The following is a 56,340-nucleotide window of genomic DNA, read 5'->3' as shown; positions in this document are numbered from 1 at the left end:
TTCATCGAATATGGCGGGCCCGACGGCGGCAATGGCGGCAAGGGCGGCGACATCATCTTCGAAGCCGTCGCCGGCCTCAATACGCTGATCGACTTCCGCTATACCCAGCATTTCCGGGCGCCCCGCGGCGGCGGCGGATCGGGTTCGAACCGTACCGGTCCGGGCGGCGACGATCTGGTGATCAAGGTGCCGATCGGCACCCAGATCCTCGCCGACGACGACGAGCGCACGCTGCTGGCCGACCTCACCAAGGAAGGCCAGCGCATCGTCTTCCTGCGTGGCGGCGACGGCGGCCGTGGTAACGCGACCTACAAGACCTCGACCAATCGCGCCCCGCGCCAGCACGGCACCGGCTGGCCGAGCGAAGAGGCCTGGGTCTGGCTGCGCCTCAAGCTGCTCGCCGATGCCGGGCTGGTAGGCCTGCCGAACGCGGGCAAGTCGACCTTCATCAATGCGGTGACCAACGCCCAGGCCAAGGTCGGCGCCTATGCCTTCACCACGACGCGCCCGCAACTGGGCGTGGTGCGGCACAAGCAGCGCGAATTCGTCGTTGCCGACATTCCCGGCCTGATCGAAGGCGCGGCGGACGGCGCGGGAATCGGCGATCGCTTCCTCGGCCATATCGAGCGCTGCCGGGTGCTGCTCCACCTGATCGACGCGAACGACGAGGACGTCGCGACCAGCTACCGCATCGTGCGCGACGAGCTGGAAGCGTACGGCGCCGGTCTCGCCGAGAAGCCGGTGGTCATCGCGCTCAACAAGATCGACACGCTCGACGACGAACTGATCGCAGCACTGTCGGCGGAGCTGGAAGAGGCCAGCGGCGCGCAAGTCATTCCGCTGTCCGGCGCCGCCGGGACCGGAGTCGACTGGGTGCTCGATCAGTTGCTCGAAGTGATCGGCCCCAACGAGAACCGCGCATCCGACGAAGATTTCGGCGAAAGCGAAGATCCTGTCGAATGGTCGCCGGTCTGACGCATTTCTAGGGCATCGCTGCGCGCCTTGATCCTTATTGGGAGAGGCGCGGATGGGTGCGTTCGGCTGGTTGCGTGGGCTTTTTGGTACGAAGGCGCAGGCAGTTGGCGCGCCCGAGCCGTACCGAATCGCGACCATCGCCGAACGCTCGGCCGAAGCCCGCGGCCGCTTCTGGGCGGCGCTGGGCCCGGCCAGCGACCGGATCCTTTCCTCCGCGCCGGCCGGCTCGCTCTGGCCGGGCGGGCACGAGGCATACCGGCTGATCCACCGCGGCAACGCGATCCTGCTGGCGACCGACGGCCTCTCCGATCCGTTCGACGAGGGCGCCAGCACCAACGGCTTCGAGATCGAACTCTTCGTGGAGGGCCCCGGCGAAGGCGCGCCGACGCAGGTGGCCGGCGACGGCTGGATGCTGGAGGTACTGCGGCGGGTGGCCGCGATCGTCGCGGAGGAGCGGGGCATCCTTCGCCCGCTCGAGCGCCATGGGCCGATCCCGCTGGAACTGACCAACGTCTCCACCTCTGCCGCCATCGCCGCGCGGTTGCCGGCGCATTTCCTTACCTCGGACGACGTGCTGGGGGTGATGATCGGTGGCCCCGATCCCGATTTCGGTACCCGGATCGAGGATATGCCGCTCTCGCCCGTGCGCGTCGTGCCGGTGGTGTTGTTGACCGCTGCCGAACTGGGCGAGATTCGCGCCGGCGACAGCGATACGCGCGACGGCGTGTTGGCACGGCTCCAGGCCATGGGCGTGGGCCATTGCAGCGACCTGCAGCGCGAGTCGATCGTCTGATCGGCTTGGCAGATGGGGAACAGCATCGCTAAGAGCGCCGCCATGTCCGTGCCCGCACGCCCCGCCGACGCCATTCGCTTCGCACCCTCGACCTGCAGCCGGCTGGTCGTAAAGGTCGGCTCGTCGCTGCTCGTCGACCCCGAGGGGCAGATCCGCCGCGACTGGCTGGCGGCGCTCGCCAGCGATCTCGGCACGCGCGCCCGGGAAGGGCAGCAGCTCGTCATCGTTTCCTCGGGCGCGATTGCCCTCGGCGCACGGCGGCTGAAGCTGCCCAAGGGCGGCCGGGCCAGCCTGGAAGATGCGCAGGCGGCCGCCGCGACCGGCCAGATCGCGCTGTCCAGCATCTGGGCGGAGCTGCTCCACGACCAGGGCATGACCGCTGCGCAGATTCTGGTGACGCTCGACGATCTCGAGGATCGCCGCCGCTATCTCAACGTCTCGGCGACGCTCGACCGGCTGCTGCGGCTGGGCGTGGTGCCGGTGATCAACGAGAATGATTCGGTCGCGACCGAGGAAATCCGCTTCGGCGACAATGACCGGCTCGCCGCGCGGGTGGCGAGCGCCGCCAGTGCGGACGGCGTCGTGCTGCTCTCGGACGTCGACGGGCTCTACACCGCCAACCCGAACACCAACCCCGATGCGCAGTTGATCGAGACCGTCGACATCATCGACGAGCGGATCGAGGCGATGGCCGATCGCGGCTCGGCCTCGGGCATGGGATCGGGCGGCATGGTCTCGAAGATCGAGGCGGCGCGGATCGCGACCAGCGCCGGCGCGCATCTCGCCATCGCCGATGGGCGGGTCCAGCATCCGCTGGCGCGGCTGGCTGCGACCAAGCGCGGCACGCTGTTCCTCGGCCAGAAGGGCGCGGCGGCGCGCAAGGCGTGGCTGCGCGGCGGGCTTACCGCCAAGGGCGCGATCCATATCGACGAAGGTGCCGCGCAGGCGCTCAAGGAAGGCCGCAGCCTGCTCTCGGCCGGGGCGACCCGGGTGGAGGGGCGGTTCGCGCGCGGCGATCTGGTGGTCGTAGTAGGACCCGACGGCAAGCATCTTGCCCGGGGCCTCGCCGAATATGGCCATGTCGATGCCTCGCGCATCGTCGGGCGCAGGAGCGAGGATCTGATCGAGATCCTCGGCTATGCGCCCCGCGCCGCACTGGTCCACCGCAGCCACATGGCGCTGCTGTGAGCGTGTTCGCCGTCACCGGCGGCACCGGCTTTGTCGGTTCGCGGCTGATCGACCTGGCGCTGGCGGCAGGGCACAAGGTCCGTGCACTTACCCGTCGCGATCAGCCGGCGCGCGACGGCGTGACCTGGATACGCGGCGACCTCGACGCGACGGACGCGCTGGCCGATCTCTGCACAGGGGCCGATGCGGTGATCCATGTCGCCGGGGTCGTGAACGCACCGGATCGCGAAGGCTTCGCGCACGGCAACATCACCGGCACCGCCAACATGCTCGCCGCCGCCACGGGGGCGGGGGTGCGCCGCTTCGTGCATGTCTCGTCGCTCGCCGGGCGCGAGCCGCAGCTTTCGGCCTATGGCTGGTCCAAGCGCGAGGCCGATGCGCTGGTCAAGGCCTCGGGGCTCGACTGGACCATCGTCCGCCCGCCCGCGATCTACGGCCCCGGCGACCTCGAGATGCTCGAGCTGTTCCGCGTCGCGCGGTTCGGGTTGGCGTTGCTGCCGCCGGGCGGTCGCATCTCGGTGATCGAGGTGAGCGACCTCGGCCGCCTGCTGCTGGCGCTCGCCGCCACCGACACCTTCTCCGGCGAGATCGATCCGGATGACGGCCGGGCAGGGGGCTGGACCCATCCCGAATTCGCCCATGCCATCGGCCGCGCCGTGGGGCGCCGCGTGCTCGCGCTGTCGCTGCCCAAGCTGGTGCTGATGCTGGGTGCGCGCGTCGATCGGCTGCTGCGCGGCAAGCGCGCCAAGCTCACCGCGGACCGCGTATCCTATTTCTGCCATCCCGACTGGGTGGCCGACCCCGCCAACCGCGCGCCCAGCAACCTGTGGACGCCGCAGGTGGAGACCGAGGCAGGGCTGGTCGAGACCGCGCGCTGGTACCGCGCCAAGGGGCTGCTCTGAGTCCGGCACCGGCTTAACCATTCTATAATGGGGGCATGTGGACCGCCCCGATCAAGCTCATCCTCTGGGATCTCGACGATACGCTGTGGCGGGGTACCCTCGCCGATGGCGATGCGGTGGCGCTGTTCGAGCGTCGCGCCGAGTTGATCCGAGCGTTCAACGCGCGCGGGGTGGTTTCGTCGATCTGCTCGAAGAATGATTTCGATGCCGCCCGCGCCAAGCTGGATGCGTTCGGGCTGTGGGACGAATTCGTCTTCCCGCACATCGCCTTCACCCCCAAGGCCGAGGCGATCCGGGGCATCATCGCCGACATGCAGCTGCGCGCGCCCAACGTGCTGTTCATCGACGACAATCCCCACAATCTCGCCGAAGTCCGCCACCTGCTCCCCGAGATCCAGACGCTGGACGCCACCGCGCCGGACGCCGACGAGCAGCTCGCCGGGCTGCTCGCGCTCCAGACCGGCACGCGCAGCCGCGTCGCCGAATACCGCATCCTGGAGGCCAAGAAGCGCGACCGTACGGCCGTTGCTGGCCAGTCGAACGAGGACTTCCTCCGCGCCTCCGGCCTGTGCGCCTGCGCGCCGTTCATCATGGACAATCTGGAGTTCGTCCCTCGCATCGCCGAGCTGATCAACCGCGCCAACCAGCTCAACTATACCCAGTCGCGTGTCGATCCCGCCCAGCTGGAACGCGACATCATCGACGTCACCAACCATGATAGCTGGTCGATCTTCGCCTGGGACAAATATGGCCGCTACGGTCTGGTCGGTTTCGTGATGTGGCACCGGATTGAGCAGCGCATGGTGCATTTCACCTTCTCGTGCCGCGCGATGCACATGGGGCTGGAGGAATATGCGCTGGGCAAGATCCGCGCGATCTGGGGCGAGGCCGATTTCAGCGCGTTCGCCGGCCGGTTCAGCCGGGTTCCGCCCGACTGGATCGAGGATCACGGCTTCGACGAGCCCGAGGTCCGCGCCGCGATCCGGGCGGAGCTGCGCGCCGACCCGGTGATGGAGCCGGCGATCCGCATCATGTTCGATTGCCAGTCCGGCGGCATCGCGCATTATAGCCGCTTCCGCCCCGCGATCGACTTCGACAATAATCCGCGCCTGTTCGCGCTCCGCATGATGGACGACGGCAGCTACAAGGAACAGCGCTTCCCGCCGTTCCTCGTCTATGGCGCGACGATCGACTATCTCGACAATCGCTGGCCGAACCAGTGGCATCTGCTCGAAATCGGTCTCTACCAGAAATGCGCGCTGCGGCTGGTCATCCATGTGCTGGAGAACGACCATCGGATGCTCGTCGTCCTGCCGCCCGAGGATGCCCCGATCGAGAAATACCGGCTGGGCCTCAACCACTCGCCCGAGCGCGCGCGGATCTTCAACGCCGTGTGGCGGCAGATGGCGCGCGAGAATCCGGGCCGCATCTTCGTCCTCGAAATCGCGGACCTGCTCGACGGTGATGACGAGATGGCGGACGTGACCCACTTCCACCCCGGCCTGCTCCGCAAGATCGCCGAGCAGACCGATCTGTGGGTGAACCATCTGCTCAGCGGTGCCGCCCAGGACCAGGCCGCCGCCGCCTGACCTTTGGGGCACTGCCCTGCCATGGGCCCGCTTTCGCCGCATTCGCTTGGCACCTGCGACCGATCAATCTAAGGACCGGCCGCATGACTGACCGTGCAGAAATCTTCGACATCGTCGCCGCGCAGATCGAACCCTTCAACAAGAAGGGCGTCGCGCTCACCGAAACCACCACCTTCGCGGGCGATCTCGAATGGGACAGCCTGACGGTGATGGATTTCGTCGCCGCGATCGAGGACGAATTCGACATCGTCATCACCATGAACATGCAGGCCGAGATCGAGAATGTCGGCCAGCTGGTCGACGCCGTGCAGAAGCTCAAGGGCTGAACCCGATGACCGACCTGATGAGCAAGTTCGACGGCCTGATCGCCGAGCGCCAGGCGCTGCTCGACAGCGGCGTGATCGATCCGTTCGCGATCGTGATGGAGCAGGTCAAGTCGCCCACCGAGGCGGTGATCAAGGGCAAGGACACGATCCTGCTCGGCACCTACAATTACATGGGCATGACCTTCGATCCGGACGTCATCCAGGCCGGCAAGGACGCGCTCGACCAGTTCGGTTCGGGCACCAACGGCAGCCGCATGCTCAACGGCACCTTCCGCGACCATATGGAAGTCGAGCAGGCGCTGCGCGACTTCTACGGCGTGTCGGGCGCGATCGTGTTCTCCACCGGCTACATGGCCAATCTGGGCATGATCTCGACGCTCGCCGGCAAGGGCGAGTACATCATCCTCGACGCCGACAGCCACGCCTCGATCTATGACGGCTGCAAGCAGGGCAATGCCGAGATCGTCCGTTTCCGCCACAACGACGTGGCGGACCTCGACAAGCGCCTCGGCCGCCTGCCCGCCGAAGCCGGCAAGCTGGTGGTGCTGGAGGGCGTCTATTCGATGCTCGGCGACATCGCGCCGCTGAAGGAAATGGTCGCCGTCGCCAAGAAGCACGGCGCGATGGTGCTGGTCGACGAAGCGCACTCGATGGGCTTTTTCGGCCCCAATGGCCGCGGTGTATACGAGGACCAGGGGCTCGAAGCGGACGTCGATTTCGTCGTCGGCACCTTCTCCAAGTCGGTCGGCACCGTCGGCGGCTTCTGCATCTCGAACCACCCGAAGTTCGAGGCGATCCGGCTGGCCTGCCGGCCGTATATCTTCACTGCCTCGCTGCCGCCCAGCGTGGTCGCCACGGCGGCGACCTCGATCCGCAAGCTGATGACCGCGCACGAGAAGCGCGCCCGGCTGTGGGAGAATGCCCGCGCGCTGCATGGCGGCCTGACGGCAATGGGCTTCAAGCTCGGCACGTCGACGCCCGAAAGCGCGATCGTCGCAGTGATCCTGGAGGATCAGGAGCAGGCGGTGGTGATGTGGCAGGCGCTGCTGGAGAACGGCCTGTACGTCAACATGGCGCGTCCACCGGCGACCCCGGCCGGCACCTTCCTGCTGCGCTGCTCGCTTTGCGCCGAGCATCGCCCCGAGCAGATCGAGCGGGTGCTCGGCATGTTCCGTGCCGCCGGCCAGGCGGTTGGGGTGATCGCCTAAACGCGGCTTTTCAGCGTGGTTCCAAACGCCTAGAGTCGGGATCGGATGAGCGAAGCGATCCCGTCTCTGGAGCGTTCGGTTCACGCGAAGAACTGGCGCCTGTTGCTGCTCGGCGCACTGGCCGTGGCGGGCGTCGTCGTGCTCGGCGCGCTCATCCTGATCCAGCAGCGCACCGATATCGAGCGCGATCGGGCCATCGCCCTCCAGCAGCACAGCTTCGAGGTGATGCTGCGTGCCAGCCAGCTCTCCGGCGGCATTGCCGCGGCGGAGGCGGCGCTGGGGCGCTATGTGGTCAGCGCCGATCGCAATCTTGGCCAGCAATATGCCGATCAATGGGATCGGGCCGAGGAACAGCTGCAGCGGCTGCGGCAGCTGACCGCCGACAGCGATAGCCAGCGGGTGCAGGTGCAGGCGCTGCAACGGGCATTCCTGCAGCGCGGCAAGGAACTCGACGACACCGCCCTCTACACCACCTACAAGCGCGACCGGGATGCCTGGGGTGCCTATTATCAGGTGCGCGAAAGCGCGGCGCGCAAGCAGGTGGAGAAGACGCTCGACACCATTGTCGAGGAGGAGCGCGGCGTGCTGCGCAACCGCACCCGCGCCGCCGCGCAGCTGATCGACAATAGCAGCTATGCCTCGCGCGTGCTCAGCGGCTTCGGCCTGGTCATCGCGCTGGGGGCGGTGATCTTCGGCTGGCTCGCGATCGAGGCGCAGGGCGACCGCGCGCTGGCCGACGCCGACGCCGCCTGGGAGCGCGAACGCGCCGGCCAGTTGCGCGAGGCGGTCGCCGCGGCCACCGCCCAGCTGCGCCAGGAAGCGCGCGAACGCGAAGACGCCGAAGCCAAGCTCCGTCAGGCGCAGAAGATGGACGCGGTGGGCCAGCTCACCGGCGGTATCGCCCATGATTTCAATAATATGCTGGCGGTTGTTCTGGGGGGTGTCGAACTCGCGCGCCGCCAGATCGAGGGCGATCCGCGGGAAGCCGCTCGCCATCTCGACAATGCCATGGAAGGCGCCCATCGCGCCGCGGCGCTTACCCGGCAGCTGCTCGCTTTCTCGCGTTCCGAATCGCTCGCGCCCGAGGCCGTGGATGCCGGCACGCTGATCCGCGGGATGCGCGACCTGCTCGATCGCACGCTGGGCGACGCGATCCGCGTCGAGGCGCAGGACCACGGGCTCGGCTGGCGGATCTGGGTGGACCGGCACCAGCTCGAAAACGCCGTGCTCAACCTGGCGGTCAACGCCCGCGACGCGATGAACGGGCGCGGCACGCTGACGATCCTCACCGGCGAATCGCGGCTGGCGGCCAACGAGGTGGGGCACTGCGCGGCGGGCGACTATGTTTCGGTTGCGGTGCGCGACACCGGCTGCGGGATGACGCCCGAGGTGCTGGAGCGGGTGTTCGAACCCTTCTTCACCACCAAGCCGGTGGGCAAGGGCACGGGCCTGGGCCTCAGCCAGATCTTCGGCTTTGTCCGCCAGTCCGGCGGCGGCATCGCCATCGAGACGGCGCCGGACGCGGGCACCACGGTCACGCTGTACCTGCCGCGCTACAAGGGTGCGGTGGTGGCGCCCGCGGTGGCACAGCCCGAGGTGACCGAGGAGAAGGCTGGCGGCAGCTACGACATTCTCGTCGTCGAGGACGATCCGCGGGTGCTCGCGGCGACGCTCGCGGCGCTGCACGAGCTTGGCCACCGTGCGGTCGGCTGCGCCGATCCGCTCAAGGCGCCGGCGGCGATCGAATCGATGCCCATGCTCGACCTGGTGATGACCGACGTGCTGATGCCGGGCCAGACCGGTCCGGAGATGATCGCCTGTGTCGAGGGCCAGCTGCGCGGGGCCGCGGTGCTGTTCGTCACCGGCTTTACCGGCGAGGCGAGCGCGGAGCAGCTCCGCGACCGCCCGGTGCTGCGCAAGCCGTTCACCGTGGCGGCGCTGTCCCGCGCGGTGCGCGAGGCGGTCGAGGCCGAAGCGCGACGGGTGGCCCAGGCCGCGGAATAGGCGGCGCTACCCATTTGCCTTGGCATTGCCCGCCGAATTCGGCGAGGTTCGGGTCAGCCATTTGGGGGAGATGGGACATGCGATCTGCCGGATTCTGGATGCTGCCGGGCCTGTTGGCGGGGCTGTTCGCGCCGCTCGCCGCGCAGGCGAAGGCTGCGGGGCATGTCAGCGGCGTCGGCGGGGTGTTCGTCACCAGCAAGGATCCCAAGGCGCTGGTGGCCTGGTATCGCGACGTGCTGGGCATCGCGGTCGAGCCCTGGGGCGGCGCGATGCTCCGCTACGATGCGCCGGGGCATCCGCCCGTGCTGGTGTGGACCGCAATGCGCCCGGGCAGCGACCAGATCGCGCCGTCGCCGCGCGCGTTCATGCTCAACTTCGCCGTCGACGATCTCGACGCGATGCTCACCCGGCTGGAGGCGAAGGGCGTGAAGATCCTCAAGCGGACCAGCGATGCCACGGGCAAGTTCGCCTGGATCCTCGATCCGGACGGCACCAAGATCGAACTGTGGCAGCCGCCGGTGAAGTGAGGCGGGGGCGGGGCAAGCGCTGTGATGCCGTGGGAGGCAAACGGTGGCGCCGGTGGCAGACGGGGCTATGCATCTGCTCAAGTGGGGAGGGGGCGGAATGCGGAGATGGTCGGCACTATGGTTGGCGCTGCTGGTAGCGGCGTTCGCGCCGCCGGACAGCCGCAATATGGACCTCGCCGGCGTTGCCACCTCGGGCGCGTTGGTTCGGTATCTCGGGCGCGGGGTCTATGAAAGTCTCGCCGCACACCCTTGCCGCGCGAGCCCTTCGGCCCAGCTGCGAGCGGTCAAGCGGGAGGAGGCAGCATTTGTCGCTGCATTGGAAAGCACCCTTGTGGGTCCCGTTGCCGACAATGTCGCGCTCGCGAAGGAGGATGTCGCATTTGAGGGCGAATCGAGCGATCGGTTTTGCTGGGGTGACGAAATGGACCAGTACCTGGACCGCCGGGATCAGGAGTGGTTCTTTAGCCATGTGGAGACGTTCCGCGAAGAATTGCGTCGCCCCAATTTTCGATCGCAAGCCCTTAAAGGCCTGGATCGGCACAGCATGCCGAAAGGTCCTGAGTTCCGCTGGCTCGTTCGAGAGGTCTTGAAGTCCCTCCGCTGGGAATGCACGGAAATCGACAGGCGGCCGTTCCTCGCAGCCGCCAGGCCGATGGTGGACCGATTCACCCACAATATGCGGCGAACAAAATTCGCCGCGCAGTTCGAGGTCGCCCGGGCAGACGTGGCTATCCTGGATCTCGTGATAGTTTCAAACTGCTCGTTCGTGCCGACCCGAGGCATGACGGCGTTGGATATGAACGAGAGGCTTTCGACGTTGTCGAAGCGCATCGCCGCCGCCGAGCGGATCGCCGGGAGCTGATTTAGACCCCCGCTTCAATCCGGTCCCGCAGCATCGCCGCCCCCAGTTCGCGCGCCTTGTCGCGCGGCAGGCCCAGCGCGCGGGCCATGGGGGCGCCGAGCAGCGCGTCGCCCAGCGCCATCAGGGTCAGTTGCAGCGTTTCCTCGCGCAGCGGCACACGGGCGTCCTGGCCCTCGCTGATCCGGTCGACCAGCCGGTGGATCGCCTCCAGGATCGGGTCCAGCGCGTCCTGGTTGCCGGTCAGGATCATCCAGCTGGCCAGCGCGCCAGCGCCTTCGCGGTCGAACGCATCGAAGGTCAGGTCCACCACTTCGCGCAGGTCGTGATTGGTGGAGCGGGCGCGGAGCACCGCCTCGCCGATCTTGGCGGTCACCGCCTCGGCGATGCTCGCCGCCAGCGCCTTTTGCAGCCCGGCGGCGGAGCCGAAATGGTGGAGCAGATTGGCATGCGTCCGCCCGATCCGCGCGGCGACAGCCTTCAGCGTCACCGCCTGCGGGCCGTCCTCGATCAGCAGGGTGCGGGCGGCCTCCAGGGCGGCGTCGCGGGATTCTTCGGGGGAGAGGCGCTTGCGCACCGGCTTGCTCGTCAACATTGCGGCAATGCGAGAATAGTTTGCAAGGTCGAAGGAAGTCGGTACGTCGACCGGACGCGAGCGGCGGGGAGGTTCTGCATTACGACAGCCGCTTACCGTGTGGGGGGAAAGTGTCGATACGTAAAAAGGTGGAAGCCCGCATTCTCAAGCGCCTGCTGGCGCTCGTCAACGATCGATCGCAGCCTAATCTGAATGCGTTGAACGACGTTGCCAAAGAGGTGCGTATTCTCCAGCTGAACATGAAGGCGTTCGGCTACGATCTCGCGCGGAAAATGACGGCTGCATTGCCGCCGCCGAGTGACACGGCAGCAGAAGTGGTGGGCCTGGCATCCAAGGGATGCACCCAGCGGGACATCGAGAGCGGATGGCTGGCGCACTGGATGCGCGCGCTTGAGGTGCCGGTTGTCTATCACCGGAAGATATGGGAACTCGCCTATGTGCTGCAGGCGCTTTTCGAAGCCCGGCATCTGGCGCCCGGCCAGCGGGGCCTGGGGTTCGGCTGCGGGGCGGAGCCGATTCCCAGTTATCTTGCGTCACAGGGAGTGTTCGTTACCGCCACTGATTTTTCCGAGGAGCAGGCCGCGGAAAGCGGCTGGATCGAGACCAATCAGCATCTCGGTTCCGCTGCGAAGCCCTTCATGCCCCATCTGGTAAGTCGCGATGTGTTCGAGCAATTCGTAACGATCGACACCGTCGACATGAACGCCATCCCCGACCGGCTGCAGGGCTATGACTTCTGCTGGTCGATCTGCGCGTTGGAGCATCTCGGCAGCATCGAGCACGGGTTGCGGTTCATCGAGCGCTCGCTCGATACGCTTCGTCCCGGTGGCACCGCCGTGCATACGATGGAGTTCAACGTCGAGCCGAACGGCCCCACGGTGGACAATTGGCTAACCGTGCTGTTCCAGCCCAAGCATCTCGAAGCGTTGGCCGAGCGCCTCCGCAGCGCCGGTCACACCGTCCTCCCGTTCGACTTTGATATGGGCGCCGATGTGATGGACAACTTCATAGACCTGCCGCCCTGGGATCACGCCTTGGCACCCAGCGAGCGCAGCTGGTTGGGCGAGCCGCTCCACCTCAAGCTGTCGATCGACGGATTTGTCAGCACGTCGTTCGGGATGATCGTCCGCAAGGCGGCGTAGTGGGGGGGGGGCGCTGCCGGTCAGGCAGCGGCGGCCAGCCGCGGGATCGGTTGCACCCCTTCGGCATGCATCTCCAGCTCGAGCCGCACGCAGGGCACCTCGCAGCCGCGACCCTTCGACCAGATCGGCTCGACCGCCCCGGTGGGACGGAAGCCCAGCTTGCGCAGCACCCGGCCCGAGGCGGGGTTGTCGACATAATGCCCGGCGGTGACCCGGCGGATGCCAGCGGCCTGCGCCGCACCCAACGCGCCCCGCCCCGCTTCGGTGGCATAGCCCTTGCCCCAGGCCGACGGCGTGAACCAATAGCCGAGCTCGTGCGCCTCCCCGCGCACCGAATCGATGCCGATGCAGCCGATCAGCGCCACCGTGCCCCCCTGATGCTCGAACACCAGGAAGCGCGTGTCGGTCCAATGCTGGAGGAAGGTCTCCGCCGCTTCGATCGAATAGGGCCAGGGCGCGCGCGAGAGGTTGCGCACGACCGCCTCATGGTCGATCGCCCGGGCAAGGGCGGGGGCGTCCTCGGGCCAGCCGGGACGTAACGTCAATCTCTGGGTCCGCACGAACATGACCAATACTCCTCGGTCCTGCAGCTCCCCACGCCGTTTCCATTGGCGTGCGGGTGTTGCGCTGCGATTGCAGGGAGCATGAAAAAAGGGAGACCGGGGCGACCCGTCTCCCTTTTTCGGTTGGTTCGTCCGAACCCGGGTCGCCCTGGTGGGCAACCCGTGCGGTCACCCGATGTTATTCGGCTGCCTCGGCAATCATGTCTACGGAGCAGAACTTGCGACCAAGCTTGCCTTCCTTGAACGACACGCGGCCTTCGACGAGCGCGAAAAGGGTATGGTCCTTGCCCATGCCCACGTTCACGCCCGGGTAGAATTTGGTGCCACGCTGGCGCACCAGAATGTTGCCGGCGAGAACCGTCTCGCCGCCGAACTTCTTCACGCCAAGACGACGGCCAGCAGAGTCGCGACCGTTGCGGGACGAGCCGCCTGCCTTCTTATGTGCCATTGTCTATACTCCTCGTGTCTCGTCCGAAGCTCAGTTCGCCGCGCCGATGGCGGTGATCTTGAGGATCGTGTGCTGCTGGCGATGGCCGTTCTTGCGGCGATAGTTGTGCCGGCGGCGCTTCTTGAAAACGATGACCTTCTCGCCCTTCGCCTGCGCGAGGATCTCGGCAGAAACGGTCAGGCCGTCGGTCGGCTTCAGCTCGCCGCCTTCGCCGGCAAGCAGGACGTCGCCCAGCGTCACCGTCGAACCGGCTTCGCCGTCGAGCTTCTCGACGACGATCTTGTCTCCTGCGGCAACGCGATACTGCTTGCCGCCCGTGCGCACGATAGCGAACATCGGTCTCTTCTCTGGTTCAAATGCATGTGCCCGCCAAGGTTGCACCTCGGCAGGAGGAAGGGCGCTGCTATGCGATGGGGGGGGTATTGTCAACCGTTTCGCAAGGCGTGCCTGCGATTTTCCGGCACATTTCCGCCACCCGGCGCCCCTAGTGGCGGTGGGTGCGTTTCAGCAGGTAGCGTCCGGCGTCGAAACGCTCGAACAGTCCGCTGATTCCCGGGTGATCGACCGGCTCGTCGCTTTCATCGGCCACCAGGTTCTGCTGGCTGACATAGGCGATATAGGTCGAGTCGTCGTTCTCGGCGAGCAGGTGGTAGAAGGGCTGGTCCTTCGCCGGCTGCATGTCGACGGGGATCGAGTCGTACCACTCGTCGCTGTTGGCGAAGACGGGATCGACGTCGAAGATCACGCCGCGGAAATCGAGCAGGCGGTGGCGCACGATATCGCCGATCGCGAAGCGCGCGCTGGCGATCGGCGGCATCGGGGTGCCAGAGGCGCGGAGGGTAAGCGAACCATTGGTTTCTGACATGGTCACCAATCTAGGGTTGCAGTGCCGCAACGGCAACGGCCGAGACGGCGTAGGTTCCCGATCCGGGAAAGGGCGGGGCCCGGGAAATTTTCCGACGCAGCGAAAAACCTGAAACTGCCCGCTTGCGGCCCCCAAAACTTTGCGCTAGTGGCCGCGCCTCACAGCGACCGGTACGCAGGTCGGGGCCATCCCCGAGTGCGTATCCTCCCATGCGGAGAGGTGCCGGAGTGGTCGATCGGGGCGGTCTCGAAAACCGTTGTGCGGGTAACCGTACCGAGGGTTCGAATCCCTCCCTCTCCGCCATTGGGGCCTTGCAGCGCCCTGCGGATGCTGTGCCGATCTCCTGAAATCCACTCGCCCGCATGCGCGCCGCTCAGGCCGCGATCGCATATTGGCGGCAATGTTCCAGATAGCCAATCTCGTGCCGCCCGGCGAGCGAGACGACGCTCTCCCATAGCCAGGAGGGGGCGTCGAGGTTGCTGCGCCGGTCGGCTGCGATCGTCTCCAGCCATGCATCGCGCGCTTCGCTGTGCAGCTGGCGGGCGTGCGCCTTGCCGACGACGAAGGCGAGGTAGCGGGCGGACTTCACGGCCTCGGATCGGCTGAACTGGTCCAGCTCGAGCTTCAGATCCTGTGGTGCCAGCTCGCGGACGAACAGCGCATGGCCGAGCATGTGGACGGAGGCCATCCGCCGCCCGAGATGCGGCGAAAGCGCGCGTGCGGCCTCCACGACGCGCTCGGCATGGACCTTGGGCATCCGCGCGTTGCTGGCGGCAGGGGCGATCGAGGCGACCGCTTCCTTGAGGTCGATCAGGGCATAGTCTTCCTCGCCCTTTTCGCCCGCCACCGCGACGATCGCGGCGTAGCGCAGCAGGCCGAGCGAACTGCACCCCTTCATCCAATAGGCTGCGTCGACCAGGCGGACGTCCTGGGCGCCATCCGCTTCGTCGCGGCCCAGCACGGTGGCGAGGACGGCGGGCTTGGCGAGCGCGGCTTCCAGCGCCGCGCGTTCCTTCCCCGCGATCGGCCAGAAGCGCTTGCCGAGCGGGATTCGCGGCTCCACGTCGTCCAGTCGTTCCTTGGCGAGGTGGCGCCAGCGGCGGCCGAGCGCGCGGCGCTTGACGCTCTGCACGACCTCGGGCTCCACGCCGGGATCACCGCTGGTCGGATCGTGGATGGCCGCGACATAGCCTTCCATCATCTCCTCCAGCATCCGGGCAGTCACCACGCCGGGGAGGTCGGCGCCGCGCGCCGCGGTGGCGAGGGAAAGGCCGAGGCGGATGATATCGTGCGCGGGATTGCCGATTACCGCCTGGTCCATGTCGCGGATCTGCACCTCGACCCGGCCGTCGCCGTTGGAGAGCGGGCCGAGATTGCCGACATGGCAGTCGCCGCAGATCCAGATCGACGGGCCCGTCGGGACCCGCGCGGCGGCCGGCGAACCCGCCAGCCAGTCATAGAATTTGGCGGTATTCCCGCGCACATAGGCATGGGCGGAGCGCGCCATCTTCAGGGTGCGGTTGGCGTCGAGGAGCTGGTTGCGTTCGGCAGGGGTGGGAAGGTCGGGTGCGGATTTCTTGGGCATCGCGCCTCAACGCACGAAATCGGCAAACGTAACGAACTGTTGCTGATGTCCTTGCGGGCAGGCGAAGACCGCAGCGCGCGGCCGATCCGGCACTTCAACGAAGGTGGTTAGCCTCGGCAAGCGCACACTGGGCGTCGACCCGACAGACACGTTTGGATGGCAATGCTCTCTCGTTGAACACGAAAGGATGCCGAAGCCGGTACCGAAGGCGGTATAGGGCTGGGACTGACAAACACCGCATGACGGTGGCAGCGAGGCGTATGCGTCCCAGCCAGCGGGTCACCAGCCTCGATGGCGCCGCGAGGCGCCGCGGGAGCGCAAGGCGGTGCAGCATGCACGGGGCCGAGGCGCGGATGTCGAACCCGGCCAATCGTTGTTCGCACGCCGCCGCCATTGCTCGCTTGTCCTGCCCGGCATGCCTTTCCTGCCGCATCGCGGCTTGAGCTTTGAACCAAACGGGAATAGAGATGATACAACATATCATAATTTCAGGGCGTGCTGTGTGATTTCCTCAGGTTACGAAGCTTCCGTGGCTACGAACAAACTTCCGGTAACGGTGCTTTCGGGCTTCCTGGGTGCCGGCAAGACCACCTTGCTCAACCACATCCTCGCCAATCGCGAGGGGCGGCGGGTGGCGGTGATCGTCAATGACATGTCCGAAGTGAACATCGATGCAGATCTGGTGCGCGGCGGCGAAGCGGCGCTGTCGCGCAGCGAGGAAGCCTTGGTGGAGATGACGAATGGCTGCATCTGCTGCACGCTGCGCGACGATCTGCTGCAGGAGGTGCGGGCGCTCGCCGAGGCGGGCAGATTCGATTATCTGGTAATCGAGAGCACCGGCATTTCTGAGCCGCTGCCGGTGGCCAGCACCTTCTCGTTCCGCGACGAGGCGGACCGGTGCCTGGGCGATGTGGCGCGGCTGGACACCATGGTTACCGTGGTCGACGCGCTCAACCTGCTAAAGGATTATTCCAGCCAGGATTTCCTCGCCGATCGCGGGGAATCCCTCGGTGAGGACGATAGGCGCAGCCTGGTGGGCCTGCTGGTCGAGCAGATCGAGTTCGCCGACGTGGTGGTGATCAACAAGGCGAGCGCGGTGGCGCGCCAGCAGCTCGCCCTGGTCAAGAAGCTGGTCGCCAGTCTCAACGCCGATGCCAGGATCGTCACCTGCGATCATGGCCACGTGCCGCTCTACACGATCCTCGACACCGGGCTGTTCGATGCGGACAAGGCGGCGCAGCACCCGCTCTGGGCCAAGGAGCTGTACGGCTATGCCAGCCATACGCCCGAGACCGAGCAATATGGCATCGAGAGCTTCGTCTATCGCGCGCGGGCGCCGTTCGATCCGGTGAAATTCTATGCCTTCCTCACCGAAGGCGGACTGGAAGGCGTGGTGCGCGCCAAGGGCCATTTCTGGCTTGCCACCCGGACCGAATGGGTGGGCGAACTGGCGGTAGCCGGTGCGCAGACCATGACCGCACGGATGGGGCGCTGGTGGGCGGGCGTGCCGAAGCAGGATTGGCCGGACGACGATCGCTTCGAACGCTTCGTCGCCGCGCATTGGGATCCCGTCTGGGGCGATCGTCGGCAGGAGTTGGTGTTCATCGGCATCGACATGAACGAGGATCGACTCCGTCGCGAACTGGATGCGTGCCTGCTGCCGGTGAAGGCGTTCACGCCGGCCTTGTGGATGGGCTTGCGCGATCCCTTCCCGGCATGGGGCGAACCGGTGCCGGAGGCGGCAGCATGATCGCCTGGCCGCGCGCGGAGGGGTCGGTCGTCGGCATGGCCGTGGAGCGCTGCGATCCCGCGGTGCTCGAATCCGTTGCCCGGCCGGAAGTGCATTTGGCGGTGTGGCGCCGCAGCCTGCCTGCAGCGCTCGGCTGGCTTGCCGCGCTGGACTGGGAGGCGATCGACGACCTCGATCTCGTCACGCCGATCGACGCGGTGGATGTCGCGGTGGCCGAGGGGCTTGCCGAGGCCGGCTATCCGGCCGGCCTGCAGGGCGAGGCGCTGACGGATGAAATCGTCGGCCATGCCCGGCGCTTTGCCGCGCTCCAGGGTCTCGCTGCGGTCAGCCTCCGGCTCGAAGTGATCGAGACCGATGCGTGCCGCAAATTCCACGCGGATTATGTCGCCGCGCGCCTGCTTACCACGCTGGTGGGATCGGGTACGCAGTGGATCCATGGCGTCGAGGCCCCCGATACGCCGATACGCTGCCTGCGGACGGGGGATGTCGGCATCTTCAAGGGGCGGCTGGCCGTCGAACAGCCGGTGATCCTGCACCGATCGCCGCCGATCGAGCGCTCTGGCGAAACCAGGCTGCTGCTGGCCATCAATCCAGCGCCGGAGCCTCATGCATGAGCACGCTGTTTTCCGGCGATGAGGCGCGGATCCCGGTGAGCGTGCTCACCGGCTTCCTCGGCAGCGGCAAGACGACGCTGCTCAACCATCTGGTGCGAATGCCGGAGATGCGCCGCGCGCTGGTGATCATCAACGAATTTGGCGCTGTCAGCCTGGACCATGATCTGATCGCCCGATCGAACGAGGACATGGTGGTGGAGATGATGGGCGGCTGCCTGTGCTGCACCATTCGCGGCGATTTGCGGGCTACACTGCGGGATGCGCCCTGGCGTTTCGCGCGCGAGGGGCAATGCTGGTTCGACCGCGTCGTCATCGAAACGACCGGGCTCGCGGATCCAGCGCCGATCCTGCACACGCTGATGACCGATCCCGAGCTTCGTACGCTGTACCGCCTGGACGGCGTGATCACGACGGTCGACGCGGTCAACGGCATGGCGACGCTGGATCGGCAGGACGAAGCGGTGCGCCAGGCAGCGGTGGCCGATCGCCTGGTGCTGACCAAGACCGATCTCCTCTCGATCGACGGACGCCGGACGCTGGAGACCCGCCTGCGATCGATCAACCCTGCGGCGCCGATCGTGCCGGTCGTGCAGGGCGTGGTCGAACCGCACCAGATATTCGATGCCGGCCTGTACGATCCTGAGACGAAGAGCCTCGATGTCCGCAAATGGCTGAACGCCGAGGCTTATGCGGGCGGTCATGGGCATCGCCACGACGGGCACCACGACCATCACCACGACGTCAATCGCCACGACGACCGCATCCGCGCCACCTGCCTCACCTTCGAAGACCCCTTGCGCGCCGAGGCGTTCGAGCGGTGGATCGACATTCTCACGAGTCTGAAGGGGGCGGATATTCTTCGCGTGAAGGGTATCGTCCATCTGCGCGATCATCCCAAACCGATCGTGGTGCATGGCGTGCAGCACCTGTTCCATCCCCCCGTCGAGCTGAGCGACTGGCCTTCGTCGGACCGGCGGACGCGGCTGGTGTTCATCACCCGGGACATCACCGCCGAGCAGCTGCGCGGCACGCTTTCGCTGATGACCGTCGGCATCGAGCATTTCGGCCTGCAGGGGCTGGTGGAAAGCATCCCCGCGCCCGGCGTGCCCGGCGGCATCGTCGCCGCCGCCTGGTCCTGACCGGACCCGGTCCCGAGGCCTGGCCGACGCGGAGCCGTTCCCTGGCACAACCGCGCGCCGTCATCGCGAAGATGCGACCATATGGCATCACAAGCGCAGCGGTTCATGTTGGACGTGGTATATGGGCCGCAAGAGGTGGCTCGATGCTCTAGCGGCGTGCGAGCGGCCTTGTGAGCCTATCGTGCGTCGCGATACCGTTCGCTTGTCTGGGGAGCTGCCTTAGCGTGCGCCGTCAGCGGCAGAGACCTGGGGGAGGGTGGTGGACACACTTGGGCTCGAACCAAGGACCCGCTGATTAAGAGTCAGCTGCTCTACCAACTGAGCTATGTGTCCATACCGGAAGGCGTATGGGGCAGAGGCGGTGGTGGACACACTTGGGCTCGAACCAAGGACCCGCTGATTAAGAGTCAGCTGCTCTACCAACTGAGCTATGTGTCCATTCCGGCTTCTGCAAAGGCACCCTTTGGTGGGGCGCCGCCGCTTCGGAGGCGCGCCTTTAGCGTCGCCCCTTGCGGCTTGTAAAGCCCAAAAGTGAAAAAATCACCAGCGGGTCTTGGTGCGGCCGTCGCGGTCGATCGAAAGCAGGATGCCCAGGCACAGCATGAAGGTCATCACCGCGGTGCCGCCGAAGCTGATCAGCGGCAGCGGCACGCCCACCACGGGGGCCAGGCCGATCACCATCGCCATGTTGATCGAGCAATAGAGGAACATCGTGCCCGAGAGCCCCGCCGCGGTCAGCCGGCCGAATCGGGTCTTGGCGCGCATGCCGACGCCGATCCCCCAGGCGATCAGTGTGCCGAAAGCGAGGATCAGGAACACCCCGCCGGCCAGGCCCCATTCCTCCATCATCGTCGCCAGCGCGAAGTCGGTCTGGCCTTCGGGGAGATAGTCGAGATGGCTCTGCGTGCCCTGCAGGAAGCCCTTGCCGAAGATGCCGCCCGATCCGATCGCGATCTTCGACTGGGTGATGTGATAACCGGTGCCCAGCGGATCGCGCTCGGGATCGAGGAAGATCAGCACGCGGTTGCGCTGATAGTCGTGCAGCACGAAGTTGAAGGCGAGGGGGGCGGCCACCGCCACCGCCAGCGCGCCGGCGATAAACAGCCGCAGCGGCACGCCCGCAAGGAACACCACCATGATGCCGCAGCCGGTGATCATCAGCCCGGTGCCGAGATCGGGCTGGGCGATCACCAGCAGCGCCGGCACGCCGATCAGCAGGCAGGCCGGCCAGATCGCCACGAACTTGCGCGTCTCGCTGGCCGGCAGCATCTCGTAGAAGCGGGCGAGCGCGAGCACGATCATCGGCTTCATCAGCTCGGAGGGCTGGAACTGGAAGCCGCCCAGGCTGATCCAGCGCTGGCTGCCGCCGGCGACCTTGCCCAGCGCCTCGACGCCGAGCAGGGCGACGACCAGCCCGGCATAGACCGGCAGCGACCATTGCGACCAGATCCGCACCGGCACCCGCGACATGCCGATCGCGACCGCCAGGAACAGCAGGAAACGGGTGCCCTGGTTGATCGCCCAGGGGCGGATGCTGCCGCCCGCGGCCGAATAGAGCACGACCAGCCCGAACGCGCCGATCGCCATGACGAGGAAGAGGATCTTCCACGGGAGCTGGGCGACCTGGATGGGGACGATGCCGTTGCCGGGGCGTGCCATCACTCGCCCTCCACGCTGCCGGTGGGGGCGACGTCGCGCTTGGTCGAATCGGCGGTGCTGTTCGCCGCCGCATCGGCCAGGCTGCTTGCGGCTTCCTCGGTATCCTCGGGAGTAGGCGGAGCGGGGATGTTCTGCGCGGCGCGGAAGGCGGCCGACTGGGCTGCCATGCGCGTCGTATAGTCGCCGCCCCAGGTCGGCTCGACCTCGGCCAGCGTCTTCATCGCGAGGTCGCGATCGAACAGATAGGTCATGATGTCCCGGCCGACCAGCGGCGCGTCGAGGTTGCGGACGGTGTGGCCGTTATGCTCGAGCACGATCGCCGCGGCATATTTCGGGTTGTCGTGCGGCGCGAAGCACACCAGCAGCGCGTGGTCGCGCATCTTGAACGGCAGCGAGCCGTTCTTGAGCACGCCGGTGCGGCGCTCGGCCATGGTGATGCGGCGCACCTGCGCGGTACCGGTCTTCGCCGCGAGCGCGACGCCGGGCACGTACATCCGCGCCGCGCCGCCGGTACCGCCGCCATTGACCACGCCGTACATCGCGTCGCGGACGATCGCGAGATCCTCCTGGCTCACCGGCAGCGGCTGCGCGCCGGACGGGCCGTTGGAAAGCAGGCGTGGCACCAGGATCTTGCCCGAGCCCAGCCGGCTGGCCATCACCGCCAGTTGGAGCGGGTTGGCCAGCACATAGCCTTGGCCGATCGAGGCGTTGAGCGAATCCGCCACCGTCCAGGGATGGTGGTATTTCTTCAGCTTCCAGGCGCTGTCCGGCACGGTGCCGAAGCGCTGGGTGGTGAAGGGCATGTCGAACTTCTGGCCGAGCCCGAGCATCTTCGCCATCGGCGCGATCGCATCATAGCCGACGCGGCGAACCATCTCGTAGAAATAGATGTCGCAGCTCTGCATGATTGCGTTCTTGAGGTCGAGCGGCCCATGCCCGCCCTTCTTGTGGCAGTGGAACACGCCGTTGCCCACGCGCAGCGCGCCCGAGCAGACGACGCGGTCGTGCGGGCTCACCCCCGCCGCCATCAACGCCAGGCCGTTCATCGGCTTCACGGTGGAGCCGGGCGGGTAGAGGCCCTGCAGCACCTTGTTCATGAGCGGAACGTGATCGTCCTCGGACAGCATCTTCCATTCGGTCTGGCTGATGCCGTCGGAGAAGCTGTTGGGATCATAGGCGGGCATCGACGCCATCGCGAGGATGTCGCCCGAGGCCACGTCGATGACGATCGCGGAGCCGGAGTTGGTGCCCAGCCGCCGCGCGACATATTCCTGCAGGCCGGCGTCGATGGTCAGCTTGATGCTCTCGCCGGGCGTGTCGGCGCGCGTCTCCAGCTCGCGGACCGGGCGGCCATGCGCGGTCACCTCGACGCGCTTGGCGCCGGGCTTGCCGCGCAGGCGGTGATCGAGCGTCTTTTCCAGCCCGTCCTTGCCCAGCTTGAAGCCGGGGGTGACGAGCAGCGGATCCTTGTCGGCCTTGAACTGCTCGGCCGAGGCGGTGCCGACATAGCCGATCAGATGGCCGACGCCGGCGCCCAGCGGATAGTGGCGGGCATAGCCGCGGGTGGGGGCGACGCCCGGCAGTTCGGGCTGGCGGACCAGCACTGCGGCGAAGCGATCCCAGTCGAGATTCTCCGCCACCTGGACCGGGCGGAAGCCGCCGGCGCGCTTGAGGTCGGTCTCGATGCGGGCGAGGTCTTCCGGCGCGAGATTGAGCAGCCGGGTCAGCTCGGCGAGCAGCTTGTCCTTGTCGACGATGCGATCGGGGATCAGGTCGACGCGGAAATCGGTGCGGTTGCTGGCCAGCGGCTTGCCGCTGCGATCGAGCAGCCAGCCGCGCCGCGGCGGGATCAGCGTGTTGTTGACGCGATTGCTCTCGGCCTTGAGCTTGTACTGCTCGTTCTCCACCACCGACAGCCACGCCATCCGGCCAGCGAGCACCATGCCGACGGCACCCTGGGCGGCGCCGAGCACCACGGCGCGGCGGGAGAAGCTGTAGGTCTGGGTGGCTTCGGTCACGCGCACCATGGCTCAGGCTTTCACCACGTCGCGATCGAGCCAGGCGCACAGCCGCGAGGCGAGCGGGAACAGCATCGCCGAGGCCGCCGCCTGCAGCAGCAGCGCCGCATCGACCTTGGCCGAGATGGGCGACGCGAAGAACCGCCCCGCGATCAGCACGAAGGCGGTCGCGCCCGCGGCAATCAGCCAGTCCTGCCAGAAGTTACGCCACACGATGCGGGTCTCTAGCACGTCGATGATCAACATGCATGCCATCCACAGAAACATCGCCGAGCCGAAGGGCTGGCCGCTCAGCAGGTCGTCGAACAGCCCGAGCGGAGCGGCGACCCAGATGCGCAGCGCATCTGGCCGCAGCAGTCGCCAGCCGAGCAGCATCAGCAGCCCGAACGGCGGCAGGAAGGGTACCGTCGCCACCACCGGCACGAGCGTGACCAGCGAGGCGAGCGCGATCGACAGCGGCGCCAGCCAGCGCGCCCGGGGGCGCGGCGGCGGCACACCCAGCGGCTGCAGGTCCAGTGCCATCACTTGCCCTTGGGCTTGGGCGTGGCGGTGGGGAAGGGCTGGGGCGGCGGCGCCGGCTCGGGCAGGAACACGCGCAGCACCATCACGAAATCGGCCATGTCCGGATTGCTCGCCGGCACCACGGTGGCGCTGTCGCGGCCGACCGTGCTGATCCGGCCGAGCGGAATATTGGGCGGAAACACGCCGCCGGTGCCCGAGGTGACGAGCAGGTCGCCGGTGCGGAACGGGTTGGCGGCGGCATTGGCGGCGCGCACGTCGAGCGTGCCGTCGCCCTTGCCGGTGACGATCGCCGGCAGGCCGTCGCTTGCCCGGCGCACCGGGATCGTGCTGTCCGGATCGGTGATCAGCAGCACGCGCGAGGCATTGGGGCCGGCCTCGACCACCTGGCCGATCAGCCCCGCGCCGTCGCGCACCGGCTGGCCCTGGCCGACGCGCTGCCAGCTGCCCGCGTTGAGGGTTGCATAGCGGCGGGTGCTGGCGGCGGAGGAATTGACCAGCCGGGCGACGACGATCGTCTCCGGCGTCGCGTCGCGGGCCTTCAGCAGCAGGCGGAGGCGCTGGTTCTCGCGTTCCAGCCCCAGCGCGCGCTGGAGCGCGGCGCGCTCGCCCTCGATCTGACGCTTGAGGCGGGCATTCTCGCCGCGAACACCGAAATAGCTGCCGATCGCGTCCGGCACGCTGCCGATCCCGCGCCGCACCGTATCGAGGCCGGAGGATACCGGCGTGGTCACCTCAGCGAGGGTGCTGCGCAGTCCGGCGAACAGATGCGGGTTGTACCGCGAGACCAGCACGAGCCCGCCGCCGACCAGCAACAGGCTGATCGCCGCCACATAGCTGAAGAACAGCCCATATTGCGCCCGTCGCGAGAACCCCGGGCGCCGATTCCGTGGCGGCGCCATCGCCGTTGGCCTTTCGTCAGACCTGGAGGAGAACGCCGCGGAACATCGGATCCTCGAGCGCGCGGCCGGTGCCGAGCGCCACGCAGGTCAGCGGATCGTCGGCGACGGTGACCGGCAGGCCGGTCTCGTCGCGCAGCACTTCGTCCAGCCCCTGCAGCAGCGCGCCGCCGCCGGTGAGGACGATGCCCTGGTCGACGATGTCGGCGGCGAGTTCCGGCGCGGTGTTTTCCAGCGCGATGCGGACGCCCTCGACGATGGTGTTGACCGGCTCGGACAGCGCTTCCGCAATCTGGCCCTGGTTGATCTGGATTTCCTTGGGCACGCCGTTGACGAGATCGCGACCCTTGATGTGGATCGTCTTGCCGATGCCGTCGACCGGCGGCTTGGCGACGCCGACTTCCTGCTTGATCCGCTCGGCGGTGGCTTCGCCGATCAGCAGATTATGGTTGCGACGGACGTAGGAGACGATCGCCTCGTCCATCTTGTCGCCGCCGACGCGTACGCTGGTGGAATAGGCGAGGCCGCGCAGGCTGAGCACCGCGACTTCGGTGGTGCCGCCGCCGATGTCGACGACCATCGAGCCGATCGGCTCGGTCACCGGCATGTCGGCACCGATCGCGGCGGCCATCGGCTCCTCGATCAGCCACACCTGGCTGGCGCCGGCGTTCGACGCGGCATCGCGGATCGCGCGGCGCTCGACCGAGGTCGAGCCCGACGGTACGCAGATCACGATCTCCGGCCAGCGCATGAAGCGGCGCTGCCCGTGCACCTTGCGGATGAAGTGCTTGATCATCTCTTCCGCCACGTCGATGTCGGCGATCACGCCGTCGCGTAAGGGGCGAATCGCCTCGATCGAGCCCGGCGTCTTGCCCATCATCAGCTTGGCGTCATCACCGACCGCCTTCACCCGCTTCACCCCGTTCAGCGTCTCGACCGCCACGACCGACGGCTCGTTGAGCACGACGCCGCGTCCGCGCAGGTACACCACGGTATTCGCGGTACCCAGATCGATCGCCATGTCGTGGGACATGAATTTGAAAATGCGGGAGAAAGCCATTGATTGATCCGTCCTGCCGGTTGGGCGCCCCCCGTCCGGCTGCTCGCACAAAATGTTTGGCCCGAACCCTTGCCGGGACGGAAGAAAATCCGGCCTGGTGCCATGCGGATGCGGGTCGCGGGAGGCCGTCGCTTGGGCTACAGCGAATGCCATGTCAATACGCCGCCTGCCCGAACATCTTGTCAATCGTATTGCAGCCGGCGAGGTGGTCGAACGCCCCGCCAGCGCGCTGAAGGAACTGGTCGAAAACGCAATCGACGCAGGCGCGACACGGATCACCGTGAAGCTGGCCGGCGGCGGCATCGAATTGATCGAGGTGATCGACGATGGCTGCGGCATGGCGCCCGCCGAAATGGCGCTGGCGCTGGAGCGCCATGCCACTTCCAAGCTGCCGACCGACGATATCGAGCACGTCGCAACGCTCGGTTTTCGCGGCGAGGCGCTGCCTTCGATCGCCAGCGTCGCGCAACTGACGCTGGAAAGCCGGGTGCGCGGCGCCGAGGGCTGGTCGCTAACGGTGGATAACGGCGCGCGGATCGCCGAGGGGCCCGCCGCGCTGCCGCCGGGGACGCGGGTGCGGGTGGAGGCGCTGTTCGGCCGGGTGCCGGCGCGGCGCAAGTTCCTGCGCTCGACCCGCGCCGAATATGCCGCCTGCCTCGACGGGATGAAGCGCCTCGCCATGGCGCGGCCCGACATCGCCTTCTCGGTCGAGCATGACGGCCGCCGGGTGCTGAGCGTCCAGGGCGGCGAGAGCCGGCCGGCGCGGGTGGCGGCGCTCACCGACCGGGCGCTGCAGGAGAACAGCGTCGCGATCGACTTCGAGCGCGAGGGGCTGGTGCTGGGCGGGGTGGCGAGCATTCCGACCTTCAACCGCGGCGTGGCGGATCATCAGTATCTGTTCGTCAACGGCCGGCCGGTGAAGGACCGGCTGCTGGTGGGCGCGGTGCGCGGTGCCTATGCCGAAATGCTGGCGCGCGACCGGCATCCGGTGGTGGCGCTGTTCCTCGACGTGCCGCCCGAGGTGGTCGATGTGAACGTCCATCCGGCCAAGACGGAAGTGCGCTTCCGCGATCCGGCATTGGCACGCGGGCTGATCGTCAGCGGCTTGCGGCGGGCGCTCGATGCGGCCGGGCACCGCAGCGTCCAGCGGCCGAGCGACGCGGCGCTGGGCTTGTGGCAGCAGGGGGGTGGGGGGACAAATCTAAGCCCCTCCTCCTCGGAGGAGGGGGTGGGGTGGAGGGATTCCAGACCATTTGTTGGTCTTGGTGAGACACAGCCCCACCCCAACCCCTCCCATGAGGGGGAGGGGCTAAGGCGCTATTCCGGCGCCGTACGCGATTCCGGCTCCTTCTTCGCCGCCGCACCGCTCGCCCGTGCCGAGCCCGCCCGCCACGAGGCGCCGCTTGCCACCGACTTCCCCCTGGGTGTTGCCCGCGGCCAGGTCGCCAAGACCTATATCGTCGCGGAGGCCGAGGACGGTCTCGTCCTGGTCGACCAGCATGCCGCGCACGAACGGCTGGTGTTGGAACGGATGCGCCGCGCCATGGCCGGCGGCACCGTGCCCAGCCAGGCGCTCCTCCTCGCGGAAGTGGTCGAACTCGACGAACCCGGCTGCGACCGGCTCGAAGCCCGCATCGAGGAGCTCCGCGCCTTCGGGCTCGAGCTCGAGCGCTTCGGCCCGCGCGCGATGCTGGTCCGCGCGGTGCCCGCCGCGCTCGGCACCGGCGACATTCACGGCCTCGTCACCGATCTCGCCGACGAACTCGCCAGCTTCGACGAGGCGCTGAGCCTGAAGGAGAAGCTCGACCATGTCGCCGCGACCATGGCCTGCCATGGCTCGGTCCGTGCCGGGCGCATCCTTTCGGTGGCCGAGATGAACGCACTGCTCCGCGAGATGGAGGTCACCCCGCATTCGGGCCAGTGCAACCATGGCCGCCCCACCTGGGTGAAACTGGCACATGGCGACATCGAGAAGCTGTTCGGCCGGAAGTAACTGCCCGGCCGGTCAGCGCTGCTGCGCGTAGCGAACGCGCATCGGCCGGCCGTCCGGCGTGGCGCTGAGATTGACGACGCAGATATAGTCCATCCGCGCATGCGTCGCGCAGCCGATCCCGGCAAAACGGAAGTTCTTGTCGAACAGCAGCTTGCGGTGGCCGCGATCGCGCACGCCGTCATCGACCACCATCTGGCGCACGATCTCGTCGGCATCGTCGAAGCCATAGGCGATCGCTTCGCCGACATAGATGCCGCCGCCGTGCCGCTTGACCCGATCGCCGGGGGCGCTGCCATCGGCGCCGAGATGCCCGCGTGCGCCGAGAGCACCCTGTTCGTGCGAGAAATCGGCCGCGGTGCTGGCGAGGATCTGCGCCGACGCCAGCGGCGGCAGCGGCGGCTGGGCTTCCAGGAACGCGATCGTCTCGTCGACCACGGCAACGCCTTCCTTGGTCAGGATGCCGTTATAGTCGCCAGGCATGTAGACGATCTCGCCGTCGAAATAGCTGCGATAGACGCGCAGCTGTTCCGCATAGGCCCTTGGATTTGCACGCAAGGCATTGATGCGCTCGAGAACGGCATCCTCAAGTGTCTGCGCGTGAAGCCCGCTCGCGGCCAGCAGCCATACGAAAGGGGAGGCGCAAATCGCGAATACGCGAAATCGCATCGGACTCTCCTCCGAACCTCCCGGTTCAGAGATAACTGCATGCCTTGTGGAATATCAAGCGTAATAATTCCGGATCCGGAAGGAATCGGCAGGCCGGGCTACTCTGCGCGGCGGGCGGATCGAATGAGCCCTTCCTGCGTCACGCTGGCGACCAGCCGGCCGTCGCGCGCGTAGATGCCGCCCCGGTTGAAGCCGCGGCTGTGGCCGGCCCAAGGGCTGTCCGTCGCGTAGAGCAGCCAGTCGTCGAAGCGGAACGGCTCGTGCAGCCACAGCGCATGATCGAGGCTGGCGGTCTGCACCTGGCCGCTCATCCAGCTGACGCCGTGCGGCAGCATGCAGGTGCCGAGCAAGGTCATGTCGCTGGCATAAGCGAGCATCGCGCGGTGAAGCGCGGGATCGTCGGGCAGGGGGGCGACGACGCGGAACCAGCTATATTGGCGAGGCTCGCGGGGTTCGGGCCGGAACCAGTTGCGCGGGTTGACCGGGCGGATCTCGATCGGCCGGGCGCGCAGGAAGAAGCGCTTGAACTTTTCCGGGATCTGGTCGCGGATCTGCTCGCGCAGTTCGGCCTCGGAGCGAAGGTCTTCCGGCGGCGGCACGTCGGGCATCGCGTCCTGATGGTGCAGCCCGTCCTCGGGGAGATGGAAGGAGGCCGCCATGTTGAGGATCGGCTTGCCCTTCTGCATCGCGATCACCCGGCGATTGGCGAAGCTGCGCCCCTCGAAATCGCGCACCACGCGGTAGAGGATCGGGTAATCCTCGTCCCCGGCGCGCATGAAATAGGCGTGGAGCGAATGCGCCACCTTGCCGTCCTCGACCGAGCGCTGCGCCGCCTGCAGCGCCTGGGCGATCACCTGACCGCCGAACACCCGGCCGACGCCGCCCGGCTGGCGGGCGCCGCGATAGAGATCGGTGTCGAGCGTCTCGACATCGAGCAGCGCAGTGAGGCCGGCGACCAGGTCTTCGGGAGATTTGGAATCGGTCATCAGTAGCCGGCGGCCTCCGCAAGCGCGTTCGCGTGATAATTGGAGTCGCCGAACATCTCGGACAGCACGCGGGCGCGCTTCATGTAGAAGCCGATGTCATATTCGTCGGTCATGCCGATCCCGCCGTGCATCTGGATACCCTCCTGCACGGCGAGCGTGGTGGCAAGCCCGGTCATCGCCTTGGCGATGGCGACGGCCTCGTCGGCAGGCTCGCCGGCATCGAGCAACTGCTGGGCCTTGAGCGTGGCGGCGCGGGCGACTTCCATCTCGCTATAGAGATGCGCGGCGCGGTGCTGGAGCGCCTGGAAGCTGCCGATCAGCGTCCCGAACTGCTTGCGCTCCTTGAGATAGCCGAGCGTCATGTCGCTCGCCCCCGCGCCGACGCCGAGCAGTTCGGCCGAGGCGCCGGCCCCGGCGGCGCGGAGCAGCCGGCCGAGCGGATCGGCACCCCCGTCGATCTCGCCGACCACCGCATCGGCGGTGACTTCGACGCCGTCGAAGGTTGCGTGCGCGGCAAGGCTGGAGTCGGCGAGGCGCTCGGGGCGGAGGTCGAGGCCCGCCGCCTTGGGGTCGATCGCGAACAGGGTGATGCCGGCCGGATCGGTGTCGCTGCCGGCGGTGCGCGCGGTGACGAGGATCAGGTCGGCGGCATGGGCGTGCTGGGCGAAGCGCTTGGTGCCGCTCAGGCGGAAGCCGTTGCCCGCCCGCTCGGCCTTGAGCGCGATCGTGCGGCCGAACTTCGGCTTTTCGTCATGGGCGATGGCGATCACCGCATCGCCCGCTGCGATGCCGGGGAACCAGCGATCGGCATGGGCGGTGCCCTTCAGCGCCTCGACCGCGGCGACGGCGGTGGACAGGAAGGGGGAGGGGGTGAGGTTGCGCCCGATCTCTTCCAGCACCACGCCCGCCTCGACATGGCCGAGGCCCAGGCCGCCCGAGGCTTCGGGGATCAGGATGCCGGTGAGACCCATTTCGGCGAACTGCTTCCACAGGTCGCGGCTGAAGCCGGTGGGGTCCTTGGCGTCGCGCAAGGACCGGAGGTGGCGGACGGGGGCATGTTCGGCGACGAACTCGCGGGCGGTATCGCGGAGCATCGTCTGTTCGTCGTTGAGATACAGGGGCATCAGCTGCTCTTCCGTTCGTCATGCCAGCGAACGCTGGCATCTGGTGTCACGGGCGTTCCGCCCGCGGCGGGAGGCCCCAGCTTTCGCTGGGGCGACGGATCTGCCTCAGCCCGGCAGCTCGAGGATGCGCTTGGCGACGATGTTGAGCTGGATCTCGCTCGTCCCGCCCTCGATCGAATTGGCCTTGGTGCGCAGCCAGGCGCGGGGCTTGGCGCCCTTGGCGGAGGCCTCGCTTTCCCATTCCAGTGCGTCCGATCCGCCCGCAGCCATGATCAGCTCGTGACGCTGCTTGTTCAGCTCGGTGCCGACATATTTCATCATGCTCGGCTGGGCAGGGTGGGCGCGGCCGGCCTTGAGCTTGTCGAGAAAGCGTTCGGACATCGCCGAGAAGGCACGCATCCGCACCTCGAACAGCGCGATCTGGGCACGCAGGATCGGATCGGCGAGCCGGCCCTGGTCATCGAGCCCGATCGTCGCGATCGCGCCCTCGATCAGCGGATTGCCGCCGGCGCGGTCCAGCCCCATGCCCGAGATCATCTCGCGCTCATGGCCGAGCAGGTACTTGGCGACGTCCCAGCCCTTGTTCTCGTCGTGGACGCGCTGGGACTTGGGTACCTTCACATTGTCGAAGAAGGTCTCGCAGAACGGCGAGTAGCCGGAAATCAGCAGGATCGGCTTGGTCGAGACGCCCGGCGAGGCCATGTCGAACAGCAGGAAGCTGATCCCGCCCTGCTTGGCCTCCTTCGAGGTGCGGACCAGGCAGAAGATCCAGTCGGCCTTGTCGGCATAGCTGGTCCATACCTTCTGGCCGTTGACGACATAATGATCGCCGGCATCCTCGGCCCAGGTCTGGAGGCCTGCGAGGTCCGACCCGGCATTGGGTTCGGAATAGCCCTGGCACCAGCGGATCTCGCCGCGCGCGATCTTGGGGAGATGTTCGAGCTTCTGTTCCTCGGTGCCGTATTTGAGCAGCGCCGGCCCGAGCATCGAGATGCCGAAGCTGTTGAGCGGCGTGCGTGCGCCCATCCGCTTCATCTCTTCGCGCAGTATCTTGGTCTCGGCCGGGGAGAGGCCGCCGCCGCCATATGCCGTCGGCCAGTCGGGCACGGTCCAGCCGCGTTCGGCCATGCGGTCCATCCAGAGCTTCTGGTCGGGATGCGCCCAATCGGGATTGCGCCCGCCCCAGACGATGTCCTTATCGGACCGGATCGGTTCGCGCATCGAAGCTGGGCAGTTCGCCTCCAGCCAGGCGCGGGTGTCCGTACGGAACTGCCCAAGCTGCTCGGTCATCATCCTCTCCTACCGAACCCCACTCCCGCCTGCGGGAGTGGGAGGGTGAGGGGGACTCTGCGCCTTACCTCACTCACCCTCATCCTTCCGCGGCCTGTCGGCCGCTCCCTCCCTATCCCGCAGGCAGGATAGGGAAAGCGTGCATTACCGGTTGAACTTCTCGCCCTTCTCCGCCTTCTCGCGGAGCAGCGGGGCGACCTCGAAGCCGTACTTCTCCAGGCCCTCGACGATCTTCTTGAGCCCCTCGGTATCGGCCCAGAACATCGGCCCGCCCCGGTACGGGGGCCAGCCATAGCCATAGACCCACACCACATCGATGTCGCTCGCCCGCTGCGCCATGCCCTCGGCGAGGATCAGCGCGCCTTCGTTGACCATGGTGTATAGCGTGCGGACGACGATCTCCTCCTCGGTGATCTCGTGGCTCGGCACGTTCAGCTTGCCGCGCCATTCCTCGATCAGCTCGGCGACGCGCGGGCTGTTCGAGGGCTGGCGCTTCTCGTCATAGTCGTAGAAGCCGGCGCCCTTCTTCTGGCCCCAGCGACCCTCTGCGGCGAGCGCGTCGCGGATATTCTCGATGCGGGTCGGATCGCGGTGCCAGCCGATGTCGACACCGGCGAGGTCGGCCATCTGGAACGGCCCCATCGGCATGCCGAAGGCGACATGCACCTTGTCGATCTGCTCGGGCGTGGCGCCTTCGAGCAGCATCTTGGTGGCTTCCACCTGGCGCGGCATCAGCATGCGGTTGCCGATGAAGCCGTAGCAGACGCCCGCGATGACGGCGACCTTCTTGATCTTCTTCGACAGCGCCATCGCGGTCGCCAGCACATCGTCGGCGGTCTTGGCGCCGCGGACGATCTCGAGCAGCTTCATGACGTTGGCCGGCGAGAAGAAGTGCAGCCCCACCACGTCCTGCGGGCGGCTGGTGGCGGCGGCGATCTCGTCGATGTTGAGATAGCTGGTGTTCGAGGCGAGGATCGCGCCCGGCTTGGCGATCTTGTCCAGCCGGCCGAACACGTCCTTCTTCACGTCCATGCTCTCATAGACGGCCTCGATGATCAGATCGCACTCGGCGAGATCGTCAAAGTTCAGCGTGGGCTTGAGGAGCCCCATCGCCTTCTCGACCTGCTCGGCGGTCATCCGGCCCTTGGCGGCGGTCGCCTCGTAATTCTTGCGCATCACCCCGGTGCCGCGGTCGAGCGCGTCCTGCGCCATCTCGACGATGGTCACCGGCACGCCTGCCGACAGGAAGTTCATGCTGATCCCGCCGCCCATCGTGCCGGCACCGATCACGCCCACGCGGCGAATGTCGCGCAGCTGGATGTCGTCGGCGATGCCATCGATCTTGGCAGCCTTGCGCTCGGCGAAGAAGATGTGGCGAAGTGCCGCCGACTGCTGGCCCATGATCAGCTTCATGAAGCCCATCCGCTCGGCCTGGACGCCTTCGGCATAGGGCTTGCCGGCGGTCTGCTCGATGATGTCGATGATGGTGTTCAGCGCGTCGAGCCCGCGGAAGCGCTTGGCGTTGGCGGCGCGGAACTTGGCAAAAGTCTCCGCATCGACGGTAACCGGACGCTCGCTGGAGCGCGAGACCGGCTTGCCGATCACCTCGTTCGCGAAAGCGACCGCATCGGCGAGCAGGCTGTCCTCGCCGGCAAGGCGGTCGACGAGGCCTGCGTCCTTGGCCTGGCTGGCCGAGATCGGATCGCCCTTGGTCGCCATCTCCAGCGCCACCTCGACGCCCGCGACGCGCGGCATGCGCTGGGTGCCGCCGGCACCGGGGAGGATGCCGAGCTTCACTTCGGGCAGGCCGAACTTCGCCGAGGGCACCGCGATGCGATAGTGCGACGCCAGCGCCACCTCGCATCCGCCGCCGAGCGCGGTGCCGTGGACGGCGGCGATCACCGGCTTGTCGAGCGCCTCGATCTGGTCGACCAGCACCGGCAGCGACGGCTCGGCCATCGCCTTGCCGAACTCGGTGATGTCGGCGCCTGCGAAGAAGGTCTTGCCGGCGCAGAGTATGACGACCGCCTGGATGCTGTCGTCGCCCCTGGCTTCCTCGATGCCGGCCTGCAGCCCCTGCCGCACCGCCGCGCCGAGCGCGTTCACCGGCGGATTGTCGGAGGTGAGGATCAGGACAGGGCCCTGACGGCTGGTGGTAATCACGGACATGCAATCGAACTCCTAGTTCGCAGTTCCGGCCGGGGCCGGGAGGGGGTGTGAAATCGGTCGCCGCCCTTTCGCTTTCGTCACCCCAGCGAAAGCTGGGGTCTCGTCGAGGAGCGCGAACGGCACGTGGATGGAGACCCCAGCTTTCGCTGGGGTGACGGTGAAAGGCCCAGGATGCGTCGACCTCACCGGGTCAGCGCCGAATAGATCAGCGTCTTCAGCTCGCGCCGGATCGGGTAGAGCATCGACGGGGAAAGCTGGGTCATGAACACCATCGAGATCCGCTCGACGGGGTCGACGAAGAAGGCGGTCGAGAACATGCCGCCCCAGTAGAATTCGCCGACCGAGCCCGGGATCAGCGTCTTGGCCACATCCAGGTTGATCGCGAAGCCCAGCCCGAAGCCGGTGCCGGCATTGGTCGCCTCGCTGAACAGCGCGCGCGACATGGCGGCGAGGTCGCTGCCGCCGGGCAGGTGGTTGGTGGTCATCAGGTCGATCGTCTTGGGGGAGACGATCCGCACGCCATCCAGTTCGCCGCGGTTCAGCAGCAGGGTGTTGAAGCGGTGATAGTCGAGCGCGGTCGAGACCAGCCCGCCGCCGCCGGACACCAGCTTCGGGAAGCGCGCCCAGGCCGAGGCCTCGCCGCGATCGTACAGCACGGGCCCCGTGCCCTCCTGCATCGTCCAGCAGTCGGACAGGCGGTGGATCTTGTCTTGCGGAACCTGGAAGAAGGTGTCGTGCATGCCCAACGGGGCAAAGATGCGCTCGGCGAAGAAGCGGTCGAGCGACAGGCCGGAGACCCGCGTCACCACCGCGCCCAGCACGTCGGTGGAGACCGAGTAATTCCATTCGTCCCCCGGCGAGAATTCCAGCGGGAGCTTGCCGAGCGCCGCGACGAAGTCGTCCAGCGTCAGGTTGCCGTGCCAGCTTTCGATCCGGCCTTCGCGATAGGCGGCGTCGACATTGGTGCGGTTCTGGAAGCTGTAGGTGAGACCGGAGGTATGGCGCAGCAGGTCGACCATCCGCATCGGCTGGGCGGTCGGCTTGGTCAGGAACGGCACCCCGCCGCCACCGCCGGCATAGACGCCGACGCCCTTCAGCTCGGGCAGCACGTGATGGACCGGCGTGTCGAGCGCGACCAACCCTTCCTCCACCAGCATCATGAAGGCGAGGCTGGTGATCGGCTTGGTCATCGAGGCGATGCGGAACAGCGTCGACTCGTCCACCAGGGCGCCGCCGTCGCGCGCGGCGCCCTGGTGCGAGAAGTGCACGATCTGCCCGTCGCGCGCGATCAGCAGCTGGGCGTGCGGCAACTTGCCGGAATCGAGATAGCGCGCCTTCACAAAGGCATCGATCCGCGCCAGCCGGCCGGCATCGAATCCATGGGCGATCGGGTCGTCGACGTGCATCGCTGGCGGCATACCTCTCGTTCGAAACGCGTGCAATGCACCTTCTGGCGGGTGCCTGCTTTCTATTGCCTTGAGCGGGCGACAAATCAACACTAACGTGCGGACAGGTTGGTGCTTGCGCCAAACCCAAAGTTCAGAATTCGATGGAGAGAGCTGCCTTGACCCTCGAACCGATCGTGCCCTTGCCCGCGGATTGGCCCAAGGCCCCGCTGGCCGCCGTCGATGCACTGCTCACCGCACCCGGCGCCAAGTTCGAAATGGAGACGGTGGAGATCCGCGGGATCCCCACCCGGGTGTGGAAGAACTCGCCGCCCAACGCCGCCATCCTCGCCCGGCTGGCGCGCGGCTATGGCGATCGGCCCTTCACCATCTACCAGGACGAGCGGGTCAGCTACGAGGCGAACTATCGCGCGACCTGCCATCTCGCTTCCTGGATGCAGGGGCAGGGCGTCGCCAAGGGCGACCGCGTCGCGCTGGCGATGCGCAACCTGCCCGAATGGCCGACGATCTTCTTCGCGGCGGTGAGCATCGGCGCGATCCTGGTGCCGCTCAACGCCTGGTGGACCGGTGCCGAGCTCGAATACGGCATGAAGGATTCGGGCGCCAAGCTGCTCTTCGTCGATGGCGAGCGGCACGAGCGGCTGAAGGGATGCTATGCTGCGCTGCCCGATCTGGAGCGGATGGTGGTCAGCCGCGCCTGCGCGCCGCTGGAGGGTGAGGCGGTCGCGCTCGAATCGATCCTCGGCCCCTGCAACAGCTGGGCGGAACTGGCCGACATCGCCTTCCCCGAGGTGGCGATCGCGCCGGACGACGATGTGACGCTGTTCTACACCAGCGGTACCACGGGCAATCCCAAGGGCGCGGTGGGCACCCATCGCAACCTGATGACCAACATCCTCACCTCGGGCTATTCGGTCGCGCGCGCGATGCTGCGGCGGGGCGAGATGCCGCCGCCCGCGCCGCCCTACAAGGTAGGGCTGCTGGTGATCCCGCTGTTCCACGTCACCGCGTGCAGCGCCGGGCTGATGGCGCTGATCGCAGCAGGCGGCACGGTGGTGTTCATGCGCCGCTGGGAGGCGACCGAGGCGATGGAGATCATCCAGCGCGAGAAGGTCAACCAGACCGGCGGCGTGCCGACCATCGCCTGGCAGCTGCTCGAACATCCCGAGCGGCACCGGTACGACCTCTCCAGCCTGGAGACCATCTCCTATGGCGGTGCGCCCTCGGCGCCCGAGCTGGTCAAGCGCATCTACGAGGAATTCGGCGCGCTGCCCGGCAATGGCTGGGGCATGACCGAGACGATGGCGACGGTGACCCACCATACCGGCGAGGACTATCTCGCCCGCCCGACCAGCGCCGGGCCGGCCGTGCCGGTCGCCGAGCTCAAGATCATGGACGTCGACGGCACCCGCGAACTGCCGGTCGGCGAAGTGGGCGAGCTCTGGGCCAAGGGGCCGATGATCGTGAAAGGCTATTGGAACAAGCCCGAGGCGACGGCCGCGACCTTCCAGGACGGCTGGGTGCGCACCGGCGACCTGGCGCGGCTGGACGAGGAAGGGTTCCTCTACATCGTCGACCGGGCCAAGGACATCATCATCCGCGGCGGCGAGAATATCTACTCGTCCGAGGTCGAGGACGTGCTCTACGCGCATCCGGCAGTGACCGATGCCGCGCTGATCGGTGTGCCGCACCGCACGCTGGGCGAGGAGCCGGTGGCGGTGGTGCATCTCGCCCCCGGCACCTCGGCCACCGAGGCGGAACTGCAGGCGTTCGTCCGTGAGCGAATCGCGGCGTTCAAGGTACCGGTGGCGATCCGCTTTTCCGAATCGACCCTGCCGCGCAACGCCAATGGCAAGATCCTGAAGAAGGACCTGAAGGCCCTGTTCGTCACCGACAAGGCAGCCTGAGGCGAACCGCCACTTCCCCCGCCAGGGGAAGGTGGTGCCGGAGGGAGAGGGCTTCGCAGAAGGCGCAAATGCGTCGTCATCCCCGCGAAGGGGGGATCCATTCGCGCTGATGCCGAGGTTCTTTCTTCCAGCGCCGAGGGCAATGGATTCCCGCCTTCGCGGGAATGCCGATGGTTTTTGGATGCCGCTGGCCTTTGATTTCCTGCGCGCTGGTCAGATTGCGGCGTGCCGCCTCAGGCGAGGTGGATCGTCGTGCCCGCGGCCGTCGCGGCGGTCGCGATGTCGTCGGGCGGAGCCTGATCGGTCACCAGTTCCTGCACGTCGGCGAAGTCCGCCACGTGCAGGAAGCCGGGCTTGTCGAACTTGGTCGCATCGCACAGTATCGCGACGCGTCGCGCGCGCTGGAGCAGGCTGCGCTTGAACGCGGCTTCCCCGGCGTGAAAATCGAGAAAGCCGCGCGCGGCATCCACCGCGCCCATCGAGAGCACGGTCAGGTCCGGCGCGAACTGGCGGCAATAGTCGATCGGCTCGCTGCCGAAGGCGGCATGATAGTCCGGATCGACCGTCCCGCCGGCGACGAACAGCCGCTGGCCGGGATGGCCGAGTATCTCGGCGGCGATTTCCATGCTGTTGGTGATCACCGTCAGGTCGCGCACCCCGCGCAGCGCGCGCGCCAGGCACAGCGTGGTCGTGCCCGAATCGAGCATCACCGTCATGCCCGGCTGCACCAGCGTCAGCGCCCGCTCGGCGATGCGGCGCTTCGCCTCCGCCTGGTCGCGCAGCCGCTGGCGATAGGGCGGCTCCAGCACCCCGCCGGGCAGGCAGACGCCGCCATGGACCTTCTGCACCCGCCCGGCCTGTTCGAGCTGGCGCACGTCGCGGCGCACCGTTTCCTCGGACACGTCGAACCGCTCCGCCAGCTCGGCGATCGACCATCGGTCGCGCTGCCCGAGCAGGTCGATCAGCGTCGCGAGGCGGGCGCTCTGGTGGGCGCGGCTGGCGGCAGTGCCGGTGGGGATCTCGATGCGGTCCATGCCCCGAGTGTATCAGCAGGCGCGCCGGGGTAAACCCACATGAGAACGTTCAAAGCCACACAAAACAACACAAGATGTCACATTCGAGTCATCAACCCTTCCTAGGCGTCGCGGCGGGGCAGCCGGGGCTGGCGCCCCGAGCATCAATGGGAGGGCACAATGGGAACCACGTACCGTGCGGCGCTTGCCGCGCTGGCCGTCGGCGCGAGCTGCATGTCGATGGCAGCGGCCGCGCAGGACGCTGCCGCGCCGGGGCAGGAGCAGGGCGAGATCGTCGTCAACGGCTATATCGCCTCGCTGGCCAAGGCTCGCGAGCTGAAGCGCGCGTCCAACATCACCAAGGACGTGATCGTCGCCGAGGACATGGCGAAGTTCCCCGAACTCAACCTCGCCGAATCGATCCAGCGTCTGCCGGGCGTGGCGATCAACCGTGAGGCCGGCGAGGGCCGCCGCATCACGCTGCGCGGTCTCGGTCCCGATTTCACCCGCGTCCAGCTGAACGGCATGGAAGTGCTGGGCAATGTCGACTCGGCGATGGACAGCCGCGGCCAGCGCTCGCGTGACCGCGCCTTCGATTTCAACATCTTCGCCTCCGAGCTGTTCTCGCGCGTCGAGGTGGAGAAGAGCTACCAGGCCTCGCAGGCCGAAGGCGGCATGGCCGGCACCGTCGGCCTGTTCACCGCCAAGCCGCTCGAGCAGAAGCAGGGGCTGACCGGCGCGATCTCGGCCAAGCTCGGCACCAACAGCTTCACCAAGGATGCCCAGCCGCGCGTTGCTGCGATGCTCAGTCAGAATTGGGGCGATCGCTTCGGCATCCTGCTCTCGGTCGCCTATTCGAAGCGCAAGACCGAGGAACAGGGCTACAACACCTATTCGCCGACCCAGCTGAGCGCGAGCAAGATCGCCGGCTATCTGGGCAAGGGCCTCGACATCTCGGCGCTTTCGGCGGACCAGCAGGCCAAGTTCAAGTCCGGCGACCTGGTGTTCGCCTCGGGCAACCGCCTGTCGGTGTGGGATGCGCGGCAGGAGCGCCTGGGTCTGACCCTCGCCACCCAGTGGCGCCCGGCGGACAATCTGCTGTTCACCCTCGACGGGCTGCACGGCGAGTTCACCACCCACCGCGACGAATATCACCTCGCGACCCGGCCGAACAACACCTCGGGCTCGGTGATCTTCGACACGACCTCGAAGATCAATTCGATCCACTGGGACAGCACGAACTTCGTCGATGCGATCAGCGTCGACAACGTCACCTATGCCAGCGAGCATCGCCGCTCGCTCAACAAGAACAAGTTCAACCAGATCGCGCTGACCGGCAAATGGGACGCGAGCGACAGCCTGAGCTTCGACGGCCATGTCGGCTATGAGGATTCGAAGTACACCACGCCCTACGACGACAAGCTGTATCTGCGCGCCTATGGCGGGATGACGACGACCTATGCGGCCGACGGCACCGATGCGACCAACGTCTATCGCTGGAACACCACCGATCCGTCCAAGTACGAGTTCAAGGAATTCTACTTCCGCGAATTCTGGAACAAGACCAGCCTGAAGGAAGCGGTGGGCAATGCCGCGCTCAAGCTGAACGAGGTCTTCACTCTGCGCGCCGGCGGCAGCTATCGCCGCTACGAGACCTCGGGTTCCGAGATCTACAATGACGGCCAGTTCCGCCAGTTCACCGGCACCCCGGTGACGGCCTATGCAACCGTGTTCCGCCAGAACAAGGCGGCGAGTTGGATCGCGGGCGATTATGCCAAGGCCTTCGCCCAGTATAATGCCTCGCACACCGTGGCCGGCGCGACCGACATCGAGAATACCTACAAGGTGACCGAGTCGACGGGGGCGGGCTATGGCCAGCTCGAATGGAACGCCCCGCTCGGCGGTATGCGCCTGCGCGGCAATATCGGCCTGCGCGCCTATTTCACCGATCTGGACAGCACCGGCCTGCTGACCAACAGCAACGACACGCCGATCGGCAGCAACACCACCCACTCGCATTATTCGGGCGTGCTGCCGACGCTCAACGCCGTGCTGGAGGTGACGCCGAGCTTCCTGATCCGCGTGGCCGCCGCCAAGAACATCAACCGTCCGGGGCTCAGCTCGGTCGCGGCGGCGGGCAGCGCCAATGCGGACAGCGGCAAGATCACCGCGAGCGTCGGCAACCCCAACCTCAAGCCCTACAAGGACAATTCGGTGGAAGCCTCGGTCGAATGGTATTTCGGCAAGGTCGGCCTGATTTCGGTGGGCGTCTTCCACAAGGACATCCGGAACCTGGTGGTCTCGCAGACGCTGAAGAACGTGCCGTTCGGCAGCACCGGGCTGCCGCTTTCGACCCTGCCGGGGGTGACCGCCGCCACCAATGTCGACGAGTTCACCCAGCCGATCAACCAGGCCAAGGCCTATGTGACCGGCGTCGAGCTGGCCGCGCAGAGCAACTTCACCTTCCTGCCCGCGCCGTTCGACAAGCTGGGCATGGCGGCGAACCTGACGCTGCTCGACTCCAACGCGCCGTACAAGGGTACCGACAACCCGATCCCGGGCCTGTCGAACACCAACGCCAACGCCACGCTCTATTACGAGACCGGGCGCTGGGGCATCCGCGGATCGCTGAACTATCGGTCGTCCTACCTGCGCACCGCCTATGACGGCACGGATCCGACGAGCAAGGACGGGTTCGACGGCACCGTCTATGTCGACGCGGCGGCGTTTTTCAACGTCACCGAGCGCGTTCGGCTGACGCTCGATGCGATCAACCTGACGAACGCGACCGAAGTCCAGTTCAACAGCATCTACCACCGCCTCCACAACGAGACGCGCAGCGGCACCACCGTGTTCGCAGGCATCGGCGTGAAGTTCTGAGGTTCCTCCCCCGAGGACCCACTGGCCGGCCCGGGCATCGTCCCGGGCCGGCCTTTTTCATGCGTCGGCAGAGGGGGCCGCGTCCAGCCAGCCCCGCGCCCGCAGCTCGGCGACACTGGTGCGCGCCACCGGCACCTCCCGGCCGTCGACGAGCCGCAGCCTCCAGTTGCGATCCTGCCGGGCGGCCGTGACCACGGCGCTGCGTGCGACCCACCAGCTGCGATGCACGCGCGCTCCCAGCCCCTCGAGCTGCGCGACCGCATCGCGCATGCGCATCAGGACCAGCGCGCTGCCGCGATCGGTATGGACGCGGACATAGTGATCCTCATTCTCGAGGCAGAGAATGGAGCCGCGGAGATGGGGAGGGAGCAGCTCCAGGAGGGCGGAGGGCGCGGTCCGGGCAGGCGCTGCCACGGGCTGGAGGGGCGGCGGCGGTGCGATCGGCGGGACGGCAAGCGGCGCCGCTTGTGCCGTTCCGCGACCGGCCAGCAGCTGCACGATCGTAACCGTCGCACCGACGATCAGCGTCTGCAGATAGGCGCTGGCCATCGCCGCGCCGCTGACGGAGCGCCACGCCGTCCCGGCCGAGCCGAACAGGAGGACCATGCTGGTCGGAAACGCCCCTAGGGCGCAGGCGGCTGCGATCGCTACGGGCCGCGGCAGCCCGGTCTGGCGGGCGAGGGCGCCCCCGGCGGCGATCACCGGACGGAAGAAGACATAGCCCGTGGCGAGGTACAGCGCCCAGTGCGGCAGCCGCGCCGCCAGCGGCGTGGCATAGGAGCCGAACGGCCCGAGCAGCGCCAACAGCAAGGTCAGCGCGCAGAGGATCGCAAGCTCCGCCGCCAGCCGATGCGGGGCCATCAGGCGTGCGCTCCGTTCACGCGTCGCGAACGGTACAGCGGGGCCGCCGAGACGTCGTTCGCGAACCGGCGATCCCCGCTCCCGCAATGCCGCTCGCGTGCCGCCGGCGGCAGGCCATGATGGCGGGGAAGGAGCAACTGATGAACGACCTTGGACATTCCGGCTTGGTGATCCCCGCACGCGACCGGCTGATCGTCACGCTGGGCGTGATCGCCGGCGGCGCCATCCTGCTGGCACTGGTGCACGGCCTTGCAAGCGGAGCCGTCGCGCGGTCAAGCATCCGCAACCTGTGGCTCGGCCTGCACCTGATCGCGGTCCTGCCCACGCTGCCGCTCGGCGCCTATGTGCTGGTGCGTCGCAAGGGGGATGCGCTGCACCGCGCGCTGGGCAAGCTCTGGGCCGTGCTGATGCTGGTCGCGGCCCTTTCCAGCTTCGGGCTGCGCGGCCTGACGGGGAGCCTGAGCCCGATTCACCTGCTGTCGATCCTGGTGCTGGTGATGATCCCGCGCGGCGTGATGCTGGCCCGCGCGCATCGGATCGAGGCGCACCGGCGGGTGATGTCGCTCACCTATCTCGGTCTTGCTGTCGCCGGGCTGTTCACGCTGCTGCCGGGCAGGTTGCTCGGCACCTGGCTGTTCAGCTGAAGACCTGGGGCCAGCACGCGCCCGATCGCGTCGTGCCAGCCGGCCAGCCGGGCGGCCCGCGCGCCGGGCTCGATCTGCGGCTCGAAGGTGCGGATCGTGCCGCGCATCATCACCGCATCGTCGAGGCTGCCGAACATGTCGCAGCCGAGCCCTGCCAGCATCGCCGCGCCCAGCGCCGTCGTCTCGGGGAAATCGGGCCGGTCGACGGGCAGGGCGAGCATGTCGGCGAGGTCCTGCGCGATCCAGTCGTTGGTCACCATGCCGCCGTCGACGCGCAGCCGTCCCCATTGCGCGCCGTCTGCCGCAAAGGCGGTCTCCAGATCGTGGCTCTGGTGCGCCATCGCCTCCAGCGCGGCGCGGACGATATGCGCGCGGCCGGCGGCGAAGCTGAGGCCGGAGATCGTCGCCCGCGCCTCCGGCTGCCACCAGGGCGCGCCGAGCCCGGTCAGCGCCGGCACGCAATAGACGCCGCCATTGTCGGGCACCGATCGCGCCAGCGCCTCGGTCTCGGGCGCGGTGGCGATCAGGCCGAGCGAATCGCGCAGCCACTGCACCAGGCTGCCGGCGACGAACACCGACCCCTCCAGCGCATAGGTCCGCCGCCCGCCGAGCTGCCACAGCACCGTCGACAGCAGCCGGTGGCGCGAGCGGGGCTGGAGCGTGCCGGCATTGGTCAGCACGAAGGCGCCGGTCCCATAGGTCGCCTTGGTGTCGCCGGGGGTGAGGCAGGCCTGGCCGATCGTCGCCGCCTGCTGGTCGCCGGCAAGGCCGCAGATCGGGATGGCGCCGCCGAACAGGCGGGTGGTGCCGAAGCGGCCGGCGCAATCGACGATTTCCGGTAGCGCAGCGCGGGGGGCGCCGAATTGATCGACCAGCCCGTCGCTCCAGCCGCCGCTGCTAAGGCCCATCAGCAGCGTGCGCGAGGCGTTGGTGGCATCGGTGATGTGCAGCCCGCCGGTGAGCTTCCACACCAGCCAGCTCTCGATCGTGCCGATCGCCAGCCGGTCGCCCGCGGCCTTGAGCTGGGGCCAGTGCTCCATCGCCCAGGCGATCTTGGTGCCGGAGAAATAGGGATCGAGCAGCAGCCCGGTGCGCGCCTGGATGCCGGGTTCTTCGCCCGCCTCGCGCAGCGCCTGGCAGAGGGGCGCGGTGCGGCGATCCTGCCAGCTGATCGCGGGGGCGAGCGGCGCCCCCGTCGCCTTGTCCCAGAACACCACCGTCTCGCGCTGGTTGCTGATGCCGATCGCGGCGATCCGCTGCGGGCCGCCGGCGAACGTGACCATCGCCGCGGCGCAGGCATGGCTATGCCGCCAGATCTCGTCGGCATCATGCTCGACGAGGCCCGGTCCGGGATAATGCTGCGTTAGTTGTGCAGATTTGCTGGCAACACATTGTCCGGATGGCGCAAAGAGCATCGCCCGGGTCGAGGTGGTGCCCTCGTCGATCACCAGAAGCAATTCCGCCATGAAAATGAGGCTAGCTGGCAACAGATGGCGCCGCAATTGCGCCGTGTTAGGGCCCTGCATTGCCGCGACACGCCCGTGTCTCTACACTGTACCAGAAAGGGAATTTCGCGTGGACCAGCGTACAGGGAGTTTCGGCGGCGACGAGGGCGGAGCAGGGGCGATTCCCGAGCAGATCGCCACGGCCGGTTTGCCGGAGGACATGGAAGACGAAGCGGTCGTTCCGTTCCGTCGGGACCGCCTGGTGGCCGCGCTGGTGCTGATCGCGGGCATGGGGCTGGTGCTGGCGCTGCCCTTCGCGCTGCAGGCCGGCGCACGCTTCTTCCTGCCGCTCACCGCCTCGCTGGTGATCGCGATCGCGCTGGTGCCGATGCTCGAATGGCTGGAGCGGCACCGGATACCCGCGCCGATCGCCGCCTTCCTCTGCGTGCTCCTGTTCCTCAGCGCCGCCAACATCGCGCTCGCCTCGATCGTGGTGCCGGCGTGGCAGTGGATCCGCCGGCTGCCCGAGAGCATTCCCAAGATCCAGCATAATCTGGAGCCGCTGATCCGCTTCTATTCGAACCTCGAGCGGTTCGTGAACAAGACGCTGAACAACTTCGCCTCGGCACCCGTGCGCCAGCCGGTGGTGCAGGCCGCCCAGCCGCCGACGTCGCTGCTCGACCTGTTCACCACCTCGGCGCCGTCGGCGCTGATCGAGATGTTCTTCGCGATCCTGGTGATCTACTTCTTCCTCGCCGGCTGGACCCGGCTGCGCCGCCGCGCGATCACCAGCCGGGCGAGCTTCGGCGGCGCGATGGCGACCGCACGGGTGATCCAGGACGTGGTGGACGACACCTCGGCCTATCTCGGCACCATCACCCTCATCAACTTCACGCTCGGTCTGATCGTCGCGGGCGCGCTGTGGCTGATGGGGATGCCGACGCCGCTGATGTGGGGCGGCCTCGTCGCGTTGCTGAACTACATCCCCTATATCGGCCCGGTGATCGCGGCGCTGCTGCTCGCGGTGGGCGGCCTCATGTCCTATGCCGATATCGGCACGGCGATGGTGCCGCCGGCGATCATGATCGCGGCGCATCTGGTCGAGGCGAACGTGGTGACGCCGCTGATCGTCGGGCATCGTCTCACGATCAACCCGATCATGATCCTCATTTCGCTGAGCTTCTGGGGCTGGGTGTGGGGCACCACCGGCGCGCTGCTGGCGGTGCCGCTGCTGATCATCATCCAGACCGTGCTCAACGCGGCAGGCAAGCCCGACATCGCGGGTTTCCTGTTCGAGCAGGGCACGCTGGTCCGCGATCCGGCGGACAATCGTGTACGTCGTCGCGCGAACCTCGATCAATCCGGTTGACAGCCCCAAAACACGCGGCTAGGTGCCGCCTCCTCGCTTGGCTCAAGCGGGTGTAGCTCAGTTGGTTAGAGCGCCGGCCTGTCACGCCGGAGGTCGCGGGTTCGAGCCCCGTCACTCGCGCCACTCGCCTTGCGGGACTCCAGATGGAATCCGGCGGCGACTGGCCGTCCAAGATTTCCTCGCTTGGTTTCAAGCGGGTGTAGCTCAGTTGGTTAGAGCGCCGGCCTGTCACGCCGGAGGTCGCGGGTTCGAGCCCCGTCACTCGCGCCATGCGGCGCATCTCCTCGGATACGAAGGACATGCGCGCTGGCCGGGCCCTTTGCAGGCCCTCCCGTTTCTGCGCTAAGCCGCCGCGATGATCCGCACCTCTGCCCGCGCGCTCGCGCTGCTCCTCGCCACCACCGCCATCCCCGCCTCGGCCCAGATCGCCGCCGATCCTGCGCGAATCGAACAGACCGTCCGCACGCTCGCCTCCGATTCGTTCGAGGGGCGCGCACCCGGCACCCGCGGCGAGGATCGCACGCTCGGCTATCTCGTCGCCCGATTCGAGGCGCTGGGGCTCCAGCCGGCGGGACCGGACGGGCAGTGGCTGCAGAAGGTGCCGCTGCTCCACACGCGGCTCGGCACGCCCGCCACGCTGCGATTCGACGGCCCCAAGGGGGCGATACCCGTCGAGCAGGCGAAGGATCTCTATGCCTCGACGATTCGCCCCGATGCCACCGCGCGAATCGCCGGTGCGCCGGTGGTGTTCGTTGGCTATGGCGTGACCGCGCCCGAGCGGCAGTGGGACGACTTCAAGGGCGTCGACCTGAAGGGCAAGGTCGCGATATTCCTGGTCAACGATCCCGATTTCGCCGCCGAGAAGGGCGAGGCGGTCGCCGGCACGTTCGGCGGGCGGACGATGACCTATTATGGCCGCTGGACCTACAAGTTCGAGGAAGCCGCCCGGCGCGGCGCGGTCGGCGCACTGATCGTCCATGACACGCCCGGCGCGGGCTATGGCTGGAACGTGGTGATCAGCAGCGGCGGCGAGAATTACGACATCGTCCGCAAGCCCGAGGAGCTTACCAGCGTGGCACTCCAGGGCTGGCTGGAGGGCGGGGCGGCGACCCGGCTGTTCGCCGCCGCGGGGCTGGACCTCGCCAAGCTGCGGGTCGAGGCGCGCAAGGCAAGCTTCCGCCCGGTGCCGCTGGCGGGCGTGCGCTTCACCGCCGACGTGCCGGTCACCGCCGAGCAGGTCGACAGCTACAATGTCCTCGCCAAGATCCCCGGCAGCGAGCGCCCCGACGAGGCGGTGATGTTCGGCGCACACTGGGATGCGTACGGCGCCGGCAAGCCCGACGCCAAGGGCCGCATCTACCGCGCGGGCGCCAATGACGACGCGCTGGGTATCGCCGGGCTGCTCGAGATCGCGCGCGCGATGCAGGCGGGGCCGGCGCCGAAGCGCAGCGTCGTCTTCGCGGCCTGGACGGCGGAGGAGCGGGGGCTGCTGGGCTCGCTCTACTACACCCAGCACCCGGTGGTGCCGATGGCCAAGACCGTTGCCAACCTGACGCTCGACATTCTCCAGACCGCCGGCCTCGCCAACGACGTGGTGCTGGTCGGCAAGGGCCAGAACACGCTGGAGGACGACATGGCCCGCGTCGCCGCGACGCAAGGCCGCCGGGTGACGCCCGAAGGGCTGCCCGAGCGCGGGCTGTTCTACCGCGCGGACCATTTCTCCTTCGCCAAGCAGGGCGTGCCGACGCTGCTGCTGATGGGCATCGCCGGGGCTTCGGACCTGAAGCAGGGCGGCGTCGCGGCCGGGCAGGCGTGGATCGATGCCTATACCGGCCAATGCTACCACCAGGCCTGCGACGCCTGGGGTCCGGACTGGAACCTCGCGGGCGCGGTGCAGGACATCAACCTGCTCGGCACGATCGGCGCGGAACTGGCGAACGGATCCGCCTGGCCGACATGGAAGGCGGGGTCGGAGTTCAAGGCGGTGCGGGAGCGGAGGTGAGTCGTTCGCGTCGCGGGGAGAGGCGGCGGCGCGACCGCTAGGCGGGTCAGATGTCTTTGACGCCCGCGAGAAGGACCCACATGCAGCCAAGCAGGCCCACGGGATACAAGACGGGAAGTGCGGTAAGCAGCAGCCACCATTGCCGCTGCCAGCGAAGCACGCACCCGATGCAGACGGCCCAGCCCGAGACGGCAAGCCAATAGATCGGGGAGAGCGGCCACAGCAGGGGCGCCAGCCAGCTACGTTCCGACGCCATGGCGTAGAAGGGAACCGTCAATGCCATGGCGACCGCGATACCCGTCAGCCAGTGCGAGGCGGACCGTGTCCAGCCACCTGCACCATTCGCTATCGCCACCGTCCTGTTTCCATCCAGCGGAGGAGCGGCTTGAGCGGCAGGATCCAGACGATCCCGAGGGCGAGGTAGATCAGCGTCTGCACCAGGATCGGCAGGCGCCCGATCTGTCCCGAGAAGCTCGCCACCAGCACCACCCACACCAGGATGAGCCCCACGATCGCCAGCGCGCCGGCGGGTTTGCGCCAGCTGGGGTTCATGGCTCGGAATGCCGGCGCATGCCCTGCTCGGTCACCACCGCGTGCAGGGGGACATCCCAGATATCGGCGGGCAACGCAGGGACCTCCTGCGCGGACCAGGCGACGCCCACTCGCCACGCGTTTTCGAAGCGGGCGAAGGCACGGTCATAATGCCCCGCGCCCTGGCCGAGGCGGTTGAGGCGGGGATCGAAGCCGATCAGCGGCGTCAGGATCACGTCGGGTGCGACCTCGGGGCTCGATTCGTCCGGCTGGCGCAGGCCGAAGGGGCCGCCGACGAGCGGCGCGCCCATGTCCCAGGCGAGGAAGCGGATCGGCGCCGCCCGGTCGATTACATGGGGCAGGGCGAGCGCACAGCCGCGTTCGGCGGCGGCCGCGGCGAGCTGGGTCGGATCGGCCTCGCTGCCCACCGGGCAATAGGTCGCGACGATCATGCCGGGCGTGAGCCGCTCGACAAAGGCCTCGGGCGCGCGGATCGCGGTGCTCGATTGCGACGCGAACAGGTCGCGTTCGGCGCGCAGGCGCGCCCGGAGGGCGGGTTTGTCGCTCAGCATCGCGTATCGGACATGGGTGTGACGGGAACCACCATGGGCCGTTGGCCTGAATATCCACCGACGCACAGAACGTCAGGTGGGAACCATATGTTGCAGACCAGGATCTGCACAGGGACAGCTCCCATGGATGAAGATTATAGCCTCAGGGATAATTGCTAAGGCTCGCACCGGGCAGTTCCCGCCACGGCTCTATTTAGGACGTCGCGGCGCTTTCCTCAAGGGCCGAGGCGACCGCTTCCAGCCGATCGGCGATCCGGGCGAGCAGCTCGTCGGAAATCGCCGGCGCCGGCGCGGGGGGGGGCGCGGGAGCGGGGGCCTTTTCCGCCTCGTCCAGCGCATCGGCGAGGATCAGCGCGAGATAGAGCAGGGTCCGCTCGCCCGCCTGGCCACCGGCGGCGCGCAGTGCGGCATCGGCATGCTCGGCGATCCGGGCTTCCAGCGCGCGGAGATGCGGCGTGTCCTCCTCGCGTGCCGAGACGGTGTAGCTGCGCCCGGCAACCTGCAGCGTGATGTCCGCCATCAGCCCTGGGCCTCCTCGTCGAGTTCGGTATCGTCGCCGTCCGGCGCCGCCGTTACGGCCTCGTCTGCGATCATCGCGTCGAGATCGGCGATCGCCGACTCGATTCGGGTCCGCAACATGTGGTTGCGGCGCTCGAGCCGAACACGGGCCTCGGCGCCAGCCGTCGCGGCGCGTTCGATACGCTCCAGAGCCCGCGCGATACGATCTACTACTTGGTCGGACATTAGGAAGCCGGATAGCATGGTTGGCGGGTGCGACAAGCCCGGCCCGTCATAATGCATCGCGGGAACGCGGCCGCCCAACGGTTGACGTGGCGCGCGCTCGCTTCCAAAGGCGTGCGCGACCAGACGGGGAATAACACGTGACAGCATCCTTCGCCGATTGCGCCAACGCCATCCGCGCGCTTTCCATGGACGCGGTGGAAGCCGCCAATTCGGGTCACCCCGGCATGCCGATGGGCATGGCCGACGTCGCGACCGTCCTCTTCCAGAACTATCTCAAGTTCGATCCGGCCGATCCGGCCTGGCCCGATCGCGACCGGTTCGTGCTCTCGGCCGGCCATGGCTCGATGCTGCTCTATTCGCTCTTGCACCTGACCGGCTATGCCCGCCCGACGCTGGAGGACATCCGGAACTTCCGCCAGATCGGCAGCCCCTGCGCGGGTCACCCCGAGAATTTCGAGCTGCCGGGCGTCGAGTGCACCACCGGTCCGCTCGGCCAGGGCCTGGCGATGGCGGTGGGCATGGCGATCGCCGAGCGCCACCTCAACGCGACCTTCGGCGACGATCTGGTCGACCACCGCACCTGGGTGATCGCCGGCGACGGCTGCCTGATGGAAGGCATCAACCACGAAGCGATCGGCATTGCGGGCCATCTGAAGCTCAACCGCCTGATCGTGCTGTGGGACGACAACAACATCACCATCGACGGCCCGGTTTCGCTGTCCTCGGTCGAGGACATCCCCGCGCGCTATCGTGCGACCGGCTGGAACGTCCTCGAATGCGACGGCCATGACCAGGCCGACATCACCCGCGCGCTCGACGAGGCGATCGCCAGCGACAAGCCGGTGCTGGTCAAGTGCCGCACCGTGATCGGCAAGGGCGCGCCGAACAAGCAAGGCACGTCCAAGGTCCATGGCTCGCCGCTGGGCAAGGACGAGGTCGCCGCCGCCCGCGCCGCGCTCGGCTGGAACCACCCGGCGTTCGAAATCCCGCAGGACATCCGTGACGCCTGGCTCGCCGCCGGTGCGCGCGGTGCCGCCCCGCACGCCGCCTGGAAGGAGCGCCTCGCCGCGCATCCGGATCGCCTCGGCTGGGAACGCCGCGGCACCGTGCAGCCGGACCTGCTCCGCTCGCACGTCGAGCAGCTGATCGCCAGCCCGCAGAAGGTCGCGACCCGCAAGGCGTCCGAGCTGGCGCTGGAGGCGGTCAACGCCCTCCTCGACGCGACGATCGGCGGCTCGGCCGATCTCACCGGCTCGAACAACACGCTGACCAAGGGGCTGCAGCGGCTCGACGCCGACAATTATGGCGGCCGCTACCTCAACTACGGCATCCGCGAATTCGGCATGGCCGCGGCGATGAACGGCATGGCGCTGCACGGGGGCGTGATCCCCTATGGCGGCACCTTCCTCGTCTTCGCCGACTATGCCCGCGCGGCGATCCGCCTCTCGGCGCTCCAGCATGCCCGCGTCGTCTATGTGATGACGCACGATTCGATCGGCCTCGGCGAGGATGGTCCGACCCACCAGCCGATCGAGCATCTGATGAGCCTGCGCGTCATCCCCAATCTCGACGTGTGGCGCCCGTGCGACGTGGTCGAGACGGCCGAGGCCTGGGAAGCCGCGCTCGCCAAGACCGACGGCCCCGCGCTGATCGCGCTCAGCCGCCAGAACCTCCCGCAGCTGCGCACCGAAGCCGCCGAGAACCGTTCGGCCCGTGGCGCCTATGCGCTGCGGGAGGCGGAAGCACCGCGCAAGGTGGTGCTGCTCGCCACCGGTTCGGAAGTGGAGATCGCCGTCGCCGTGCGCGAGGCGCTGGAAGCCCAGGGCATCGGTGCCGATGTCGTCTCGGTCCCCTGCTTCGAGCGCTTCGACGCGCAGGACGCCGCCTACAAGCGCGACCTCCTGCCGGCGGACGCACTCAAGGTCTCGATCGAGGCCGGCACCACCTTCGGGTGGGAGCGCTACACGGGCATGGATGGCCTGCGCTTCGGCGTGGATAGCTTTGGTGCCTCGGGCCCCTATCTAGCGCTCTACGAACATTTCGGACTCACTGCGGGCGCGATCGTGCCCCAGATCCTCGCTAAGCTGAACGGAGAACAGGCATGACGAAGGTTGCGATCAACGGTTTCGGACGTATCGGCCGTCTGGTGGCACGCGCGATCCTCGAGCGCCCGGAAAGCGGCCTCGAGCTGGTCACGATCAACGATCTGTCGGACGCGAAGTCGAACGCCTGGCTGTTCTCGCGCGACAGCATCCACGGCAAGTATCCGGGGACGGTCGAAGCCGACGGCAACGACATCGTCGTCGACGGCAAGCGTATCAAGGTGACCGCCGAGCGTGATCCCGCCAACCTGCCGCACGCCGAGAACGGCGTCGACATCGTGCTCGAGTGCACCGGCTTCTTCACCAAGCGCGAAGACGCCCAGAAGCACATCGATGCCGGCGCCAAGAAGGTGCTGATCTCGGCGCCGGGCAAGAATGTCGACCTCACCGTCGTCTACGGCGTGAACCACGACAAGCTGACCGCCGAGCACACCATCGTCTCGAACGCGTCGTGCACCACCAACTGCCTGGCGCCGGTCGCCAAGGTCCTCAACGACGCGATCGGCATCGAGCGCGGCCTGATGACCACGGTCCACGCCTATACCAACGATCAGAAGATCCTCGACCAGATCCACCCGGACCTGCGTCGCGCGCGCGCCGCCGCGATGTCGATCATCCCGACCACGACGGGCGCCGCCCGCGCGGTGGGCGAGGTGCTGCCGGAGCTCAAGGGCAAGCTCGACGGTTCGGCCGTCCGCGTACCGGTGCCGGACGGCAGCCTCGTCGACCTGACCTTCATGCCGGGCCGCGATACCTCGGTCGAGGAAGTGAACGCCGTGCTCAAGGCAGCCTCGGAGAGCGGCCCGCTCAAGGGCGTGCTGGTCTACACCGCCGATCCGATCGTCTCGGCCGACATCGTCCACACGCCCGCATCGTCGACCGTCGACAGCCTGGAAACCGCGGTGATCGACGGCAAGCTGGTCCGCGTGGTCAGCTGGTACGACAACGAGTGGGGCTTCTCGAACCGCATGGTCGACACCGCGACGGTGATGGCGGGGCTCTAAGACGGAAGTCCTCCGCTTCGGCGGGGGACGCTTCCAAATCCCCCTCCCGCATGCGGGAGGGGCTAGGGGAGGGGAGGACGGCGGCACGGGCGATCGGCCCGAGGATCAGCCCCTCCCATCCTCAAGGCGGCCTTAGTGTCGCTGGGCAGCTCTTCTTCTGTCATCCCGGCGAACGCTGGGATCCATTCGCCACTCGGGCGAGGCAGGAGCCAGGACGTCCAGGCCAATGGATCCCGGCTTTCGCCGGGATGACGCTGGCGGGGCGGGGGCGGCACGGCGGCCAACGGCACAAGCGCAGGTTGCGAGCGCTCCGCCGACAGGATGCTGCTCGCGAGGCAATTCATTACGCGAGGGATTCAGCATGGCGCGCACTTTCAAGACGCTCGACGACATGGGCGATATCACCGGCAAGCGGGTGCTGGTCCGCGAGGACCTCAACGTGCCGATGGCCGATGGCAAGGTGACCGACGACACGCGGCTGCGCGCCGCGATCCAGACGGTCGCCGAACTGGCCGATCGTGGCGCCAAAGTGCTGATCCTTGCGCATTTCGGCCGCCCCAAGGGTAATCCGAACCCGGAGTTCTCGCTCTCGCAGGTGGTGAAGCCGCTTGAGCAGGTGCTCGGCCGTCCGGTGCGCTATATCGACTGGGAAGGCGACGCCGCCTCGGTCGCGACTCTCAATGACGGCGACATCGCGCTGCTCGAGAACACCCGATTCTTCGGTGGCGAGGAAAAGAACGACCCGGCCGTGGTCGATCGCTTCGCATCGCTCGGCGACCTCTATGTCAACGACGCCTTCTCGGCCGCGCACCGCGCCCACGCCTCGACCGAGGGGCTCGCCCACAAGCTGCCCGCCTTCGCCGGCCGCCAGATGGAAGCCGAACTCGACGCGCTCGACAAGGCGCTGGGGAATCCCGAGCATCCCGTCGCGGCGGTGGTCGGCGGCGCCAAGGTTTCGACCAAGCTCGACGTGCTCAAGCACTTGGTCGCCAAGGTCGATCACCTGATCATCGGTGGCGGCATGGCCAACACCTTCCTCGCCGCGCGCGGCGTCGATGTCGGCAAGAGCCTGTGCGAGCACGACCTGACCGGCACCGCGGAGGAGATTCTCGACGCGGCCGACGCGGCCGGCTGCACCGTCCACCTGCCGTACGACGTGGTTGTGGCGACGGAATTCCGCGCCAACCCGCCGGTCCGCACCGTCAACGTCCACGAAGTCGCCGCCGACGAGATGATCCTCGATGTCGGCCCGGCGGCCACCGAGGCGCTCGCCGACGTGCTCAAGACCTGCAAGACCTTGGTGTGGAACGGCCCGATGGGCGCATTCGAGATCCCGCCGTTCGACGCGGCGACGGTGTCGCTCGCCCGCACCGCCGCGGCGCTGACCAAGGAAGGCCAGCTCGTCTCGGTCGCCGGTGGCGGCGACACGGTGGCGGCGCTCAACCAGGCCGGCGTCGGCAGCGAGTTCAGCTTCGTCTCGACTGCGGGCGGCGCCTTCCTCGAATGGATGGAAGGCAAGGAACTCCCCGGCGTCGCGGCGCTGACGCGCTGAACTTTGTCATATCCTCCCCCGCCAGGGGAGGTGGCGCGCAACGCGCGACGGAGGGGGCGGAAGCACGCCGGCCAGTTGGTCGCTGACCTCCCCCTCCGTCAGGCTGGCGCCTGACACCTCCCCCTGGCGGGGGAGGATCGGTAGAGGTTCAGACCGGCCGCGGTTCGTTGAGCAGCGGCACCAGCTCCCGGTTCAGATCGTCCAGATCGAACGCTGCCGCCTTGGCGTAGCGCAGCATGCCCGCCCGATCGATCACATAGTTGGACGGCACCGCGCCATCGATCGCCTCATAGGGGCCGCGGATCCGCCGCGTCGGCTGGATGGTCAGTTTTTCGAACAGCGGCTTGAGCTTGTAGAGCGGCACCGAATCCTCGGTGCTCAGCGCATAGACGCGCAGCCCGTGCTTCTTCATCAGCGCATAATATTGGTCGAGCAGCGGCAATTCGCGCCGGCAGGGCACACACCAGGTCGCCCAGATGTTGAGCACCACCACATCGCCGCGCATTTCCGACAGCTTGAGCTTGCTGCCGTCGAGCAGCACCAGCGTGGCATCGGGTGCCGGGTTCCCCACTCTCGGCACGGGTGCCGCCATCGCCGGCACCGCCGGCACCAGCATCGCCGCGCTACCCTGCAGCACGCGCCGTCGATTCCACATGATTCGTCCCCCCTGTTTTCAGCAAGGCAGGCTAACGTGCAGCGGTACATCGTCAATCGCGGGCATTGGTCCTACCAAAAAGTTACCAATTTCCCGGCAGGTATCGGAGCTGTTCCGCAGTTGCGAAATAAGTTCTGCTCCGCAGCACCTGACCAACGTTGTCAGCCTTTTCGTTACCAATTTGCCGCGATAGGGACCCCGCATCGATTACCAATGCGGAGAAGATCATGGGCATCACGCCGGCCGTCAAAGCGATCCTCGACAACTACGGCTCCGACAATCCGGGCGTGAAGGCGAACCTCGCGCGCATCCTGATGCAGGGGAAGCTGGGCGGTACCGGCAAGCTGATCATCCTGCCGGTCGACCAGGGCTTCGAGCACGGCCCGGCGCGCAGCTTCGCGGTGAACCCGGATGCCTATGATCCCCATTATCACTTCCAACTCGCGATCGACGCGGGCCTCTCGGCCTATGCCGCGCCGCTCGGCATGATCGAGGCGGGCGCCGACGCCTTTGCCGGCCAGATCCCGACGATCCTCAAGGTCAACAGCTCGAACAGCTGGGCGACCGGCATCGACCAGGCGGTGACCGGCGGCGTCGACGACGCGCTGCGGCTCGGCTGCTCGGCGATCGGCTTCACCATCTATCCGGGCGCCGACGGCGTGTTCGAGATGATGGAAGAGATCAAGGAAATGCGCGCCCAGGCCGCCTCGGTCGGCATCGCGACGGTGATCTGGTCCTATCCGCGCGGCGGCAAGCTCACCAAGGACGGCGAACTGGCGCTCGACGTCGGCGCCTATGCCGCGCACATGGCGGCGCTGCTCGGCGCGCACATCATCAAGGTCAAGCTGCCCTCGGCGAACATCGAGCAGGCCGAGGCCAAGAAGCTCTATGAAGGCACCGACTGGTCCAATCAGGGCGACCGCGTGCGCCATGTCGTGCAGAGCTGCTTCGCCGGCCGCCGCATCGTCGTCTTCTCGGGCGGTGCTGCAAAGGGGGCCGATGCCGTCTACCAGGACGCCCGCGACATTCTCGCCGGCGGCGGCAACGGCTCGATCATCGGCCGCAACACCTTCCAGCGCCCGCGCGCCGAAGCGCTGGCGATGCTCGACAAGCTGGTCGCGATCTACAAGGGCGAGGAGGCCTGAAACCTGCCCCGGCGGCGCCGACGGGTTCGCCCGGACGGCGCCGCCGCATAACTCCCGCTGCTTGACCCCGAAGGACAGGGGGTGGAAGGCCCGCCGACAAAGGCGGTAGAGTTCCGCCGATATTCAGCAGCGGAGTACACAATGTCCGATCCCTTCGACGATCTCGAAGACGAAGCGAACCTCGAAGGCTTTGCCGAGAAATTCGTCCGCGACGATCGTCGCCCGCCCTGCCAGCTCTATCTGATTTCGCCGCTCGACGTCACCGGCGGCTTTGCCGACCGCCTGCGCCGCGCGCTCGATGCCGGCCCTGTCGCAGCCTTCCAGTTCCGCGTGAAGGATGTCGACCAGCACCAGGCCGCCAAGCTCGCCGAGCCGCTCCAGCGCATCTGCGCCGATGCCGAGGTCGCCTTTATCGTCAACGACAGCGTCAGCCTCGCCAAGCGGCTGGGTGCCGACGGCGTGCATCTGGGGCAGGGGGATGGCGACGCCCGCGAGGCGCGGGTGATCCTCGGGCCCAATGTCCAGATCGGCGTGACCTGCCACGACAGCCGCCACCTGGCGATGGAAGCAGGGGAGGCGGGGGCCGACTATGTCGCGTTCGGCGCCTTCTATCCGACGCCCACCAAGACGACCGAGCATCGCCCCGAGCCGGTGATCCTGTCCTGGTGGTCGGCGCTGTTCGAGATTCCCTGCGTGGCGATCGGGGGCATCACCCCGGCCAATGCGAGCCCGCTGGTGCAGGCCGGCGCGGACTTCCTCGCGGTCAGCCACGCCGTATGGGGCGGGGACGAAGCCGAAGCGGTGCGTGCCTTCGCTGCGATTCAGGGGATGCAAGGCTGATTCTGGCGCGATTCGCCGCTGATTCGGCGGGAATGGTCATCAAACGGTCATTCCTGCCGGCGCCTGTACTGCTCAAAACTCTCGGATTTCCGGGGGTTTCAGGGGTGTCTGTCACGAAAACGACAGAAAGTTTCATTTTCTCGTTGACGGGTGGGGGTGTCGGGCATAGAAGCCACTCCACCGACGCGGTGCTCTTCACTGAGGCAGCGGCGG

At 67.5% G+C, this 56,340-nt stretch carries 51 protein-coding genes, 5 tRNA genes and 1 other RNA gene (1 of these 57 only partly in view); 28 read left to right on the top strand and 29 right to left on the bottom strand.

Annotated elements, in window-relative coordinates; translation table 11 throughout:
* The 10 genes from obgE to QZ814_RS09210 all read left to right on the top strand — a co-directional run.
* Positions 1–975, top strand: partial view of a GTPase ObgE gene (obgE, locus tag QZ814_RS09255; RefSeq protein WP_294331201.1) — the 3' portion only. 81 nt of this gene lie to the left of the window's left edge; 975 of the gene's 1,056 nt are visible here — the last part of the coding sequence; its start codon lies beyond the left edge, outside the window; its stop codon occupies positions 973–975.
* Between the two features lie 52 nt (positions 976–1,027).
* Positions 1,028–1,768 (top strand): suppressor of fused domain protein, encoded by a 741-nt coding sequence (locus QZ814_RS09250; protein ID WP_294331199.1) that lies wholly within the window; start codon positions 1,028–1,030, stop codon positions 1,766–1,768.
* A 42-nt stretch (positions 1,769–1,810) separates the two neighbouring features.
* Positions 1,811–2,956: a glutamate 5-kinase gene (proB, locus tag QZ814_RS09245; protein WP_294331197.1), complete on the top strand. Its 1,146-nt coding sequence runs from the start codon at positions 1,811–1,813 to the stop codon at positions 2,954–2,956.
* Entirely contained in the window at positions 2,953–3,858 is a 906-nt protein-coding gene (locus QZ814_RS09240; protein WP_294331196.1) for an NAD(P)H-binding protein, read from the top strand. Before proB ends, QZ814_RS09240 begins: the two co-directional genes overlap by 4 nt.
* A 35-nt stretch (positions 3,859–3,893) precedes the next feature.
* Complete coding sequence (locus tag QZ814_RS09235; RefSeq protein WP_294331195.1) at positions 3,894–5,447, top strand: hypothetical protein; 1,554 nt, start codon at positions 3,894–3,896, stop codon at positions 5,445–5,447.
* Positions 5,448–5,530: 83 nt separating this feature from the next.
* The gene (locus QZ814_RS09230; protein ID WP_019368784.1) at positions 5,531–5,773 is read left to right on the top strand and encodes an acyl carrier protein; all 243 of its coding nucleotides are present in this window, start codon (positions 5,531–5,533) and stop codon (positions 5,771–5,773) included.
* 5 nt (positions 5,774–5,778) lie between these two features.
* Complete coding sequence (locus QZ814_RS09225; RefSeq protein WP_294331193.1) at positions 5,779–6,981, top strand: aminotransferase class I/II-fold pyridoxal phosphate-dependent enzyme; 1,203 nt, start codon at positions 5,779–5,781, stop codon at positions 6,979–6,981.
* Between the two features lie 45 nt (positions 6,982–7,026).
* Positions 7,027–8,985: an ATP-binding protein gene (locus QZ814_RS09220; RefSeq protein WP_294331191.1), complete on the top strand. Its 1,959-nt coding sequence runs from the start codon at positions 7,027–7,029 to the stop codon at positions 8,983–8,985.
* A 77-nt stretch (positions 8,986–9,062) separates the two neighbouring features.
* Complete coding sequence (locus QZ814_RS09215) at positions 9,063–9,512, top strand: VOC family protein (protein WP_294331189.1); 450 nt, start codon at positions 9,063–9,065, stop codon at positions 9,510–9,512.
* Between the two features lie 121 nt (positions 9,513–9,633).
* Positions 9,634–10,374, top strand: a complete 741-nt coding sequence (locus tag QZ814_RS09210) for a hypothetical protein (protein ID WP_294331188.1) — start codon at positions 9,634–9,636, stop codon at positions 10,372–10,374.
* Between the two features lies 1 nt (position 10,375).
* On the opposite strand, the gene QZ814_RS09205 is transcribed toward QZ814_RS09210, so the two are convergent.
* Positions 10,376–10,966 carry a helix-turn-helix domain-containing protein gene (locus tag QZ814_RS09205; protein WP_294331186.1) on the bottom strand — a complete coding sequence of 197 codons (591 nt, stop codon included), beginning with the start codon at positions 10,964–10,966 and terminating at the stop codon, positions 10,376–10,378.
* Between the two features lie 128 nt (positions 10,967–11,094).
* On the opposite strand from QZ814_RS09205, the gene QZ814_RS09200 reads away from it, so the two are divergent.
* A complete protein-coding gene (locus tag QZ814_RS09200; protein ID WP_294331185.1) occupies positions 11,095–12,108 on the top strand; it encodes a methyltransferase domain-containing protein in 1,014 nt (337 codons plus the stop codon).
* Between the two features lie 20 nt (positions 12,109–12,128).
* On the opposite strand, the gene QZ814_RS09195 is transcribed toward QZ814_RS09200, so the two are convergent.
* From QZ814_RS09195 to hspQ, 4 genes are all read right to left on the bottom strand, one after another.
* The gene (locus QZ814_RS09195; RefSeq protein ID WP_294331183.1) at positions 12,129–12,674 is read right to left on the bottom strand and encodes a GNAT family N-acetyltransferase; all 546 of its coding nucleotides are present in this window, start codon (positions 12,672–12,674) and stop codon (positions 12,129–12,131) included.
* 175 nt (positions 12,675–12,849) lie between these two features.
* Positions 12,850–13,119: a 50S ribosomal protein L27 gene (gene rpmA, locus QZ814_RS09190; protein ID WP_064313800.1), complete on the bottom strand. Its 270-nt coding sequence runs from the start codon at positions 13,117–13,119 to the stop codon at positions 12,850–12,852.
* 30 nt (positions 13,120–13,149) lie between these two features.
* Entirely contained in the window at positions 13,150–13,455 is a 306-nt protein-coding gene (rplU, locus tag QZ814_RS09185; RefSeq protein ID WP_294331182.1) for a 50S ribosomal protein L21, read from the bottom strand.
* 148 nt (positions 13,456–13,603) lie between these two features.
* Complete coding sequence (gene hspQ, locus QZ814_RS09180) at positions 13,604–13,984, bottom strand: heat shock protein HspQ (RefSeq protein ID WP_294331180.1); 381 nt, start codon at positions 13,982–13,984, stop codon at positions 13,604–13,606.
* A 213-nt stretch (positions 13,985–14,197) separates the two neighbouring features.
* On the opposite strand from hspQ, the gene QZ814_RS09175 reads away from it, so the two are divergent.
* A tRNA-Ser gene (locus QZ814_RS09175) sits at positions 14,198–14,287 on the top strand.
* 70 nt (positions 14,288–14,357) lie between these two features.
* Here the strand turns inward: QZ814_RS09175 and QZ814_RS09170 are convergent.
* Positions 14,358–15,569 (bottom strand): DUF2252 family protein, encoded by a 1,212-nt coding sequence (locus QZ814_RS09170; protein ID WP_294331179.1) that lies wholly within the window; start codon positions 15,567–15,569, stop codon positions 14,358–14,360.
* Positions 15,570–16,098: 529 nt separating this feature from the next.
* Between QZ814_RS09170 and QZ814_RS09165 the strand changes: the two genes are divergently transcribed.
* The 3 genes from QZ814_RS09165 to QZ814_RS09155 are packed head-to-tail and all read left to right on the top strand — an operon-like array spanning position 16,099 to position 19,072.
* Positions 16,099–17,319, top strand: a complete 1,221-nt coding sequence (locus tag QZ814_RS09165; RefSeq protein WP_294331176.1) for a GTP-binding protein — start codon at positions 16,099–16,101, stop codon at positions 17,317–17,319.
* Entirely contained in the window at positions 17,316–17,933 is a 618-nt protein-coding gene (locus QZ814_RS09160; RefSeq protein ID WP_294331173.1) for a DUF1826 domain-containing protein, read from the top strand. The genes QZ814_RS09165 and QZ814_RS09160 overlap by 4 nt, the downstream gene beginning before the upstream one ends.
* Positions 17,930–19,072 (top strand): GTP-binding protein, encoded by a 1,143-nt coding sequence (locus QZ814_RS09155; RefSeq protein WP_294331172.1) that lies wholly within the window; start codon positions 17,930–17,932, stop codon positions 19,070–19,072. Before QZ814_RS09160 ends, QZ814_RS09155 begins: the two co-directional genes overlap by 4 nt.
* 257 nt (positions 19,073–19,329) lie before the next feature.
* Here QZ814_RS09155 and QZ814_RS09150 read toward each other — a convergent pair.
* The 7 genes from QZ814_RS09150 to QZ814_RS09120 form a co-directional block, all read right to left on the bottom strand.
* Positions 19,330–19,405: transfer RNA gene (locus tag QZ814_RS09150), tRNA-Lys, on the bottom strand.
* Positions 19,406–19,434: 29 nt separating this feature from the next.
* Positions 19,435–19,510 (bottom strand) — tRNA-Lys (locus QZ814_RS09145).
* 102 nt (positions 19,511–19,612) lie between these two features.
* Positions 19,613–20,731, bottom strand: coding sequence for a rod shape-determining protein RodA (rodA, locus tag QZ814_RS09140; RefSeq protein WP_294331170.1), 1,119 nt, complete (start codon positions 20,729–20,731; stop codon positions 19,613–19,615).
* Complete coding sequence (gene mrdA, locus QZ814_RS09135) at positions 20,731–22,758, bottom strand: penicillin-binding protein 2 (RefSeq protein WP_294331168.1); 2,028 nt, start codon at positions 22,756–22,758, stop codon at positions 20,731–20,733. Before mrdA ends, rodA begins: the two co-directional genes overlap by 1 nt.
* 3 nt (positions 22,759–22,761) lie before the next feature.
* Positions 22,762–23,271, bottom strand: coding sequence for a rod shape-determining protein MreD (gene mreD, locus QZ814_RS09130; RefSeq protein ID WP_294331166.1), 510 nt, complete (start codon positions 23,269–23,271; stop codon positions 22,762–22,764).
* Complete coding sequence (gene mreC, locus QZ814_RS09125) at positions 23,271–24,170, bottom strand: rod shape-determining protein MreC (protein WP_294331164.1); 900 nt, start codon at positions 24,168–24,170, stop codon at positions 23,271–23,273. Before mreC ends, mreD begins: the two co-directional genes overlap by 1 nt.
* A 16-nt stretch (positions 24,171–24,186) precedes the next feature.
* The gene (locus QZ814_RS09120; RefSeq protein ID WP_294331162.1) at positions 24,187–25,227 is read right to left on the bottom strand and encodes a rod shape-determining protein; all 1,041 of its coding nucleotides are present in this window, start codon (positions 25,225–25,227) and stop codon (positions 24,187–24,189) included.
* Positions 25,228–25,378: 151 nt separating this feature from the next.
* Between QZ814_RS09120 and mutL the strand changes: the two genes are divergently transcribed.
* Positions 25,379–27,220 (top strand): DNA mismatch repair endonuclease MutL, encoded by a 1,842-nt coding sequence (gene mutL / locus QZ814_RS09115; RefSeq protein WP_294331161.1) that lies wholly within the window; start codon positions 25,379–25,381, stop codon positions 27,218–27,220.
* A 12-nt stretch (positions 27,221–27,232) separates the two neighbouring features.
* Here the strand turns inward: mutL and QZ814_RS09110 are convergent, their stop codons facing one another.
* From QZ814_RS09110 to QZ814_RS09085, 6 genes are all read right to left on the bottom strand, one after another.
* Positions 27,233–27,886, bottom strand: a complete 654-nt coding sequence (locus QZ814_RS09110) for a CAP domain-containing protein (RefSeq protein ID WP_294331159.1) — start codon at positions 27,884–27,886, stop codon at positions 27,233–27,235.
* Between the two features lie 98 nt (positions 27,887–27,984).
* Positions 27,985–28,872: an acyl-CoA thioesterase II gene (locus tag QZ814_RS09105; RefSeq protein WP_294331157.1), complete on the bottom strand. Its 888-nt coding sequence runs from the start codon at positions 28,870–28,872 to the stop codon at positions 27,985–27,987.
* Positions 28,872–29,996: an acyl-CoA dehydrogenase family protein gene (locus QZ814_RS09100; protein ID WP_294331156.1), complete on the bottom strand. Its 1,125-nt coding sequence runs from the start codon at positions 29,994–29,996 to the stop codon at positions 28,872–28,874. The genes QZ814_RS09105 and QZ814_RS09100 overlap by 1 nt, the downstream gene beginning before the upstream one ends.
* 105 nt (positions 29,997–30,101) lie before the next feature.
* The gene (locus tag QZ814_RS09095) at positions 30,102–31,286 is read right to left on the bottom strand and encodes an acyl-CoA dehydrogenase family protein (RefSeq protein ID WP_294331155.1); all 1,185 of its coding nucleotides are present in this window, start codon (positions 31,284–31,286) and stop codon (positions 30,102–30,104) included.
* A 144-nt stretch (positions 31,287–31,430) separates the two neighbouring features.
* Entirely contained in the window at positions 31,431–33,455 is a 2,025-nt protein-coding gene (locus QZ814_RS09090) for a 3-hydroxyacyl-CoA dehydrogenase NAD-binding domain-containing protein (RefSeq protein ID WP_294331154.1), read from the bottom strand.
* 182 nt (positions 33,456–33,637) lie between these two features.
* The gene (locus QZ814_RS09085) at positions 33,638–34,861 is read right to left on the bottom strand and encodes a serine hydrolase domain-containing protein (RefSeq protein ID WP_294331153.1); all 1,224 of its coding nucleotides are present in this window, start codon (positions 34,859–34,861) and stop codon (positions 33,638–33,640) included.
* Between the two features lie 158 nt (positions 34,862–35,019).
* Here QZ814_RS09085 and QZ814_RS09080 point away from each other — a divergent pair, with 158 nt between their 5' ends.
* Positions 35,020–36,768, top strand: coding sequence for a class I adenylate-forming enzyme family protein (locus QZ814_RS09080; RefSeq protein ID WP_294331152.1), 1,749 nt, complete (start codon positions 35,020–35,022; stop codon positions 36,766–36,768).
* A gap of 233 nt (positions 36,769–37,001) precedes the next feature.
* Here QZ814_RS09080 and QZ814_RS09075 read toward each other — a convergent pair whose 3' ends face one another.
* Positions 37,002–37,802: a DeoR/GlpR family DNA-binding transcription regulator gene (locus QZ814_RS09075; protein ID WP_294331151.1), complete on the bottom strand. Its 801-nt coding sequence runs from the start codon at positions 37,800–37,802 to the stop codon at positions 37,002–37,004.
* 159 nt (positions 37,803–37,961) lie between these two features.
* Between QZ814_RS09075 and QZ814_RS09070 the strand changes: the two genes are divergently transcribed.
* The gene (locus QZ814_RS09070) at positions 37,962–40,661 is read left to right on the top strand and encodes a TonB-dependent receptor (protein ID WP_294331150.1); all 2,700 of its coding nucleotides are present in this window, start codon (positions 37,962–37,964) and stop codon (positions 40,659–40,661) included.
* Between the two features lie 57 nt (positions 40,662–40,718).
* On the opposite strand, the gene QZ814_RS09065 is transcribed toward QZ814_RS09070, so the two are convergent.
* Positions 40,719–41,522, bottom strand: a complete 804-nt coding sequence (locus QZ814_RS09065) for a LytTR family DNA-binding domain-containing protein (protein WP_294331149.1) — start codon at positions 41,520–41,522, stop codon at positions 40,719–40,721.
* Between the two features lie 140 nt (positions 41,523–41,662).
* Between QZ814_RS09065 and QZ814_RS09060 the strand changes: the two genes are divergently transcribed.
* The gene (locus QZ814_RS09060) at positions 41,663–42,166 is read left to right on the top strand and encodes a DUF2306 domain-containing protein (protein WP_294331147.1); all 504 of its coding nucleotides are present in this window, start codon (positions 41,663–41,665) and stop codon (positions 42,164–42,166) included.
* Here QZ814_RS09060 and QZ814_RS09055 read toward each other — a convergent pair.
* Positions 42,091–43,632: a glycerol kinase gene (locus QZ814_RS09055; protein WP_294331146.1), complete on the bottom strand. Its 1,542-nt coding sequence runs from the start codon at positions 43,630–43,632 to the stop codon at positions 42,091–42,093. The two genes, QZ814_RS09060 and QZ814_RS09055, sit on opposite strands and share 76 nt — an antisense overlap.
* A gap of 199 nt (positions 43,633–43,831) precedes the next feature.
* On the opposite strand from QZ814_RS09055, the gene QZ814_RS09050 reads away from it, so the two are divergent.
* The 4 genes from QZ814_RS09050 to QZ814_RS09035 all read left to right on the top strand — a co-directional run bounded on the left by QZ814_RS09050 (position 43,832) and on the right by QZ814_RS09035 (position 46,982).
* Positions 43,832–44,980: an AI-2E family transporter gene (locus QZ814_RS09050; RefSeq protein WP_294331211.1), complete on the top strand. Its 1,149-nt coding sequence runs from the start codon at positions 43,832–43,834 to the stop codon at positions 44,978–44,980.
* A gap of 46 nt (positions 44,981–45,026) precedes the next feature.
* A tRNA-Asp gene (locus QZ814_RS09045) sits at positions 45,027–45,103 on the top strand.
* Between the two features lie 70 nt (positions 45,104–45,173).
* A tRNA-Asp gene (locus QZ814_RS09040) sits at positions 45,174–45,250 on the top strand.
* A gap of 85 nt (positions 45,251–45,335) precedes the next feature.
* Positions 45,336–46,982, top strand: coding sequence for a M28 family metallopeptidase (locus tag QZ814_RS09035; protein WP_294331144.1), 1,647 nt, complete (start codon positions 45,336–45,338; stop codon positions 46,980–46,982).
* A 46-nt stretch (positions 46,983–47,028) separates the two neighbouring features.
* Here the strand turns inward: QZ814_RS09035 and QZ814_RS09030 are convergent, their stop codons facing one another.
* From QZ814_RS09030 to QZ814_RS09005, 6 genes are all read right to left on the bottom strand, one after another.
* Entirely contained in the window at positions 47,029–47,337 is a 309-nt protein-coding gene (locus QZ814_RS09030) for a hypothetical protein (RefSeq protein ID WP_294331143.1), read from the bottom strand.
* The gene (locus tag QZ814_RS09025) at positions 47,328–47,534 is read right to left on the bottom strand and encodes a DUF2842 domain-containing protein (RefSeq protein ID WP_294253776.1); all 207 of its coding nucleotides are present in this window, start codon (positions 47,532–47,534) and stop codon (positions 47,328–47,330) included. The genes QZ814_RS09030 and QZ814_RS09025 overlap by 10 nt, the downstream gene beginning before the upstream one ends.
* Positions 47,531–48,085, bottom strand: coding sequence for a 5-formyltetrahydrofolate cyclo-ligase (locus QZ814_RS09020; protein ID WP_294331141.1), 555 nt, complete (start codon positions 48,083–48,085; stop codon positions 47,531–47,533). Before QZ814_RS09020 ends, QZ814_RS09025 begins: the two co-directional genes overlap by 4 nt.
* A 21-nt stretch (positions 48,086–48,106) precedes the next feature.
* Positions 48,107–48,266: non-coding RNA, 6S RNA (gene ssrS / locus QZ814_RS09015), on the bottom strand.
* Positions 48,267–48,278: 12 nt separating this feature from the next.
* Positions 48,279–48,605, bottom strand: coding sequence for a cell division protein ZapA (locus QZ814_RS09010; RefSeq protein WP_294331139.1), 327 nt, complete (start codon positions 48,603–48,605; stop codon positions 48,279–48,281).
* Positions 48,605–48,829 carry a hypothetical protein gene (locus tag QZ814_RS09005; protein ID WP_294331137.1) on the bottom strand — a complete coding sequence of 75 codons (225 nt, stop codon included), beginning with the start codon at positions 48,827–48,829 and terminating at the stop codon, positions 48,605–48,607. The genes QZ814_RS09010 and QZ814_RS09005 overlap by 1 nt, the downstream gene beginning before the upstream one ends.
* A gap of 137 nt (positions 48,830–48,966) precedes the next feature.
* On the opposite strand from QZ814_RS09005, the gene tkt reads away from it, so the two are divergent.
* From tkt to QZ814_RS08990, 3 genes are all read left to right on the top strand, one after another.
* Positions 48,967–50,934: a transketolase gene (gene tkt, locus QZ814_RS09000; RefSeq protein WP_294331136.1), complete on the top strand. Its 1,968-nt coding sequence runs from the start codon at positions 48,967–48,969 to the stop codon at positions 50,932–50,934.
* Positions 50,931–51,935, top strand: coding sequence for a type I glyceraldehyde-3-phosphate dehydrogenase (gap, locus tag QZ814_RS08995; RefSeq protein ID WP_294331134.1), 1,005 nt, complete (start codon positions 50,931–50,933; stop codon positions 51,933–51,935). The genes tkt and gap overlap by 4 nt, the downstream gene beginning before the upstream one ends.
* Before the next feature lie 361 nt (positions 51,936–52,296).
* A complete protein-coding gene (locus QZ814_RS08990) occupies positions 52,297–53,487 on the top strand; it encodes a phosphoglycerate kinase (protein WP_294331133.1) in 1,191 nt (396 codons plus the stop codon).
* Positions 53,488–53,635: 148 nt separating this feature from the next.
* Here the strand turns inward: QZ814_RS08990 and QZ814_RS08985 are convergent, their stop codons facing one another.
* On the bottom strand, positions 53,636–54,103 hold the full coding sequence (locus QZ814_RS08985) for a redoxin domain-containing protein (protein WP_294331209.1): 468 nt from the start codon (positions 54,101–54,103) through the stop codon (positions 53,636–53,638).
* Positions 54,104–54,369: 266 nt separating this feature from the next.
* Here QZ814_RS08985 and QZ814_RS08980 point away from each other — a divergent pair, with 266 nt between their 5' ends.
* Positions 54,370–55,287 carry a class I fructose-bisphosphate aldolase gene (locus QZ814_RS08980; protein WP_294331132.1) on the top strand — a complete coding sequence of 306 codons (918 nt, stop codon included), beginning with the start codon at positions 54,370–54,372 and terminating at the stop codon, positions 55,285–55,287.
* A 141-nt stretch (positions 55,288–55,428) separates the two neighbouring features.
* A complete protein-coding gene (thiE, locus tag QZ814_RS08975) occupies positions 55,429–56,127 on the top strand; it encodes a thiamine phosphate synthase (RefSeq protein ID WP_294331130.1) in 699 nt (232 codons plus the stop codon).
* Positions 56,128–56,340 lie beyond the last annotated feature (213 nt).

Source organism: uncultured Sphingomonas sp. (assembly GCF_913777625.1).
GTDB lineage: Bacteria > Pseudomonadota > Alphaproteobacteria > Sphingomonadales > Sphingomonadaceae > Sphingomonas.
Note: the sequence above shows the minus strand (reverse complement) of the source record. Positions and strands in the feature narration are given on the sequence as shown.

Bases quoted from the DNA above. Each gene is read 5' to 3' on its own strand.
- QZ814_RS09250 (WP_294331199.1), top strand. From the start codon at position 1,028: ATGGGTGCGTTCGGCTGGTTGCGTGGGCTTTTTGGTACGAAGGCGCAG.
- proB (WP_294331197.1), top strand. From the start codon at position 1,811: ATGTCCGTGCCCGCACGCCCCGCCGACGCCATTCGCTTCGCACCCTCG.
- QZ814_RS09235 (WP_294331195.1), top strand. From the start codon at position 3,894: ATGTGGACCGCCCCGATCAAGCTCATCCTCTGGGATCTCGACGATACG.
- QZ814_RS09230 (WP_019368784.1), top strand. From the start codon at position 5,531: ATGACTGACCGTGCAGAAATCTTCGACATCGTCGCCGCGCAGATCGAA.
- QZ814_RS09225 (WP_294331193.1), top strand. From the start codon at position 5,779: ATGACCGACCTGATGAGCAAGTTCGACGGCCTGATCGCCGAGCGCCAG.
- QZ814_RS09220 (WP_294331191.1), top strand. From the start codon at position 7,027: ATGAGCGAAGCGATCCCGTCTCTGGAGCGTTCGGTTCACGCGAAGAAC.
- QZ814_RS09215 (WP_294331189.1), top strand. From the start codon at position 9,063: ATGCGATCTGCCGGATTCTGGATGCTGCCGGGCCTGTTGGCGGGGCTG.
- QZ814_RS09205 (WP_294331186.1), bottom strand. From the start codon at position 10,966: ATGTTGACGAGCAAGCCGGTGCGCAAGCGCCTCTCCCCCGAAGAATCC.
- QZ814_RS09195 (WP_294331183.1), bottom strand. From the start codon at position 12,674: ATGTTCGTGCGGACCCAGAGATTGACGTTACGTCCCGGCTGGCCCGAG.
- rpmA (WP_064313800.1), bottom strand. From the start codon at position 13,119: ATGGCACATAAGAAGGCAGGCGGCTCGTCCCGCAACGGTCGCGACTCT.
- rplU (WP_294331182.1), bottom strand. From the start codon at position 13,455: ATGTTCGCTATCGTGCGCACGGGCGGCAAGCAGTATCGCGTTGCCGCA.
- hspQ (WP_294331180.1), bottom strand. From the start codon at position 13,984: ATGTCAGAAACCAATGGTTCGCTTACCCTCCGCGCCTCTGGCACCCCG.
- QZ814_RS09170 (WP_294331179.1), bottom strand. From the start codon at position 15,569: ATGCCCAAGAAATCCGCACCCGACCTTCCCACCCCTGCCGAACGCAAC.
- QZ814_RS09160 (WP_294331173.1), top strand. From the start codon at position 17,316: ATGATCGCCTGGCCGCGCGCGGAGGGGTCGGTCGTCGGCATGGCCGTG.
- QZ814_RS09155 (WP_294331172.1), top strand. From the start codon at position 17,930: ATGAGCACGCTGTTTTCCGGCGATGAGGCGCGGATCCCGGTGAGCGTG.
- rodA (WP_294331170.1), bottom strand. From the start codon at position 20,731: ATGGCACGCCCCGGCAACGGCATCGTCCCCATCCAGGTCGCCCAGCTC.
- mrdA (WP_294331168.1), bottom strand. From the start codon at position 22,758: ATGGTGCGCGTGACCGAAGCCACCCAGACCTACAGCTTCTCCCGCCGC.
- mreD (WP_294331166.1), bottom strand. From the start codon at position 23,271: ATGGCACTGGACCTGCAGCCGCTGGGTGTGCCGCCGCCGCGCCCCCGG.
- mreC (WP_294331164.1), bottom strand. From the start codon at position 24,170: ATGGCGCCGCCACGGAATCGGCGCCCGGGGTTCTCGCGACGGGCGCAA.
- QZ814_RS09120 (WP_294331162.1), bottom strand. From the start codon at position 25,227: ATGGCTTTCTCCCGCATTTTCAAATTCATGTCCCACGACATGGCGATC.
- mutL (WP_294331161.1), top strand. From the start codon at position 25,379: ATGTCAATACGCCGCCTGCCCGAACATCTTGTCAATCGTATTGCAGCC.
- QZ814_RS09110 (WP_294331159.1), bottom strand. From the start codon at position 27,886: ATGCGATTTCGCGTATTCGCGATTTGCGCCTCCCCTTTCGTATGGCTG.
- QZ814_RS09105 (WP_294331157.1), bottom strand. From the start codon at position 28,872: ATGACCGATTCCAAATCTCCCGAAGACCTGGTCGCCGGCCTCACTGCG.
- QZ814_RS09100 (WP_294331156.1), bottom strand. From the start codon at position 29,996: ATGCCCCTGTATCTCAACGACGAACAGACGATGCTCCGCGATACCGCC.
- QZ814_RS09095 (WP_294331155.1), bottom strand. From the start codon at position 31,286: ATGACCGAGCAGCTTGGGCAGTTCCGTACGGACACCCGCGCCTGGCTG.
- QZ814_RS09090 (WP_294331154.1), bottom strand. From the start codon at position 33,455: ATGTCCGTGATTACCACCAGCCGTCAGGGCCCTGTCCTGATCCTCACC.
- QZ814_RS09085 (WP_294331153.1), bottom strand. From the start codon at position 34,861: ATGCACGTCGACGACCCGATCGCCCATGGATTCGATGCCGGCCGGCTG.
- QZ814_RS09075 (WP_294331151.1), bottom strand. From the start codon at position 37,802: ATGGACCGCATCGAGATCCCCACCGGCACTGCCGCCAGCCGCGCCCAC.
- QZ814_RS09070 (WP_294331150.1), top strand. From the start codon at position 37,962: ATGGGAACCACGTACCGTGCGGCGCTTGCCGCGCTGGCCGTCGGCGCG.
- QZ814_RS09065 (WP_294331149.1), bottom strand. From the start codon at position 41,522: ATGGCCCCGCATCGGCTGGCGGCGGAGCTTGCGATCCTCTGCGCGCTG.
- QZ814_RS09060 (WP_294331147.1), top strand. From the start codon at position 41,663: ATGAACGACCTTGGACATTCCGGCTTGGTGATCCCCGCACGCGACCGG.
- QZ814_RS09055 (WP_294331146.1), bottom strand. From the start codon at position 43,632: ATGGCGGAATTGCTTCTGGTGATCGACGAGGGCACCACCTCGACCCGG.
- QZ814_RS09050 (WP_294331211.1), top strand. From the start codon at position 43,832: ATGGAAGACGAAGCGGTCGTTCCGTTCCGTCGGGACCGCCTGGTGGCC.
- QZ814_RS09035 (WP_294331144.1), top strand. From the start codon at position 45,336: ATGATCCGCACCTCTGCCCGCGCGCTCGCGCTGCTCCTCGCCACCACC.
- QZ814_RS09025 (WP_294253776.1), bottom strand. From the start codon at position 47,534: ATGAACCCCAGCTGGCGCAAACCCGCCGGCGCGCTGGCGATCGTGGGG.
- QZ814_RS09020 (WP_294331141.1), bottom strand. From the start codon at position 48,085: ATGCTGAGCGACAAACCCGCCCTCCGGGCGCGCCTGCGCGCCGAACGC.
- QZ814_RS09010 (WP_294331139.1), bottom strand. From the start codon at position 48,605: ATGGCGGACATCACGCTGCAGGTTGCCGGGCGCAGCTACACCGTCTCG.
- QZ814_RS09005 (WP_294331137.1), bottom strand. From the start codon at position 48,829: ATGTCCGACCAAGTAGTAGATCGTATCGCGCGGGCTCTGGAGCGTATC.
- gap (WP_294331134.1), top strand. From the start codon at position 50,931: ATGACGAAGGTTGCGATCAACGGTTTCGGACGTATCGGCCGTCTGGTG.
- QZ814_RS08990 (WP_294331133.1), top strand. From the start codon at position 52,297: ATGGCGCGCACTTTCAAGACGCTCGACGACATGGGCGATATCACCGGC.
- QZ814_RS08985 (WP_294331209.1), bottom strand. From the start codon at position 54,103: ATGCTGGTGCCGGCGGTGCCGGCGATGGCGGCACCCGTGCCGAGAGTG.
- QZ814_RS08980 (WP_294331132.1), top strand. From the start codon at position 54,370: ATGGGCATCACGCCGGCCGTCAAAGCGATCCTCGACAACTACGGCTCC.
- thiE (WP_294331130.1), top strand. From the start codon at position 55,429: ATGTCCGATCCCTTCGACGATCTCGAAGACGAAGCGAACCTCGAAGGC.